Genomic DNA, 56,299 nt, shown 5'->3' on the forward strand with positions numbered 1-56,299 from the left:
AAAAGGGCAGCGTCTCGTGCGGTCGTGCCCGGTGATCCTTTACGCGGGATCGCTGGTGCCGGAAGCGGTGCTGAGCGGGCATCGAGCGGAAATCTGCGTGAATACGGCCGATCTTCACCTCGATGAAATCATCGCGTTGCTCGAAAGCGCGCATGCCAAAGGGCGGGACGTGGCGCGCGTTCATTCCGGCGATCCGTCGTTGTATGGCGCGATCGGCGAGCAGATTCGCCGCCTCAACGCGCTCGGTATTCCGTATGAAATCGTGCCGGGCGTGACGGCAGCGGCGGCATCGGCGGCGGCGCTCGGATGCGAGTTCACATTGCCCGGAATCTCGCAGACCGTGATCCTCACGCGCTTCGCCACCAAGACATCGATGCCCGAAGGCGAGCAACTCGCCGATCTCGCACGCCATCGCGCGACCATGGCGATTCATTTGGGCGTGCGTCATATCGAGCGCATCGTCGCCGATCTGATTCCGCATTACGGCGGGGAGTGTCCCGTCGCCGTGATCTTCCGCGCAAGTTGGCCCGACGAAGAGAAAGTGCTGGGAACGCTTAAGGATATCGCCGGGAAAGTGCTTGAAAAAGGTATCGAAAGGACGGCGTTGATCGTGGTTGGATATGTGCTGAGTGCCGAGGGATTCGCGGATTCTTCGCTGTACCGGAAAGAAGCTTGAGACCTTGAAAAAACGCCGTGCGGGTTTGAAGCCGCACGGCGTTTTCACCTCGACGCGTCACGCGCGTTTGTTCTTCGCCCTGCGTGACAGCATGTTCAGCCCTTCGACCAGCGCCGAGAACGCCATCGCCGCGTAGATGTAGCCCTTCGGGACGTGAGACCCAAAACCTTCCGCGACCAACGTCATCCCGATCACCAGCAGGAAGCCGAGCGCCAGCATCACGACCGTCGGATTCCTGTCGATAAACCGCGACAACGGACCTGCCGCGAACAGCATCACGGCCACCGCCGCGATCACGGCCACGAACATGATGGGAATGTGCTCGGTCATGCCGACGGCCGTCACGATGCTATCGATGGAAAAAACCAGATCCAGTACCAGGATTTGCCCGATCGCCGCCAACGGCGTGATGGAAGCGGCTTTGACCGCGCCATCCGACGCGCTGGAATCGTGCGAAACGTGATGATGGATTTCGGTGGTGGCCTTCCACACCAGGAACACGCCGCCGGCGATCAGGATCAAGTCGCGCCACGAAAAATCATGTCCGAACGCCGTGAAAATAGGCGCCGTCAACCTAACGATCAACGCAACCGTGCCGAGCAAGCCGAGCCGCATGATGAGCGCAAGCCCGATTCCCAGACGTTGCGTGCGCGCCCGGTGCGCTTCGGGGAGTTTGTTTGTGAGGATCGAGATGAAGATCAGGTTGTCGATGCCAAGCACGACTTCCATGACAACGAGCGTCGCCAGGGCCGCCCAGGCGGTGGGATCGCTTGCAAGCGCAACGAGGTAATCCATAGATAGGTAGGTAGGTCAGGTTATTGGTCGCGAATTTTCAAGCCATCATACGTGACGTTCGCACACATAATGTAAGCTTAATGAAATATTGAGAGTGTTTCGGGCCGATAAAAGTTCTCCATCATTCTTAGACGGCATGCCCCGCACGCAAAAACCCTCTCACACGATTACGGGTAAACTCTCGGTGCCGTACGCCATTCCTCAGTAGGAATGACGCCTTTCACGTTCGCTGCCCGATTCGGCAGTCTTTCGGGTCACGCATGCAGGGAAAATCGCAACGACTGGTTGAGCTGGACTTTTTTCGCGGCCTCGTCCTGCTCGTGATTCTCGTCGATCATATTGGCGGCAGCATGCTTTCGCGCATGACGCTGCATTCGTTCGCGCTCAACGACGCCGCCGAAGTCTTTGTTTTCCTCGGCGGTTTTGCGACCGCGACTGCGTATATATCGATGTGCGCAAGACGTTCGGAATCCGCCGCGCGCGCCCGGTTTTTCCGCCGCGCCTTCCAGATTTACAGAGCTTTTCTGATCACGGCCGCGCTCATGCTGGCGACGAGCTTCGTGTTGCGGCCGTTCTTTGGCGGCGCGCCGAATCTCGCGACGACCGACCTCGATGCGTTCATTGCCGCGCCGTTTACGGCCATCGCGGATATCTTGCTGTTGCGCCGTCAGCCTTATCTCGCTTCCGTCCTGCCCATGTACGCGTTTTTCGCGCTCGCCGTGCCGCTCATGATGCCGCTCGCGCGCAGCAAGCCGTGGCTTTTGCTTGCCGCGAGCATCGGGCTTTGGGCGCTTGCGCCTCCGGTCGCCGAGTATTTGCCATCGGCGGAAGATTTGTTGTGGGACTTCAATCCGGCTGCGTGGCAACTGCTGTTCGTGATCGGCGTGATCGCCTGTTGCCAGCCGGTTTATCAGCGCGTGAGCGCGCACCGGTTCGGATGGATCGTGAGCGTCGCCGCACTCGTGATCGTTGCAGGCATGGCTTACTACAAGCTGCTCGTGCTCCCGACTCCTTTCGATGGCGATTTCAAGCGCAATCTGGCAGGCGCGCGCATCGTCAATTTTGTGGCTGTTGCGTGGATCGCCGGTGACCTGACGCGTCGCGGCGCGGTCAGGCGAATTGCTCGATTCTTGCCGTGGGTGGGCGCTGTTGGACGTGACGGCCTCGTATGTTTCGTGGCGGGCGCCGTGATTTCGCTGATCGTGGATTCGGTGTTGTTCACGCTGACGGGCGGTTTTATCGACGTGCCGTTTGGTCTTGCCGCAGACGCCATTGCGATCATGCTGCTGCTCGTAGTTCCGCATCGTCAGCGCCTGTTCGATGCAATAGGTTTCGGGTCCATGACATCGGCCGCGAAGGCGAAAGGGTAGCGGGGCGTTCGGTTATCGATGCGCTGCGAGTGGTGTACAGAAAAGCGACTAACGGTCTACGCGCTTTCCATCTTCGATCTAGGTGCGGCACGTTTCAACCCGAAACCCAGCCAGCAAATTTCCCGTAGGCATAAGCCTTGCTAAACCGTTGCGACTTCAATCAAAACAACGGATTTACCATGCTCAAGCTTGCCATTCTCTTTGCCGTGATATCGGTTATCGCCGGATTCTTTGGCTTTGGCCGAGTATCGTCGGGCGCGGCGGGGATTGCGAAAATCTTCTTCTTCATTTTCCTGGTGTTGTTCGTGATCTTCCTGGTCGTGGCTATCTCGGCGGGTTCGCTAGTGCTTTAACCGGCTGACCGGACAGCACGCATTAACACGTTGGGGCGCCTTTCGAGGCGCCCCAACGTCTTTTTCCCTATCGATAAAACATCAGGCCGGCGGCAACGCCGTTCGATCAGGCGCCGCCAAAAGCGCGTCACTGTCGTCCTTGAGCTTGACGCCAGTCAGCTTCAGGCGAACGGCTTCGTTGAGCAAATACTGCAGCTTGAAAGCGGCGGTATCGTATGGAAGACCTTCGGGGCGAACGTTCGAAATGCAGTTGCGCTCGGCGTCGCTTCGGCCGATACGCGGCTCGTACGTGAGATAAACGCCGAGGCTGTCAGGCGAACTCAATCCCGGCCGCTCACCAATCAGAACAACCACAATCCGCGCCCGTAAAAGCTCACCAATCCCGTCGCCGAGCGCAACGCGCGCCTGCCGCGCCACCACGACTGGACCAATGCGCACGCCATCCAGCTTCGGGCGCATGCGTTCCAGCAACGGCACCGCATGGCGCGCGGCGGCGTAGGCCGACAAACCATCGGCGACGACAAAAACCAAGTCGAAATCGGGCTCTGCATATTCGCGCAGACGCGCCGTGCTTTCATCGCTGAGCTTGCGGCCCAGATCCGGCCGGCGCAAATAATGATCGCGATCGGGCGCGGCGCTTTCGGCATCGAGCGTATCGAAACCGGCTGCGCGCAGCGACGCATGCAGCGCGTCCACGTCGAGCGGTTGATGCACGGCGTCGCGGGCCTGTGCGTGCGACAAGTTGAACGCGAGCAAGGGCGCGGTAGGCAGGCTGCTGCCCGCGCGGCCCAATGCAATGCGCGCATTCGTGAAACGGCGCAGCGCGTCCCACGGACTGGCGTTCGCCGGGGACGGCGGGTTGTTGGAGTCCGCGTCGGAATCTGCCATCAGGTCGTGATCCATTCAAGCAAGGGTTGCGGCGCCGAAGGGCTGAGCAAGGCGCCGCGGGCGTCGATGATCTGCATCGATTCCAGCCATGCCTCGAACTCCGGCGCCCGACGCAGGCCGAGCACATTGCGCACGTACAGCGCGTCATGGAACGATGTGCTTTGATAATTGAGCATGACGTCGTCGGCGCCCGGCACGCCCATGATGAAATTGACGTTGGCGACGCCTAGCAGCGTCAGCAACGTGTCCATGTCGTCGGAATCCGCCTCGGCGTGGTTGGTGTAGCAAATGTCGCAACCCATCGGCACGCCGAGCAGCTTGCCGCAAAAATGATCTTCGAGGCCGGCGCGAATGATCTGCCGGCCATCGTAAAGATATTCCGGGCCGATGAAACCCACCACCGTATTCACCAATAGCGGCTTGAATTTGCGCGCGACCGCGTATGCGCGCACTTCGCAGGTTTGCTGGTCGACGCCATGGTGGGCATCGGCGGAAAGCGCGCTGCCCTGGCCGGTTTCGAAGTACATGAGGTTATCGCCAACGGTACCGCGTTTCAGCGATAACCCCGCCTCGTACGCCTCCTGCAGCAACGCGAGCGAAACGCCGAAACTCGCGTTGGCTTTTTCGGTGCCCGCGATCGACTGGAATACGAGATCGACGGGCGCGCCTTTCTTGATGGCGGCAATCGTGTTCGTCACATGCGTGAGCACGCACGACTGCGTCGGCACTTCGTAGCGTTGCCGGAAGTCATCGATCATGACAAGCAGCGTTGTGATTGCGCTGAGCGAATCCGATGCCGGGTTGATGCCGATCACCGCGTCGCCGCAGCCGTACATGAGGCCGTCGAGCATGGAGGCGGCGATGCCCTTGACGTCGTCGGTGGGATGATTCGGCTGCAGGCGCACGGACATGCGACCCGGCAAGCCGATGGTATTGCGAAAGCGCGTCACGACCGGACGTTTTTTAGCCGCGAGAATCAGGTCCTGGTTGCGCATGATTTTCGAAACGGCCGCGACCATTTCCGGCGTCAGGCCGGGCGCAATGCGAACGAGCGCGGCGGTATCGGTGGTATCGGCGAGCAGCCAGTCGCGGAAATCGCCGACCGTGAGATGCGAAATTTCCGCGAAAGCGTGGGCAGAATGTTCATCGATGATCAGCCGCGTGACCTCATCGCTTTCATACGGGATCACGGTTTCGCTGAGAAACGTGCGCAGCGGAACTTGCGCAAGCGCCATCTTGGCGGCGACGCGTTCTTCCTCCGTGGCCGCGGCGACGCCCGCAAGCTGGTCGCCCGAGCGCTGCGGGGTCGCTTTCGCGAGCAGGGTTTTCAGGTCATCGAAACAATACGTCCGATGCCCGATGGTCTCGTTGTAGCTCATCGCGTGATCCTTGTTCCGGCGTTGCCGTTCAATACTGAAGTATGCGACGTATCCGTGCACAGCCAAAAATGCCAACCGCCGCCAGCCGTCCATTTTTCCCCATGCGATAATTCGAAACCCTCCGATTTGTCCACTTTGCGGCGCCGCACCTTGAAAAACCTGCTTGTTCCGCTCGACCGGCTGGCCGATTTCGACGAAATCATCGACGTCCGCACACCGCTCGAATTCACCGATGACCACATTCCCGGCGCACTCAACGCGCCGGTGCTGAGCAACGAGGAACGCGTGTTGATCGGCACGATGTACAAGCAGGTTTCGCCGTTCCAGGCGGCGCGTGTCGGCGCGGCGATGGTCGCACGCAATATCGCGCAGTATCTCGATACGATCTTCGCCGACCGGCCGCGCAACTGGCGCCCGCTGATTTACTGCTGGCGCGGAGGGACGCGATCCGGTTCCATGACGACCATGTTCAACATGATCGGCTGGCAGGCGCGGCAGCTCGAAGGCGGTTACAAGACGTATCGCCGCGCGACTATCGCAACTCTCGAACACCTTCCGGCGGTGTTTCGGTATGTCGCGCTGACTGGTCCGACCGGCAGCGGCAAGACACGTTTGCTGCATGCGTTGCACGAAGCGGGTGCGCAGACGCTCGACCTGGAACAGCTTGCGGCGCATCGCGGTTCGCTGCTCGGCGCGTTGCCGGGCGAGGCGCAGCCATCGCAGAAATGGTTCGATACGCTGCTTGTCGGCGCGCTGCGTGGTTTCGATCCAGCGCGGCCGGTTTTTGTCGAAGCGGAGAGCCGGCGGATCGGATCGGTTGCGTTGCCGCTTGCGCTGGTGGAGACGTTTCATCGCGCGGATTGCGTGCAGGTCGAGGCGACCCGCGAGGACCGCGCGGCGTTCCTGCTGCATGACTACGCGCATCTTTTCCACGATCCCGAGTTGTTCAAGCAGCAGTTATCGAAGCTGATCGGCTTGCACAGCCGCGAGCGCGTGAACCGCTGGCATACGCTGATCGATGAAAACCGAGGTCCCGAACTCGCGCGCGAATTGATCGACCAGCACTACGATCCGGCCTATACACGTAGCAGCGGCGCGCATTTCACTGAATTGCCGCGCGCTGCACGCGTGCTGTTTCGCCCCAATGACGCCGATGTGATCGAGCAGGCGAGGGCGCTCCTCGTGCAACTCGAGACCTCCGCAAGTCCGGCGTGACACCTCATTTTTTCCAATAACCAAAACCACCATGCAATCCACTCTTCGACAACCCCGCGTAGCGCTCGGCTGGATCGTGTTCCTGCTGATCGCTGTCGTCGGCCTGTTCTACGTCAAATGGTTTCCGTACTACAACCGTGCATTCGTGGCGGCGAGCCAGCATTCCATCGGGAAATCGATCCTGATGGGTACCGCCGCGAGTGCGCCGGAGCCGTCGTGGAAAGCGGCTATTGACTACGCGTTTGCGTACGGCAAGGCGATCTGGCAAGCAATGGTGCTCGGTCTTTTGCTCGGCTCGGCGGTGCAGGCGCTGATTCCGCCGCAATGGGTCGCGCGGGCGCTCGGCAAAAGCGGCTTTGGCAGCGTGGTGAACGGCGGCTTGATGTCCTTGCCGGGCATGATGTGCACCTGCTGCGCGGCGCCCGTCGTCGCCGGTTTGCGTGCGCGGCAGGCCGCGCCAGGGGCGGCAATTGCGTTCTGGCTGGGCAATACCGTACTGAATCCGGCCACGCTGATTTTCATGGGTTTTGTGCTCGGCTGGCAATGGATGGGCTTGCGCCTCGCGCTCGGCGTGCTCATGGTGTTCGGGCTCGGATACGCCGTGAATCGCATGGTGACGCCGAAAGAAGCGGAAGCATCGCGCGGTGAAATGGCGAAGCTCGTGGCTGCCGAAGATCCAGGGACCGCGTTCACGCGCTGGGTCCGGATTCTTGGGCGCATGACTGTGCGGCTCGTGCCGGAATACATCGTTCTGGTGCTGGTGCTCGGGGCGGCGCGTGCGTGGTTGTTTCCGCACATTGGACCGAACATCGATAACAGCGTGCTGTGGATTGTCGGCCTTGCTATTGCCGGCACCTTGTTCGTGATTCCGACGGCTGGCGAAGTGCCGATCATTCAGGCAATGCTGTCGCTCGGCATGTCGGTGGGACCTGCTGGTGCGTTGCTGATGACCTTGCCGCCGATCAGCTTGCCGTCAGTGGCGATGCTGGGCCGCTCGTTTCCGCCGCGCGTGTTGACGGTGGTGGCGGTGGCGGTGGTTGGATTCGGGGTTCTGGCGGGATTGCTGGCGGTGGCGTTGGGGTTTTAAGAACGGTTCGGATGTTCGTTCTTGGTGTCTGCACAAAAAACCACAAAGTTATGTTTCCGATGCGACGGCCCGCAACCGACCGCCCATGGCGGGACTGCATGATCAGCAATTCGAAGTCGCAAAGATCCGGAAATCTATTGCGCCTTTCCAGCTAAAAAGGACTTGCTTCGCAGGTATGTTGGTATGGCATGCTTTCAGCTGGATTTCTCGCGGCACATGGTCCGCAAGACGAAGCTGGAAACCAATGAAAGCAATCGCTCGGCAAAAAAATGGCCTGCTGTTTGACGAAATTAATGCGCTTCAAGCAACAGGTCGGCACTACCTGGATTCGACGGCTATTAACCCGCTCGTTCGTAGGTGGCGTGCGCTCGGACACGAGATCGATGCATTGATGAAAGTCGACGCATGTTCGGCCTGGGAACTCGTCGGGGCCTGGAAGGGCCTTTCAGGTGACGTGGCTTCAACTGAAGAGGCGTTTGCAAACAGCGCCCGGCTTGGAAACTCAGGCACGAATCGTATCAACTGGATGGTTAATCGACTCAATCTCGGCTTGTTCAGCGCGGCGCAGGCTCTATACGCTGAAGTGGGAAAGGCCGAAGACGGATTTTTCACTGAGGTGCTGGAGGAAGGTTACTGTTCCGGTGCTATTCAACAAGCGGCGAAGTTTATTGAAAGGGCTGAGGAAATGCACATCAAAGGCAATATCAACCTGACGAACGAAATCATCAAAGCGAACGCCATCTTGAAAATCGCAGGCTTCTCGGACGCACGCATCGCTCAGCACCTTGACGTTGCTGGTACGGTTCTGCGGCGTCATCGAATTCGCCCTGACGGGGCGCTCCGTACTACTGCGGCCCCGAGTGATTTCAATGGTGTGACCTACGCGTTCAAAGTACCAGTCTCAGCGGAAAGCGCTTTCGATATGAATATAGAACTGGCCAAGGAAGAAGACCGGGCGGGTATCGACAAGCACATTGCGTTCGACGTTGTATTCGAGCCGCTGTCGTCATGAGTTCAAGTCCTCTCGAACTAGTCGATTGTGCTCTGAGCCTGCTGAGCGATGCCCGAAGCGAACCGCAGTACCGTACTGTATGCAGCCGTGCGTATTACGGCGCGTTTCACGCCGCGAACTCGTTTCATAACGCATTGCCGGCGCCCGGAACTGTCGGCGCCGCACGCGGGCGCCATGAGCAGCTTATCGCGCAGCTAGCCAATCCTACTTGCAGCAAGCGCAATGAAAAATACTTCGTTTCGCAGGCGCTGAGTAAAATCCTTCGGACCTTGATTGATGCGCGGGTACGGGCAGACTATCTTATCGATACGGACATTGATCTGGGTATGGCCGTGAGATCGTCCGAAAGCGCGCGCGTGATCATGCTCAAGACATCAGAATTCGCGGTGAACTAATCTGTTGATCTCCAGGCCGTTCCCACATTGAACGGCCTTTCATCGATTCAATGCGCCATCTGAATCAGCAGCTTGAACGGCAACGCCAGCAGCATTGCCCCTCCCACGCCCACGCACCACAGCGCGACAAACCACAGTGTTTTCTTGAGCGCAGAGCGCTTCTGCGTCTCAACGCGCGTTTCAGTGATAGTGATGTTCGCCATGGCGCACCTTGCCTCTGAAAACCCAGTATCCGAGCGTCGTATAAGCGATGATCACCGGCAAGATCACCGCCGCCCCAATCAATGTGAATTTCTGGCTCGAATGCGGCGCGGCGAGCTCCCACAGCGACACGCCGGGAAAAATCTCGTGCGGCGAAATGCTGAGAACGAGGCCGCTATAACCCAGCAGTACAAACGCAAGCGCCATCATGAACGGCCGCGTTTCGTGACGCGACAAAATAGAGCGACGCATCAGCCACGCGCACACAACAACCAGCAGCGGCACTGGAAGGAATCGATAAAACCACGCGGTATCGAACCAGCGCGATGCAATGCCGGCATCCTGCAGCGGCGTCCAGATACTGACGATGGCAATCGTTCCCAGCTGCAGGAGCGTCAGCGGCCACACGATCCTGTAGAACCGCCGTTGCAGATCGCCTTCGGTCTTGGCAATCAGCCAGCAGCACCCGAGCAACGCATACGTCACCACGAGCGCGAATCCGGTGAACATGCTGAACGGCGTGAACCACGTGAAGGCATCGCCGGAATAACGGCCATCGGCGACTGGAATGCCGTTGAGAAACGCGCCCAGCGCCACGCCCTGAAAGAACGTCGCCCCCGCCGATCCGCCAATGAACGCGAGATCCCACAGGTGCTTGGTGCGCGTCGCCTTGGAGCGGATTTCGAACGATACGCCGCGAAAGATCAGGCAGACCAGCATAAAGATCAGCGGCAGATAAAGGCCGGATAAAACGGTGGAATAGATCATCGGGAACGCGGCGAAAAGGCCCGCGCCACCGAGCACCAGCCACGTCTCGTTGCCGTCCCAGACCGGCGCGACCGTGTTCATCATCACGTCGCGGTCATGCTCGTCCGGGAAAAATGGAAACAGGATGCCTATGCCGAGATCGAACCCGTCGAGCACCACGTACATCAGCACGCCCAGCGCGATAATCGCGGCCCATGTCAGCGATAAATCCATCTCACGCTCCTTCGATTGAATGTGTCGCGACCGACATTGGACGGCGCGCGGTGTTGTTGTCATCGTCCATGCTGGGAGCGTGCGTGATCGTGCCCGGCAACGCCGGCCCGGCCTTGAGCAGCTTGAGCAGGTAATAGATGCCCGTGCCGAACACGAGCGTATAAACGATCACGAAGATCAGCAGCGTCGCGCCGACCTGCTGCGCGCTCACCGGCGACACCGCTTCCGACGTGCGCATCACCCCATACACCACCCACGGTTGCCGCCCGGCTTCGGTCGTGACCCAGCCGGCGAGCAGCGAAATGAAGCCGGTCGGCCCCATGAAAAGCACGAAACGCTGGAACAGTTTCGATTCAAACAGCTTGTTTTTCCGCCGCAGAAACCAGCCCGCGATGCTCATCAGGATCATCAACACCCCAAGCCCTGCCATGATCCGGAAGCTCCAGAACACAACCGTGGAGTTCGGCCGGTCTTCCTTCGGGAACGACTTCAATCCGCGAATTTCGCCGTCCCAGCTATGCGTCAAGATCACGCTGCCCAAGTGCGGAATCGATACCGCGTACTTCGTGGTTTCCGCTTCCATATCGGGAATGCCGAACAGGTTCAGCGCCGTGCCGCCTTTCTCGGTTTCCCACAAACCTTCAATAGCCGCAATCTTCGCCGGCTGATGTTCGCGCGTGTTGAGGCCGTGCATGTCGCCGACTATCGCCTGAACCGGCGTGAGCACGAGCAGGAGCCAGAGCGACATCGAGAACATTTTCTTGATCGCGGGATCGCGCCGGCCTTTCAGCAAGTGATAGGCGCCCGATGCTGCAACCACGAGTCCGGCGACCACGAACGCCGCGATAGCCATATGCGCCAGCCGGTAAGGAAACGACGGATTGAAGATGATCTGAAACCAGCTGACCGGCACGACGTGATCGCCTTCAATGCGAAATCCTTGCGGCGTCTGCATCCAGCTATTCGATGCCAGGATCCAGAACGTCGAGATCAGCGTGCCGATAGCGACCATCAGCGTGGCGCCGAAATGCGCTTTCGGCCCGACCTTGTTCCAGCCGAACAGCATGATGCCGAGGAATCCCGCTTCGAGGAAAAACGCGGTCATCACTTCGTACGCGAGCAGCGGCCCCGTGATCGGACCGGCGAAGCTCGAGAAACCGCCCCAGTTGGTGCCGAATTCGTAGGCCATCACAACGCCCGAGACCACGCCCATTGCAAAAGCGACTGCGAATACCTTCGACCAGAACAGGCACAACTCCTTGTAGACCGGCTTGCCGGTTTTGAGCCACGCACCTTCGAGCACGGCGATAAAGCTTGCCAGCCCGATACTCAACGCCGGAAAAACGATGTGAAATGAAACGGTGAAGGCGAACTGGATACGCGCCAGGTCGAGCGCTTGTTGAGTGGCATGCATGGCAGGTCGTGCGGCCATCGCGGGCGCACTCTATCGAGCTCGCAGGCGGGCGCTGGTTGGTTGGATTGGGTACGTCGGAAGTGACTGTAAGTCAGATTTTGAAATGTTTGCTGCGATGCGGCAGGCACAAGGGAATGTGCGCAAATGCCGCAATGTCGGACAAAATTCGTCGATAAATTGCGCTTTATCAAATACTTGCTTGCCGCCAAGGAGTAGAGAATGCGAACGCTTCCAGCGAAATTTACGCGACAATCGACCGCACTGCGTCAATCGGGCGCTTGCCTTCCGGAAGTGCGTTTTACGAGCGTTCATCGGACGAAAAGCGTGCGATGTTTTACACCTCCATTCACGATTGCCATGGCGCCACGAGTACCATGGCGTGATCGTGGCGGGCCCGCGTTGTGCTCGGTGCATTGCTCGGCAGCAAAGCCGCAAATTGGATACGAATCGAACAAGCCAGGGGAGAAAAAATCATGCGTCTGGACGACGAAAGAGAAAGCCAGAATGTCGAAGACCGGCGCGGTTCCGGAGGAGGCGGGGGCGGGGGATTTCGCATAGGCGGCGGTTCGATAGGGATCGGTTCTATCGTCATTGCGCTTGCGGCATCGTATTTCTTCGGCATCAATCCAATGGTCGTGCTGAACCTGTTGTCAGGTGGTTCGGGCGGATCGAGCTCTTCTTATACACAGCAACAACAGCGTCCCGCGGACTCGAGCGGTCAACCGCAACCTCCTGCAAGCGACGCGGGCGCGGTGTTTGTCCGGCGCGTTCTCGGCAACACCGAGCGCACCTGGCAGCAAATCTTCCGCACGCAATTCAATCAGGATTATCCGGCGCCCAAGCTCGTGCTGTTCAGCGGCGGCACGGCGACCGCGTGCGGCACCGGCCAATCCGCCATGGGACCGTTCTATTGCCCGAACGATCGCAGCGTGTATATCGATTTATCGTTTTACAAGGAGTTGCGCGACCGTTTCGGCGCAAGCGGCGACTTTGCGCAAGCGTATGTGATTGCCCACGAGGTCGGGCATCACGTTCAGAACGTGCTCGGCATCATGACAAAAGTCGATAACGCCCGCCGTCGTATGTCGCCGGCGCAGGCAAATCAGTTGTCGGTGCGCGTCGAGTTGCAGGCCGATTGCTTCGCCGGCGTCTGGGCAAACGTGGCGCAGAAGAACAACGCGAAGCTGATCGAGCCCGGCGATTTCCAGCAAGGGCTGAATGCTGCGGGCGCTATCGGCGATGACCGATTGCAAAAGGAAACGCAGGGGCGCGTGGTCCCGGAAGCGTTCACGCATGGCACGAGCGCGCAGCGTCAGCGCTGGCTGAACAGAGGGCTCGCGACGGGCGATCTCGGGCAATGCGATACCTTTGGCGCCCAGTCGTTGTGAGGGTCATGACGCTTCTGTGAAAAGCGGGTAGAGAAAACCGCTATTTCGACGGATAATTCTGCCCAACCGTGTTACAGCGGTTGCGTTCGCGCGCATTCAGCGCGTCCATGCGACAGTTTGTACAATCTTGTCGTTCATAACAGATCGCCGCCGGGCCGCCTTTAATCCGCTGAGTTTTCCGCAGAAAGCGCGCCGGTCAGGCGAGTCAGCTTCCGGCAGCCTCGTCCGTGCGTGCATACCGTACATGGACTCGCTCGCCGGACGAATAAAAGGTCCCCACGCATTCCCATGAAGCGAATCCTGATTGTCAAAGTGACGTCATTGGGCGATATCGTAGAGACGCAACCTGTGGTCTCCGATCTTCGCCGCGCATTTCCATCGGCCACGATCGACTGGGCCGCCGACGCAGCGTTCGCCGATATCATCCGCTGGAATCCCGCCGTGGATCGCGTCCTGTGCGCGCCGCTGCGCAAGTTCAAGAAAGCTCGCAGCTGGGCCGATCTCAAGGAAATCGCGGCGTCCATCGGCGAATTGCGGGCCGAGAAATACGACGTCGTGCTCGATATTCACGGCGTGTACAAGAGCGCGATCATCGCTTTCCTGGCACGTGGGCGCCGTCGTTACGGGTACAAAAACAAGGATCTTGGCGAGCTTGGAGCAGCGTTTGCGTACAACGCGCGCTTCGGACCGCGCCCGCGCACCGACGCCTGGCGCGGCATGCGCGTGAGCGTTGCGGACGCACTGGGTTATACCTTCGACGAAACTCCGGACTTCAACTTGCGTTTGCCGCCCTCGGGGACGGCATCGGCACTGCCTGAGGGCGCGCCCGTCGCCATGCTCTTCCACGCGACTTCCGCCGATGAAAAAAAATGGCCGATCGACCGCTGGGCCGAAACCGGACGATGGCTCACCGCACGCGGCTACCGGATCGCGCTGCCTTGGGGCACGGAAGGCGAGCGCAAGGAAGGCGAGCAGATTGCGGCGCTCGTGCCGGGCGCGGTTGTCCTGCCCAAGCTGAGCGTGACTGAATGCGCGCATTGCATCGATGAATCGGCGATTGTCGTAGGCATGGATACCGGACTGGTCCATTTGGCGCACGCGCTCGGCCGGCCCACGGTCATGATTTTCACCGCGACGTCGCGCGAGCATTTTGGTATTGCCGCGCCGGGGCGTTCGGTATCGGTCGGCGACCATTTCGCGCCGCCCGATGTTCCCGCCGTTTTGAGCGCGATAGAAAGCATAATGCCAGGAACGCAGCGATCATCGGCAAGCCCGGTCACCGCCGGCCAGGCAAGCGCGTAGCGCGAGGCACTTGACGCGGCCGCGGACACATTAGACGATTAGCGCTTACGAGTGCCTCTAATCGATCTAAGCGATCCCAATCGATCCCAAGCGACCATGTCCGAAGAAGAATCCATTACGTTGGATCAATCGTCAGCGATCCGTCTGGCACTGTCGGACGTTCCTCTCGGCGAGCCGCTTGCCTGGCCGATCGTCTCGGCCGATGGCGCGTTGCTCCTCAACGCCGGCGCGATCATCGCAGGGGCCGCCGAGCGCGCTTTTCTCTTTGCACATTTCGAGCCGCACAGACTCGAGGATTCAGCTCAATCTCTCACGCGTGCAGCGCCAGCGCTTGAATCGTCCTCTTCGGGCGCGGAGCTTCTAACGCTCGAAACCATTGGATTGAAGATCGGCGCGCGGCTTGGCCTGCGCGGATCGGCGGCCTCCGCCATGTATTCCAGCCGCGTTATCGGGTTTTCGACGCCGGGACCGCAACGCACGCGCGCCGTCTTCATCACGCAACCTGTGATGGCCGGGCACGAGCCGCTGGCTTTGAGCCATGGAGAACGAGTCGAACTCGTCGCGCTCGGTACGCGAGCAGTGTTCCAGTTTGCGTGCACCGTCGATGCCGTTTGCCGCGAGCCGTTCAGCTATCTGATCTTGTCGGAACCAGGCGCGATTCGTCGATTGCGGGCGCGTAGATTCGTGCGGATGGTCACGCGCCTGCCGGCGCATTTTTCCGCGATCGACTCCGGGCAGAACGATGTACCCACCAACCAGCTTGGCCTGATCCGCGATATCAGTCCCTTCGGCATGTCGCTCGCGGTCCCCGAAGCGCAAGCGAAGCTCGGCGACCGGCTGCGGTTATCGTTCCGTTTCAATACAGACGATACCGATGTCGATATCGATTGCCACGCCATCGTGCGGCACGTTCATAACGCCGATGCGCGCAGCCCGGATGCCGTGTATGGACTCGAGTTCGAGACGCTCGAACCTTCGCAGCGCATCGCGCTGAAGTCGTTCATGGCGGAGCAGATCTAAGCCGTCCGCGCCCGAGCCGCCGTTGCGGTTACGGCAAGTTGCCGCCGCTTGCCCCCGGAGGAAAACCATCGGGGAAAAGGCGATCGACCGCTGCCTGAAAATGCTCGATCGGCGCCGCGCCGCGCAACGCGATGGGCGGCGGCGGTTCCTGGTCGCCCACGCCGTCGCGCGACAACACCACGAACGGCACGCCCGTCACGCCGAGCTTCTTCGCGAATTCTTCGTCCTCGATCACCGCGTCCGTGAGTTCGTCGCCGAGAAGCACTTCTTCCAGCGATTCCGGATCGATTCCACAAGTCGCCGCGATGTCTAGAAGCGCATCGGTGTCGCCAATATCGATGCCATCCTCGAAAAACGCCTTGAAGATCGCGCGATGCACGACGTCGAAGCGCCCCGACTCGCGTGCGGAAAACGCGGTCTCGAATGCCTTGCGGCTGCGCGGCTGAACCGGCGGAAGGCGCATCAAAAGACCACGATCGGTTGCCATCGGGTAGACCGAGGTTTCCCAACTCTGATGCAGAAGATCGCTATCGGGATCGAGCGGCGGCGTGGGTTCCGGGCGCAACTCGAACGCATGCCAGCGGACTTCGACGGCATCGCCATAAGCGTTCTGGAACTGGTCGATGACCGGCAATTCCAGATAGCAGAAGGGGCACACATAGTCAGACCATACGTCGAGGTATAGCGTGGGGCTTGTCATATAAGACTCGATGAAAATTCGTGCGAAATTTTACCGCGCATTCGGCTTTGTCTCAGATGCCGCGAGAGCCCGCTTGCGCCGTGCGCGTCGGCGGATTGCAGGTCCGTTCATTCGCCTGACATGACGTGCTGCTCGAATATCAGCCAACCTGCCCGGTGAGGTTTCGGGCATCCTGTGTGCTTGTCTCAATCCGATGGCACGCCAAGCCGGCCTCGTTCAAACGCGGCTTTGCGGTCGAATCCTTGCTGCGGCGGTACTGCGCGGCGATCCACCCTGACTTACTGGAGAACACTCGTGCAAAAGACAGCATCGGCAAAATGGAGTGGCGGCATCAAGGACGGTAAAGGCTACATTTCGACGCAAACCGGTGTACTGAAAGACGCGCCCTATGGCTTTGCCGCACGCTTCGAAGGCGGCCCGGGCACGAACCCCGAAGAACTGATCGGCGCGGCGCATTCGGGCTGTTTCACGATGGCCTTGTCCCTGCAGCTCACGCAGGCCGGCCTCACGGCAGAAAGCATCGAAACGAAGTCTACCGTGACGCTCGACAAAGACGGCGAAGGTTTCTCGATCACGGCGTGCCATCTCGACGTCAAGGCCAAGGTTCCCGGCGCCGACAAAGCCACCTTCGAAAAGCTCGCGAACGCTGCCAAGGAAGGTTGCCCGGTATCGAAACTTTTCGCTGGCAACGCGAAGATCACGCTGAATTCGGAATTCATCGAATAAGTTCGTTTAAACTGGGACTGACAAGAAGCGCGACTCATGAACTGGTCGCGCTTTTTTATCGTTATCGATTCAGCCGATACCGCTTCGACGCTTGACCATCAAAAATGACAGTTCGCGCTTCTCGCTGAGAGAAGGAAACACGCAGAGTTGTCCACAGATTTTGTGGACAGCCGTGTGGACAACATGCGCATGCACTCGGCAACCTGATGACGCATAACGGTTTGTGGTTGTCCGGCGTTTCGCGAGCAGCAGCGCCCACGTTCCCGCTCACGCACCTGAGCATTTTTCCCGCAAGTGTTTATTCCGATTATTTTGATGAGGAATCTGTAGTCTGAAGGCTCTTCCGGCAATCAAGCCCGGCCTGGTGACGTGATCGTCCAACGCATTACGTACAAGACTCGCCGGCCGGCTTTTGCCATTCATCTACCTGCATTACCGCCCTGGAGCATCGATGAAATTCAAGCTGGACTGGACGGGCATCGCGCCATTTGCCGCACTTGTCATCCTGGGATTGACGATCGCCATTCCCAATGGATGGATCTTCGGCTTGGCCGCCATTGCGCTCGCGGCGGCCGTTTTCGCCGCCGTGCATCACGCGGAAGTGGTGGCGCATCGGGTGGGCGAACCGTTCGGGACGTTGGTTCTGGCAATCGCGGTGACGGTTATTGAAGTGGCGCTGATCGTCTCCGTGATGCTCACGGGCGGTCCGGAAAAAGCGGCGCTTGCCCGCGATACCGTGTTCGCGGCAGCCATGATCTGCTGCAACGGAATTGTCGGCATCTGCTTGCTGATCGGCGGCATGCGCCATCATGAACAGAACTTCCAGCTAAGCGGCGCGAGCGCGGCGCTCGCCATTCTTTGCGCGTTGTCGGTCTTGACCATGGTGCTGCCGAATTTCACGAGCACGGTCATCGGGCCGGGATTGTCGACGTCGCAACTCGTGTTTGTCGGGGTTACGTCGCTCGTGCTGTACATCGTTTTTGTGTTTATCCAGACCGTGCGGCATCGCGACTATTTCCTGCCGCCGGTTCCCGCGCTCGATCCAAATCGCCCCGACGACGTCCACGCGCCGCTGCCGACAAATGGCTACGCGCTGGCATCGGGTGGATTTCTGCTGCTTTCGCTGGTGGCGGTGGTCGGTCTTGCCAAGGTCCTTTCTCCGACGGTCGAGGCAGGCGTTGCAAGCGCCGGCGCGCCGGAGGCGGTAGTGGGCGTTGTGATTGCGGCGCTTGTCCTGTTGCCCGAAGGTGTGGCCGCGTTTCGTGCCGCGCGCCTGAACCGGCTTCAAACGAGTTTGAATCTTGCGCTGGGATCAGCGTTGGCGAGTATCGGCTTGACGATCCCGACGGTTGCAATCGTCTCGATTGCCATCAGCCAGCCAATTTCGCTTGGACTAGGTCCTAAAGAGATTGTGTTGCTTGCGCTGACCTTGCTGGTAAGCGTTCTGACGCTGGGCACCGGCCGCTCTACGGTGTTGCAGGGCGTGGTCCACCTGGTGATCTTCGCGACGTTCCTGTTTCTCTCGATCGTGCCGTGAGAGAGGCTCGGGTCGTGATCGAAGCGTTGCATCGACACGACCCTCACGTGCTTTTTCTCAAACATTTTTGCAATGCAGCACCAAATGCGTATAATTAAGGGTATTCCCTAAGGGTAATTACCCTAACTACGCTGAGGTGCTTTATGAAAACCGCCGCTCAAGGTTCTGCTGTCGTTTCGTTTGGTTCATGGTTCCGCAAGGCGAAAGCCGTCATTCGTCGCGAATCGATCCGTGCTTTAAACTTGCATCTGCAAAATTGCGCTGTGATGGCAGAAGCATATCGCCGAAAGTAAATCGGCCTGGCTGGATTGTTTGGTTGGATCGGCGCGTCGATTGAGCAGCTTTCGCTCTCGCACGCCGATTCGCAGCCAGATTAGCCGAGCTTCAGATTGCCCAGCCGCCGAGATAAAACGCGGCGAGAACAGCTGCAATCACGACCGTACCTACATTCAGCTTCCGGTGTTCGCCCGCAATAACACGCCCGACCACGAGCGTGCAGAAGCCGAGCATGATGCCGGTGACAATATTCGCCGACAGTACAATAAACACCGCGCAAACCAGGCCTGACATGGCGTCGACGAGGTCGTCCATGTGGAGTTTGCTCACGCTCGAAAGCATCAGCAAACCTACGTACATCAACGCCGGCGCGGTTGCGTACGAAGGCACGAGGCCCGCGATTGGCGAGAAGAACATCACCGCAAGGAACAGCGCGCCCACGGTCGCGGCTGCCAGGCCCGACTTTGCTCCCGCGGCAACGCCCACCGTCGATTCAATGTAAGCCGCTGCCGGCGCACCGCCCAGGCACGCGGCCACGATCGAGCTGACCGAATCCGCTGTCAACGCGCGTCCGCCGTTCACAATGCGGCCGTTTTCATCGATTTGACCCGCCTGACCCGCAACCGCGCGAATGGTGCCGGTGGCATCGAATACCGCCGTCATCACGAGTGCAAGCACGCTAGGCAGCACGGCCAGTGACAACGCGCCGCGAATATCCATCGCGCCAATCAACGAAGCGTGCCCCGGCGCGCTCAGCGACGGCAACGCAAAGACGCCCGTGTAATGAACGGCGGGATCGAAGGCGAGACCCAACGCGGACAACCCGATCACCACGATCAAAATACCGCCCGGCACGCGACGCCGTTCCAGCCCGAGAATTGCGGCCAGCCCGAAGATGGACATCAGCACCGGAAACGCGGTGATATGGCCGAGCGATACGGGCATTCCCGCGCCCGGGTTCTTCACGATCAGGCCAACGTCGTTCGACGCAATCAGCAGCAAAAACAAGCCAATCCCGATTCCTGTCCCGTGCGCGACACCTGCCGGCAGATTGCGCAGAATCCACGAGCGCACGCCGGTCACGGAGATCGCCGTGAAAGTGACGCCCATCAGAAACACGGCGCCAAGCGCCACGGATGGCGAAAGCCCTTTGCCGAGCACGAGCCCGAATGCGGTGAAGGCGGTCAGCGAGATCGCGCAGCCAATCGCAATGGGCAATCTCGCCCAGACGCCCATCAGCAACGAGCCAAATGCGGTCGTCAGGCAGACCGCGACGAACACGGCGCGGGTATCGAATCCGGCTTTCCCGAGCATCGCGGGGACCACGAATACGGAGTAAACCATCGCGAGAAACGTGGTGATGCCGGCGATCACCTCGCGCCGCTGAGTGCTGCCGCGTGCGCTGATCTGGAAATAGCGGTCGATCGCGCCGCCTTGAGTTTTGCCCTGGGTGGACGCGGATTCGTCCTTTTGTATATCGATGCCGCGAAGCGGCTGGGCGTGGGGTTCCATCATGAGCTGTTCTCCTTTATCAGCATGCTGAAACGGGCCGGGAACAAGCCGGTGAGCCGTCTTCAGGGTCGTCTCGAAAAGTCGTATTTTTTAGTGGTGGCCAGATGCGGTGCGCTGGACTGGGCCAGGACAGAGACTAGGCGAACATCACGCCGCATCCAATCTCAAAAATGGGATTCCAGTCATGCCGCGATCCTTATAAGCGTGAATTCAGGGACTTCCCGGCGGGTTTTATCGTGCGGAGGAAGAACGCAAAAGGCCAGGTCGGAAGACCTGGCCTTTGAACTTCGATGAAACTTCTTACAACGCTTACTGAATCACGCGCGTCACGCCGCGGCCGCGAGGATCGGCGACGGGTTCAGGCGTTTTGTCGTTGATCTTGATGGCCTGAATATCGCCGTTGAAACCCTGCTTCTGAAGCGTATAACCCTTCGCTTCGAGTTCCTTCGCCAGATCGCCGTCGATAGGCTTGTAGGGCTCCCAGAAAATGGTGTTCGGCGGCAGCAACTGGTGGTGCCAGCGCATCGCGGCAACGGCATCGGGCAGCGGCATGGAGAAGTCGTAGACGTTGCTGATCACCTGGAAGATCGACGTGAAGATGCGCGAACCGCCCGGCGTGCCGATCACCATTGCAACCTGGTCGTCCTTCGTCAGGATGGTCGGCGACATGGAGGAGAGCGGACGCTTGCGCGGTTCGATCGCGTTGGCGTCGCTGCCGACCACGCCGAACATGTTCGCCACGCCCGGTTTCGACGAGAAGTCGTCCATCTCGTCGTTCAGCACCACGCCCGTGCCGTCGGCAACCACGCCCGCGCCGAAATAACCGTTGATGGTGTACGTGTTCGACACCGCGTTGCCCCACTTGTCCACCACCGAGAAGTGCGTTGTTTCGGCCTTCTCGGGCATCGTGGTGCCGAGGCCAGGAACGACGCTCTTCGTGTCCGACGGCGTGTCCGGATTCACTTCGGATGCGCGCTTCAGGATGTAGTCATCGTTGATGAGCTGCGCAATCGGCACCTTGTAGAAATCGGGATCACCGAGATATTGCGCACGATCGGCAAAGACGCGTTTTTCGATCTCGGCAGTCAGGTGAATGTATTGCGCCGAATTGAGCGGAACGTTTGCGTATTTGTCTTTGAGATCGGCCTTCATTTTCAGCAACTGGACCAGACCGATACCACCCGAACTCGGAGGCGGCGCGGTGATGATCCGGTAGCCGTTCCAGCTTGCAAGAACCGGCGTGCGCCAGACCGCCTTGTATTCCTTCAGGTCCTGTTCGGTGATGAGGCCGTGACCGCGCATGGAGTCGGCGATCAGGCTTGCAGTCTGACCTTCATAAAAGCCTTTCGCGCCCTTGTCTGCAATGCGCTGCAAGGTAGTCGCCAATTCCGGCTGCTTGAAGTTCACGCCTTTATTCAGGTTTCCGAAGTAACTATCGAAGTTGGTCTTGCCCGCAAATTCCTTCGATGCCGCGTCCTTGCGTTCCTGCAACTGGTCGCTGACTTCGAAGCCTTCCTGCGCATATTTAATGGCAGGCGCGAGCACTTGTTTCCACTTCAGTTTGCCAAAGCGCTTTTGCGCTTCCCACATGCCCGAGACCGTTCCCGGCACGCCAACCGCGCGATGTCCGTAAAGGCTCATGCCCTTGATGACTTCGCCTTTGTCGTCGAGATACATATTCTTCGTGGCCGCGATCGGCGCGCGCTCACGATAGTCGAGGAAGTACGGACGATGATCCACATACAGCGTCATGAAACCGCCGCCGCCCAGGTTGCCTGCTTCCGGGTACGTCACGGCGAGCGTGAACGCGACGGCAACGGCGGCATCGACCGCGTTGCCGCCTTGCTTGAATATTTGCTCGGCGGCGTCGGCGGCGAATTTATCCGCGACTGCAACCGCCGACGCCGTCAATACGACCGGCTGCTGTGCAACCTTCGCGTAAGCCGGCGTGCTTTCGACAAATCCCACCGATACCGCGAACACCGCCGCCGCGACGCTTCCGAGCGCGAACGAACGCGTGCGATGCAGTGAATTCATGGTCATCTTCATTGCCATCTTTCTCCTCCTCTTGATTGGGTATTCGTCATTTCCCGGCGACCGCTTTTTTGAGATGCGCATCCGGGCTTATACCACGAGGCGGAATTCTTTCGAAAGGCTGGCAAATCCGGTGTTTTTATGCGTCGGCGAGGACCGGGGCTTCGTCGAGGGAATACGTGGCCACCACGCGCAGCACCGACTCACGGAACGACGCGACCAGATCCGAGCGAATGCCGCTGCTTGGATATGACAGCACGTATTCGTATTCAATGGCGGCTTCGAACGGCCGCACGATCACGCCATGCATGCGCCACACTTTCGCGGCGAACGGTTCCACGATCGAAACGCCCAGACCGCCCGCGACCATGGCGTATCGCGTATGAGCGGTGTCGGTCATCACGGTGTAGTTCGCGCGGTCCTCGCCGGCCGCAAACAACGATTGCTCGGCGGCATACGGCTGGCGCGAGTTGGGCAGCCATCCAATGATGCGTTCGCCGCGCAGATCCGCCGTACGCACGACTTTTTTCTTGGCCAGCCGATGCGATGCCGGCATTGCACACTGTCCGCGCGCGCTCAGCAATTTTTCCACTTCAATGCCCGCAACCGGCGCGAAAGCCTGGCTGATCGCTACGTCGGCCTTGTGGTTCTGCAGGATGGTGAGCACTTCCGGCACCTTGACCGAATCGACGCGGATTGGCACGCCCGGATGGCGCTCGACGAAATCCGCGAGGATGGGCGGCAACAAGGTGCTTGCAAGCACGGGCAAGCATGCGACGGTCAGGCCTTCCGATGCTTCATCGCGGATTAGTTCGGCGACTTGTTTCAGGCGATCCAGCCCAAGGAAATTCTCTTCGACCGACTTGAAAAACCGCAATCCTGCGTTGGTCGGATTAAGGCGTCCGCCTGTGCGGCTGAACAGGCTGAAACCGAGGTCAGCCTCTAAATCTGCTATCAGCCGGCTGATGGCGGGCTGCGTGACGTGCAGTGCGCGCGCGGCGCCCACGCTGGTGCCGGTCATGATTAAGGAACGAAATGCTTCTATCTGGCGAAAACGAATCATCGTAGCGAGCCTGCTGTGAACCGTGAGGACGCCGATGGTAGCGCGATCCGCCCATGCTTGCCGATTGAAGAAAAACGCTCGTGCGAAAACATAAAACTCATGCACGGCAGGCCGGAATCCATACACAAAACGCATGGCCTATAAGTACATGTGAGTGGAATCCACTTTATTGCTCTGAAATACTCCCGGCGAATTCGAATGTGTTGTCGGTTTGAATCTTTCGTAAAGCAGTTTGAAAGATAAGCAAATGAGCTTCTGCGAAATGGAAACACACACAGCAGGCCGGAACGCCGATCCTGTTCACGCAGCAGACGCTGACACATTTCTGCACAGAACGCCCCGCTAAATAAGGTAAAAGGCTGGTTTCGGCCGGTGCGTGTTTGACCCGTTGCGCCGTTGTACAGATAAATAAAAAGGATTCCCATGATGTTGTTTGCACGACTCGTCGCCGGTAGCGCACGCGTTGACGCTTTTTTTCGTCCGGGCGATGCTGTCGATCGCCGTCTATCCGGCAAAAGCGGTAAATGGCTGCCGGCATTGGCCGCGAGCGTGATCGTTGCGGCCACTGCGATTCCTGTCGCGAATGCGGCAAACGTCCCGGCCGGCGTTCAACTTGCAGCGAAACAGGAACTGATCCGCAACAACGCGTCCGAGGTCGAGACGCTCGATCCGAACCTGGCCGAAAGCGTGCCCTCGAACAACGTGACCCGGGACCTTTTTGAAGGCCTGACCGCGACCAACGCCGACGGCGAGGTCGTCCCGGGCGTGGCGGAAAAATGGGAACAGAAAGATGCCACTACATGGATCTTCCATCTGCGAAAGAACGCCAAGTGGTCCAATGGCGAGCCGGTGGTCGCCAATGACTTCGTCTATGGGTGCCAACGTCTTGTCGACCCGAAAATCGCGTCCCCTTATGCAACGACGTTCGGCATTTTCCTGCTCAACGGCGCCGAGATCATCGCGGGCAAGAAGCCGCTGGATTCGCTCGGCGTTCGCGCCATTGACGCTTACACCGTTGAAGTCAGGACGCCGGGTCCCGTGTCGTTCATTCCCGAACTGATGTCGAATACGAATCTGGGGCCAGTGAATAAAGCCGCCGTCGATAAATTCGGCAAGGACTGGACGAAGCCCGGCAAGCTGGTCGGCAACGGCGCGTTCACGCTCAAGGACTGGCAAGTCAACAACAAGCTCGTGCTCGCGCGCAACCCCAACTACTGGGACGCAGCGCACGTGCAATTGACGCAGGTCACTTATCTTCCTGTGGAAAGCGAAACCACGGACATCAAGTTGTTTCAATCTGGCGACAACGACTTTGTCTATCAGTTGCCGTCCGGAACCTACGCGAAATACAAACAGGATTTCCCGAACGACATCAAGCTTTCGCCCATGCTCGGCCTGCGCTATTACTCGTTCAACAACAAGGACCCGTTGCTCAAGGACGTACGCGTGCGCCAGGCGTTGTCCATGGTGATCGATCGCGACATCCTCGCGCAACGCGTCACCGCCGATGGCCAGATTCCAGCGTATGGCGTGATCGTGAAAGGCGTGAAGGGCGCCGATGTCACCGCATACGACTGGTCGACATGGCCAATGCCCAAGCGCGTTGAAGAAGCGAAGAAGCTGCTTGCGCAAGCGGGCGTAAAGCCGGGCACGACAATTCACTTCGCCATGAACTCGAGCGATTACCACAAGAAGATGGCCATCTTCGCGGCATCGGAATGGAAAACGAAGCTGGGCCTGGACACGCAGATCGACACCATGGAATTCAAGGTGCTGACCAAGAAACGTCATTCCGGCGAATACCAGATCGCGCGCAACGGCTGGGTCGCCGACTACAACGACGCGACCACGTTCCTCGGTCTCGTCTCGTGCGGCTCGGAGCAGAACGACAACTTCAACTGCAATGCGAAGGCCGATGCGCTCGTGACGGAAGCGAATTCCACCACCGACCAGGCGAGGCGCACGCAATTGCAGACGCAAGCCGCGAAGCTCGTCATGGACGATTATCCGATGCTGCCGCTCCTGCAATACACCATCGCGCGGCTCGTGAAGAACTACGTGGGCGGGTATTCGCTGAAGAACCCGATGGACCGTTACCGCAGCAAGGATCTGTATATCGTGAAGCACTGAGCGAGGCTTGCGCTTCTTGCGCTTGCTCCCGCGCTCGCTTCCGTTCCTGCAACACCCATGAGGCGGCAACCGCGATGCACACTGATCGCGACGCCGCCAGGAGAGAAGTTCCATGTGGTCTTATACGTTGAGGCGTGTACTGCTGACCGTGCCGACGCTGCTGATCGTGGTCACGGTCTGTTATCTGCTGCTGCACGCAACGCCTGGCGGTCCGTTCGACGGCGAGCGCAAGGTCTCGGCCGAAGTGCTTGCGAACTTGCAGGCTAAATACCATCTCGGCGAGCCGCTGTGGAAGCAGTACGTGCTGTATCTCAACAGCCTCCTGCATGGCGACCTGGGTGCGTCGTTCAGATACGCCGACTGGAGCGTGAACGACCTCGTACTGCGCGCGTTGCCGGTGTCCTTGACCATCGGCGGTGTGTCGATGGTGCTTGCGATCGTGCTCGGCGTGATACTCGGCATCTTCGCGGCGCTCTACCGGAATAGTCCGGCGGATTACCTGCTGATGATCGTGGGGAATGCGGGCAGCGCGTTTCCATCGTTCGTGATCGGGCCGGTACTCATTCTCGTGTTCGCGATCCTTCTCAAGTGGCTTCCGGCCGGCGGCTGGAACGGCTTCCATGTGCGCTACATGGTGCTTCCCATTGCACTGCTTACCATCATCAACGTGGCGACCGTCGGGCGCGTGACGCGCGGCAGCCTGATCGAAGTGATGAACACCAACTACATTCGCACCGCTTACGCGAAAGGTCTGTCGCAGTGGACCGTCGTGCTGCGTCACGCGTTGCGTCCTACCATGATTCCGGTGGTGTCCGTGATCGGACCGCTTGCCATCGGTTCGATAACCGCAGCGGTTGTCACGGAGTCCGTGTTCTCGCTGCCGGGTATCGGCAAGCTGATCGTGAATGGCGCTGCGAACCGCGATTACACGCTGGTGCTCGGGCTCGTGGTGCTCGTGACCGTGGTCGCGGTCCTGCTCAATCTGCTGGTCGATCTCGCGTATGCGTGGCTCGATCCGAAAATCCGTTACTGATCGATGAGTCAACGGGAATCAATGCGCATGAGGTCTGCAATGAAACAAGGAACGCTCGTCCCCGCGCTCGAAAGCGTGCTGGCCGTGCCGGTTGAAGGGCGCAGCCCGTGGCAGGACGCGCGCTTGCGTTTTGCGCGCAACAAGGCGGCGGTCGCGAGCCTCGTTATTCTTCTACTGATCACGCTGGCGTGCATCATTGGGCCGATGGTTTTGCCCAACGCCTTCGATTCCACCGACTGGAACATGATGAGTTCCACGCCAACGTTTGCCAACTGGCACTTGTTCGGCACCGACGAAACCGGCCGCGACCTGCTGGTGCGATGCCTCGTCGGCGGACGTGTGTCGCTGATGATCGGCGCGCTGGCAACGCTGACTTCGGTCACGCTCGGCATTGTGTGGGGCGCGATCGCCGGCTTCGTGGGCGGCCGCGTGGACAACGCGATGATGCGCATCGTGGACATGATGTATGCCATTCCCTACCTGCTGATCGCGATCCTGATGGTGACGCTGCTCGGCCGCGAGTTTTACCTCGTGGTGCTGACCATCACCGTGTTCTCGTGGATGGACATGGCGCGCGTGGTGCGCGGACAGACGCTTGCGATCCGGTCGAAGGAATACGTCGAGGCGGCGCGCGCGATTGGTGTGTCGACGAGCGGCATCATCTTGCGGCATATCGTGCCGAACCTGCTCGGCATCGTCGCAATCTATACAACCGTCACCGTCCCAGGCGTGATTCTCACGGAGTCCGTACTATCGTTTCTCGGGCTCGGCGTGCAGGAACCCATGACAAGCTGGGGCGTGCTGATTCAGGACGGCGTGGGCGTGATGGAAACGTCGCCGTGGATTCTCCTGTTCCCGGCGGCGCTGTTGTCGGTGACGCTGTATTGCATCAACTTTGTCGGCGACGGTCTGCGTGACGCGCTCGACCCGAAGGATCGGTAAGCATCATGTCATTGCTCAAGGTAAATAATCTCGAAGTCGCCTTCGATACACCCGACGCCGTGGTTCGCGCGGTGAACGGCGTGAGTTTCGATCTGGAAGAGGGCAGCACGCTCGGCATCGTAGGCGAATCGGGTTCGGGAAAAAGCCAGAGCGTACTCGCCATGCTTGGTCTGCTCGCGCGCAACGGACGCGTAAAAGGCAACGCGATCTACCAGGGCGAAGACCTCTTGACCATGCCGTCGAAGAAGCTCAACCGCATTCGCGGCAATCGCTTGTCGATGATATTCCAGGACCCGATGACGTCGCTGAATCCGTATCTGACGATCGAACGCCAGATGACGGAAGTGCTCGAACTGCACAAGAACATGACGCGGCGCGCTGCGAAAAAACGCGCTATCGAGATGCTCGAAGCCGTGCGCATTCCGGAAGCGGCGCATCGTATCGATCAATATCCGCACGAGCTTTCCGGCGGCATGCGCCAGCGTGTGATGATCGCAATGGCGCTGTTGTGCGAGCCGCAAGTTCTATTCGCCGATGAACCCACGACCGCGCTCGACGTCACCGTCCAGGCGCAAATCCTTCAGCTTCTGCGCAACCTTCAGCATGACTTCGGCACGGCGATCGTGCTGATCACGCACGATCTCGGCGTGGTCGCGGGCCTTTGCGAGAAGGTCATGGTCATGTACGGCGGCCGCGTGATGGAGCATTGCAATGCGGACGATCTGTTCGCACGTCCTTCGCATCCCTACACAATCGGCTTGCTGCGCGCGCTGCCGCGTCTCGATCAAAGCGACGCACCGCTTGTCGGCATTCCCGGCAATCCGCCGAACATGGCGCATCCGCCGTCTGGTTGCCCGTTCCAGGAGCGGTGTATCGATGCCAGCCAGCAGTGCGCCGAATCAATGCCGCCGCTGGAAGCTTTCGCCGGCGATCCAACCTGGCTGCGCGCGTGTTACCGGCCGGTCGAGCAAATGAAGTCGCTGCACGAGGTCGCCCATGCCTGAGCAAACCATTCTGTCCGTACGCGACGTTCAGGTCCACTTCAGCGTCAAGGCGAAGAGCAAGTTGCCGTGGGCGCCGAGGCGCACTTTGAAGGCAGTCGATGGCGTCAGTTTCGACTTGAAGGCGGGCGAAACGCTGGGTGTCGTCGGTGAATCGGGCTGCGGTAAATCGACGTTATCGCGCGCGATCCTCAACCTGATTCCCGCGACGCACGGCAAGATCGTGTGGATGGGAAAGGACCTGAGCGGTGCGACGGTCAAACAATGGCACGACGTGCGCGCCGACATCCAGATGATTTTCCAGGACCCGCTGGCTTCTCTCGATCCGCGCATGACGGTCGGGCAGATCATCGCGGAACCGCTGCGCGAACATCGGCCGGGAATGTCGAAGGACGAGATGAACCAGCGCGTGCGCGCGATGATGGCGAAGGTCGGCTTGCGCGAGCAGATGATCAACCGTTACGCGCACGAGTTTTCCGGCGGACAGTGCCAGCGGATCGGCATTGCGCGCGCGTTGATCGTGGAGCCGAAGCTGATTGTCTGCGACGAACCCGTGTCCGCGCTCGACGTGTCCATCCAGGCGCAGATCGTGAACCTGCTCAAGTCGTTGCAACAGGAAATGAAACTCGCCCTGATTTTCATCGCGCACGATCTGGCCGTGGTCAAGCACATCTCGGATCGCGTGATGGTGATGTATCTCGGCCACGTGATGGAGCTCGCCGATAAACATTCGCTTTACGCGCAGCCGCGCCATCCGTACACGCGCGCGTTGCTTTCTGCGGTGCCGGTGCCGAATCCGGCCATCGAACGGACGAAGGTCGTGCAGATTCTTTCGAGCGATATCCCGAGCCCGATCAATCCGCCGAGCGGGTGCGTGTTTCATACTCGATGCCCGATTGCACAACCGCGCTGCTCGCAGGAAGTCCCCGCGTTGCGAACGCTTGAACATGGAGTTGCCGCCGCCTGTCTGCTTGCCTGATTTGCGCCTTATTCCTTCAATCGCCCATCGTTCAATTCACCATTCGTCATGGTGGATTGAAGCGTTGTTTTTGATAACCCTGTAGTTCCCCGTAGTAACCATCCGATGCCTCGCTCCTTAAATGGCGCGTTTATAAACTCGCGCCGGTTTTATTGAGACAGTCATCGGCCTTTAATCACAATCTATAACAGGTCAGAGACAAATATAATGAAAAAACAGAAACAATCGCTAGCGCTATCTTTAATTGTTGTGAGCGGCCTGATGAGCCCGTCCATGGCCGCATTTGCCGACGATGACGATATTTCAACCCGTCATACTGAGGCGCCGCCCAGTTCTCCGCCGAATTCAGAAGCCGATGCACCGATTAGCAATCAGTCGAAGTCGCAAGGGTTTATAGAAGATTCACATTTCAAGCTGCTATTTCGCAGTTACACGGAACGGCTGGAATCAGAAGGGATCAAGCGGAAAGACGCGTGGGTGATTGGTAATCAGGCGGTATTTGAATCGGGGTATACGCGCGGATTATTTGGCGTGGGTTTGGATGCATCGCTATTCAGCGACCTGAAGCTGAATGGCGGACAAGGCGCGGGAAACCGGGTTCACTTGAATCATGATGGCCAGAGCGGACAGAACCAGCTGGCGTGGACGTACCCGGGAGTGTGGGACGTGAAGGCGCGGGTATCGAATACGGTAGTCAAATACGGTTTGCAATTGTTCGACGACCCTTTTCTCGTTCCTCACGATAACCGTGCTTTGCCGCCCACCTATCGTGGTTTTTCGCTCGCCAGCGAAGAGATAAAAAACGTGATGTTGAAAGCCGGTAGCGTGGACGGCGTGTTGGCGCGCGGTCAGACGAGCGTGACGACGCTGAAGACGGAATATGGCGGAACGCGCTTCAGCCGATTTACTTTTGCCGGCGGCGAGTACGCACCAAACGACGATATTGCCGCATCGTTATATGCGAGCCGCGCTGAAAATGTCTGGGACCAGTATTATTTGACGATGACCCGCAGTATTGGCGATCCATCCCAGATTCGCTGGACCGGCAACCTGACTTATTACTACACGCATGACGTTGGACAGAGCAGGAATGGTCCCGTTAATAACCATGCGTATAGCTTGTTGTTATCGGGTACGCACAATGCGCACACGATCTCCGTGGGTTTCCAGCAGATTGCCAGCAACCAGTTCTTCGATTATGTCGGCCAGTCGGCAGGCGACTATCTGGCGAACTCGCTCGATGTGGACTACAACGCGCCGCACGAAAAATCGCTCCAGCTCGGCTATACGCTAAATCTCGCCGGGTACGGTTTGCCGGGCGCGAAGGTGACAACGTGGGGCGCTTATGGCTGGGGCGCGGATGCATCGACCATGGCAAATCGCTATGCCGATCCCGCCAGTTCGCTTCACGATCTGTACTGGAAAAACGGCCAGCCGGTTCACGGGACGCATTACGAATTCGGCGTAATTCCGTCGTACACCATCGGCTCCGGGAAGCTCAAAGGCGCAAGCGCCAAGTTCTATTACATGCATCACCACGGCGGGAAATATTATTCGGATTCCACCAGCGACGTGTATCGCTTGATGGTGAACGTTCCCGTGAACGTGTTCTGATGCAAGCGTGATTAAAAAAGCCCGCAAGGCGATACCTTGTGGGCTTTTGCATTCGGACAGAGAGGACACTTACCGCTGCACGCCCCAGCGGCGCACGGTCAGGCGCTCGAAGGTATCGAAGACAAGATGTTCCACGACCAGACCAATCACGATCACCGCCGCGAGCCCCGCGAACACGCGGTCCGTGTAGAGCTCGTTGCGATTCTGGAAGATGTACCAGCCCAGACCGCCGTTGCCTGAACTCGCGCCGAACACGAGCTCGGCCGCTATCAGCGTGCGCCACGCGAATGCCCAGCCAACCCGAAGGCCCGCAAGAATCGATGGCAACGCGGCGGGAACGAGGATCAGCAGCACATGCCGAAGCCCTTTAAGCCCGTAATTGCGACCCGTCATGCGCAGCGTTTCCGGCACGGATTGAAAACCCGAGTACGTGTTCAACGCCAGCGGCCAAAGCACCGAATGCACGAGCACGAACAGCAGGCTTCCGGTTCCCAGACCGAACCACAACAGCGCAAGCGGCAACAAGGCGATAGAAGGCAAAGGGTTGAACATCGCGGTCAGCATGGACAGCAGATCGCGTCCAAATCGTGTCGATACAGCCAGCGAAGTCAGCACGAACGCCAGCACGACGCCGAGCAGATAACCACGCAACAGCACGGACAGGGAGATCGCGGTTTTCGCAATCAGCTCGCCGGACCAGATGCCTTGCACGAAGGCCGTGAGGGTATCGGTGAAAGTGGGAAGCAACAGATCATTGCCGACCGCATGCGCCGCCACTTGCCAAATGCCGATCAGCACCAGCGCGATCAACGTCTTCCTCAGCCACGTCTGATTTGCGAGCCGCTTGCCGAACGGCAACGGCGCTTCGACGGCGACATCGGTCAGAGGTTCGGGATTGCGCTCGTATTCTTCGCGCACTGGCGGCGTCAAACGCGCCGCGATGTGATCCACGGTACTCATTGAACCGCCTCCGTTTCTTCAAACAGCAATCGATGAATCCGCGCCACGCTTTGCTGGAAGTCGTTGCGCCCCGAACTGTCCTTCGTGAACTGGTGACTGTTCAGTTCCGCGCGAACGCGTCCGGGATGCGGCGTCAGCAACAGGATCCGGTTACCGACGATCAGCGCTTCCTCGATCGAATGCGTGACGAACAGAAGCGTGAAACTCGCTTCCTCCCACAGGCGCAGCAGCTCTTCCTGCATCTTGCGGCGAGTGAGGGCGTCGAGTGCCGCGAAGGGTTCGTCCATCAGCAAGACACGAGGTTGCATTGCGAGTGCGCGGGCGATGGCGACACGCTGCTTCATGCCGCCCGAGAGCGTGTGCGGATAGGCATCGGCGAAAGCGGCGAGGCCGACCTTGTCGAGAAAATGGAGCGCGCGATCGCGAGCCTCGGCGCGGCTGATTTTTTTCGCCACGCGCAGCGGAAACGCCACGTTTTGCAGCACGGTTTTCCACGGCGGCAACTGGTCGAATTCCTGGAACACGACAATGCGATCCGCGCCCGGACCATTGACCGGAGTGCCATCGATTTGAATCGTGCCTGCCGTAGGCTCGATAAACCCCGCCACCGCCTTGAGCAACGTGGATTTGCCGCAACCGGACGGGCCGAGCAGCACGAAACGATCGCCGCCGTAGACATCGAAGCTCACCTGGTGCGTGGCGCGAACGATGCGCTCGCGCGTGCGGTACTCGAGGCTGACGTTATCGACGGTGAGCAACTTGCCGCTCGTCGCCGCCGATGGACGGGGCGTGACCGGCGGGTATAAAGCAGAAGGATTGGCGGCCATGGCTGTGGGTCCGGGCATAAACCACGACCTTAGCGGCGCGTTGGAAGCGCGTGAACCAATCATTGCGCATATTCAAAACACGCCGACGCATAAGCGGCGTTTTTGCGGTTTCAGTGGATGAACAAAAACCCGCCGAGGCGGGTTTCGGGGCTGGCAGGCCGGTCAGTTTTCCAGGCGATCAGCTTCCCGCGCCCAGCGCTGGATCGTTGAAAAAATAGTCCTGCCACGACTTCGGTTCGTTCCTGATCGCACCCACGCGATGCATGAACTGGGCAAGCCCCAGCGTGTTCTGCGGCGTGATCTTGAACTGCGTCTGCGGACTTTTGATGATCCCGAGCAGCAGGTTCCGGTCGATCTTCGCGTTGTTCACACGAATATAGATATCGGCGGCGGCTTCGGGGTTGGCGGACACAAAACGCGCTGCATCGGCAAGCGCCGCGATAAACGCACGATACGTCTTCGGGTTGGTATCGCGGAATTTTTCGGTTGCGTACAGCACCGTGGACGAGCCCGGACCACCGAGCACATCGTAGGAATTCAGCACGATATGCGCCTTCGGATTGCCCGCAAGTTCCTGTTCCTGGAACGGCGGATTCCCGAAGTGCCCGCTGATTTCCGTCCCGCCCGCGATGATCGCCGCAGCCGCATCCGGATGCGGGACCGCCTGCGTGAGTTTGTCGAGCTTGTCGAAGTCTTTGTCGCCCCAGCGTTTCGCGGCGGCGTACTGCAGCACACGCGATTGCACGGACACGGATACCGCCGGCACGGCGATACGGTCCTTCTCCGTGAAATCGGCGATCGTCTTCACTTTCGGATTATTCGATACGAGGTAGTACGGAAAGTTGCCGAGCGACGCCACGCCCTTCACGTTCTGCTTGCCGTGTGTGCGGTCCCAGATCGTCATTAACGGACCCACGCCTGCGCCGGCAATATCGATGGAACCCGAAAGCAGCGCGTCGTTCACCGCCGCGCCGCCGGATAGCTTGAGCCAGTCCACCTTGATATCGACGCCTTGCTTCTTGCCTTCCTGCTCGATCAGCTTCTGCTCCCGTGCAACGTTAAGCAGCAGATACACCACGCCGAATTGCTCGGCGATACGGATCGTGCCTTCGGCTTGCGCCGGAGCGGCCGCGCCGAGCGACGTGATTGCGATGGACAACGAAAGGAGCGCCGCGCCAAGGCGGCGCGACGGCGTGCAGGCGAAAAGCGGCATCGGAAGTCCGAGAAAGGTTTTTAGAGTTGGATCGAACCGGGAAATGCGAAATCAGAACGGTGTATCGCCTTCAATCGTCGTCCGGTACATCTTGCGGCGCAGATGATCGGGCGTGCCGGCCGCGAGGTGCATCAGCGAGCGGTTGTCCCAGAACACCAGATCGTGTTCGCGCCATTGGTGCCGGTAGAGATGTTCTTCGCGCACGCTATGGTCGAAAAGCGCCTGAAGAAGTTCGCGGCTTTCGTCTTCGGGCATGTCGATCACGCGCGTGGTGAAGTGCTCGCTCACGAATAGCGCACGGCGGCCCGTTTCCGGATGCGTGCGCACGATGGGCTGGACGACGGGTTTGACCTGCGCGATCTGTTCAGCGGACAGGTTCGGACGCCACGGGCTGCGCTTTTGCAACTCGGCATATTTCGCGAGATACGTGTGTTCGGCGAAGCGGCCCTCGACGGCTGTGCGCAACGCTTGTGGCAGCGTGTCCCATGCGAGATGCATGTTGGCGAACAGCGTGTCGCCGCCTTCGGCCGGCAATTCCTGCGCGTGCAGGAGCGAACCGAGGCTGGGCGTTTCCTTATACGAAAGGTCCGAATGCCAGAAATGCCCGGCGTCCCCGAGACCGATCGGCTTGCCATTCTCCATCACGTTCGAAACGATCAGGATCTCCGGATGGCCGCTCAACTGGAACTGGTGAAGCACGTGGATTTGCAGCGGGCCGAAACGGCGGCTGAACTCGATATGCTGTTCGGGCGTAATGCGCTGATCGCGAAACACGATCACATGATGGTCGAGATGAGCGCGATGAATGCGCTTGAAATCGTCGTCCGCGAGCGGCTGGCTCAAGTCGAGACCGGTTATTTCGGCGCCTAGCGGACCGTCGAACGGCGTGATTTCGATGGTCTGGTTGAGAGTGTGTGTCGTCACGCGGGACTCTTTATCCGATTCAGGGAACGTGCTTTTGTGAGAGTCTGAATCTAAGTTTGCGCGCGAACAACGTCAACGAACCAAATCCCATACGCTTATCTGTTTTAGCGATAAACAAGCCGTTCCAGTGGAGGAACGGCTGTTCAAACCCGCGAACGCTCAGTGGGCGTGCGACAGATCACTGCAATGCGAACACGCGCCCGGGCTGTCATTCCACGACGAACCCAGGATCAGGCTGCAGAAATTCAGGCGTTTGTACGTCGGATCTTTCAGCGCGAGGACATCGGCTTTCACGTTGCCGAACGTGGTCTCCGGCTTTCTGATCGTGCCGTGCGCGAACGCATCGATGATCCCTTCCTTGAAGTTCACTTCTCGCGGATGCACGGCAATGACCTGCTTGCGCTGGTTATCGGTGAATTCATCATATGCAAGGCCCAGCACATCCATTTCCACGCCTGCCGTGACCAGCGCGACGACCGGCTTTTTGTGCTGCGGAATGCCCGGCGTGGTGTGCAGCGCGATCGAATCCCAGACTTGCTCTATATCGTGTTCGCCGATGCCGTAACCCTTCAGGAAATCGCGCGCCGCGTTGGCGCCATCGACTTCGAAACGATCGTGCTTGCTGCTGTAGGCATCGATCAGACCCATGTCGTGGAACATCGCGCCGATATAAAGCAGCTCGGCGTCGTAGGCGAGCTTGCGACGCTCGCCCGTCAGCGCGCCGAACAGGAATACGCGACGTGAATGGTTATAAAGAAGGTCCGGCTCGGTATCGCGGACGAGTTCGGTGGCGGCGCGCGCCATGGCGCTGTCGGGAATAAGGATTCCGGCGATCGTGGTGGTCATGTTCGATGCTCCTTGATATGAAGGTTCCCGGGACGCCTTGTTAAACTGCGGCTTTCATCGGGCACGCTGAGTGGATTAAACGACCAGTTCAGTGTCGCTGCGCCGGGGTTCAGCGGCAATCGGAGTCATCCGTCGAACTCTGCCAACCGCACGGCGTCTGCTGCCAAGCGGCTAAAAAACCTTTGAATCGACCAGGAGCACGACCTCATGCGCAGCGTCGCGATCGCGATTTTTCCGCAAGTGCAGGCGCTCGATGTAGCCGGTCCACTCGATGTCTTCGCCGAAGCGAATGGTTTCATCGCGCGGGACGATGCATACGCCATCACGCTGGTCGGCGTGGATGACGCGCCGGTGCGGGCATCGAACGGCACGCGCATGCTCGCCGATCTCACGTGCGATCACGCGCAACACGGCTTTGATATCGCGCTGGTCGCGGGCGGCCCGGCGCTTCCCTTCGATGAACCGGATCCGCGCCTCACCGCCTGGTTGCGCGACGTCGCCTCACGCTGCGAGCGCTACGGTTCCATTTGCACGGGCGCGTTTGCGCTGGGCCACGCTGGTTTGATCGATGGCCGTCATGTCACGACCCATTGGCAAAACGCGCCGCAACTCGCGCGGCAATTTCCGAAGGCAAGGGTGGAGCTCGACCGGATTCATATCCGGGATGGCAATCTCGTGACGTCGGCAGGAGTGACGGCGGGTATCGATGTGGCGCTTGCGCTGGTCGCGGAAGATCATGGTCCTACGGTTGCGCTGGCGGTGGCGAAACGGCTTGTCGTGTTCGCCCAGCGGCGCGGCGGCCAGTCGCAATTCAGCCCCTATTTAACCGCTCCCGCCGATGAAACCGCGCCCGCCGCCAAGGTCCAGGCGTACGTGATGGAACATATCGGCGAGCGGCTGACGGTCGAAAAGCTGGCGCAGATTGCCGGGATGAGCGAGCGGAATTTCGCGCGCGCGTTTGTCGAGGCAACGGAACTGACGCCGCATGATTTCGTGGAGCGCGCGCGAATCGATGCCGCGCGCAACGCGCTGGAAAGTACGGTTACGCCGCTGAAGACCATCGCGTATGAATGCGGTTTTGGTACGGCGGACCGGATGCGGATCGTCTTTAGACAAAGACTCGGTGTATCGCCGAATGATTACCGCTTGAGCTTCCAGAATCGCGAAAGCTAATGGTGCATGGACGAATGCTGGACCGCTTTATGCTCGTAGTTGGGTCAGGACGTTCAGACCATGCATTCCGGAGAATCCGATGAAAGATGCTTATGAAAGACGCGCGTTGCTGCTACATCTCGGCGATGTGCTCGAGGGAATATCGTGTCTCTCGCGCATCGGTACGCAGTACGCGACGCTTGGCGAGGCGCTGGCCGCTGAAGATTCGCTGGTGAGTTTTACATGGCTCGGTTTTATCGATGCAAGCATGCCTCCACGGCAAGTTGCCGGGCAAGCCGCTGCTGCATTTTTCCTATGGCCGAAGTCATTACTCGACGAACAATTGAACCGACGGCTGTTTGCATCGACCGTGCAGCATGATCTTTTTGCTGGGAATCCTGGCGGCTGGGAAGCGTACGTTGCGGAACGTAAGAAGGACGTGGCGTGGTTTGCTGATGGGGTGGAAGCACCTTCTGCTGAAGATCCCGACAGTTCCGGGACATCGGGCCTCAGCCGCTGGCCTTGGCCCGAAAAGATTTAAAACGACCGCCTAAGGCTTCTTGCTCATGCTGCTCGCTCCAGCATCCAGCCCCATGCCGTTCTTGCGGCCAGTAGTCGGCTGCTTTCCCGCCGATACCTTGCCCGGCGCCGGCTTGAGCGCGTTGTCCCGTGCCACGGATGAACTCGTGGCGCTCGCGGGCGACGTGGTGTTGTGCTCGTCGTAGGCGGGCGTGCTATCGGATTCGAGTTTGTTCGGCTTTTGTTGCCCGTCGGCATAAAGCGGGACTGCCGATGCGGCGATCAAGCTGCCGATCATCAAAAGAATGCGAGGGGAAAATTTCATTGTCGGTCTCATTGTTATCCGGCTGGATCGCCGCCCGGTTTTATAGATAAGTTTTATCGAGCAAGGAACGCTCCCGGCGATACGACATGTTTGCTTGGAACACAGCTTGCTGCTGTCTTGTGATCTCAACCAGGACGCGATCATGAGCAATCAGCCGAATCAACCGAATCAACCGAATGAAGCAAATCAACCCGTCGACGAAAACCCCAAGAGCCATCCGACTTCCAATGCCGAGAAAGATCCGGCGGATTGGGTCACGGGCGACGAAGCAATGACGGGCGCGCAGGCGTCGTACTTGAAGACGCTTTCGGAAGAAGCGAAAGAGCCGTTCGATGCTTCGTTGAACAAGGCCGAGGCGTCGCGAAGGATTGAAGAACTGCAAGCCAAGACCGGCCGCGGCACCTGAAACCACATCCCATACGAGGATCGAAAAATGGCAGCTGAATCATCCCGCGATACACCACCCAAACAACGTGACGACGACGCTACCGCGGCGGACCGCCAACTGAGCGACGCGCAGAAAGGCTCGACAAAGGGCGAACCTGCGCCACCCAAACCATCGAGCGACGCCAATCTGCCCGACCCGAAGGACGTTGGCGAGGCCGGCTAATTCAAAACACGAGGATTGAATCATGGCATCGAAATCGAAATCCAAACCGGCAAGCGACGCAGCGCCGCCAAGCCTTGACTACACATTCAAGTTGTTTGCGACCGATCATCGTGTGCTGGCTCAAAACGGCGACGGCAAGCTGATCGATATCGGCGCGATCGAGCATCGTGAGAAGACGGGTTTTGTCGTGTCGCTAGATGTGGACGAGCTGGAGTCGGAGCCTGCTTCGAGCGAGGAAAAGGCGTTGCAGAACATTGCAACGCAGATCACGTTTGATTACCTCGATGGCCTCTTCACCAGCGAAGACGTCACCGAATTTCACGGCAAGCTGGCGGACTTGCCGCACATGGAACTTACGCTCGATGAAACTCTTCCGCGCAGTCTCACCGACCGCACGCCGCCCCATCTTTTTTGAATCGAAGTAAAAAGCAGGCGTGTTTTCCAGCCTAAAAAGCCCGGAAATCCAATTTGCCGCACAATCCCGACGATGCACCCGCGCATGGTTTAAACAACTAGAACGCGCGGCATCAACAAGGATCGAGCGATGGACTATCTGACAAGCCTCAAAGTTTTCCGGGCGGTCGTGGAGGCGAAAAGCTTCACACGCGCCGCCGATCTTCTTGGCGTCTCGCCGCCGGTGGTATCGCGTGCAATCGCGACGCTCGAGCAGCGGCTTGGGAACCGGCTGTTTCATCGCACCACGCGACATATCTCCCTGACGGAAACCGCCGAGAAGTTCTTCGAGGGTTGCTCGCGCGTACTTGATGAACTTGAGGCGCTGGAAACGCAGGCATCCAATCGGGCGAGTGATCCAAGCGGCGTGCTGCGCGTGGTTTCCCACACCACGGCAACGCTCAATCGACTTGTGCCGCTGCTCGTAGCTTTCCGCCGTCGATATCCGCTGGTCAGCGTCGATGTCACGCTGACGGAGCGGCCCGTCGATCTGGTTGCCGATGGCTACGACCTCGGCATCGTTCTGCCTTTCATGCTGACGAGCGACACCACCGTCACACGTTTGCTCGAACGCATTCCGCTGGTGATCGTGGCGACGCCCCAATATCTCGCCGATAAGACCCGGCCCGTTCATCCGGCCGATCTCGCGGGACATGAGTTCATCGCCATGCATCCGTCCATTCGCAAACATATGCTGACGTTCCGGCTTGGTGACGGCGAAGAACTGACGGTGCAAATCAAAGCCGACATGACGTCGAACAACGCAATGCTTAATCGCGGGCTCGTAATGCAGGGATTGGGCGTAGGTGTGCTGCCTTCGGTGCTGGTGCGCGACGAGCTTGCAGCGGGGACGCTCGTGTCGCTTCTGGACGGTTTCGAAATAGTCGATGGCGCCATCGAAATTCGTCTCGCTTACAGCAGCCGGACCTTGCTGCCGGCAAAAGTTCGCGCGTTCATCGAGCACGCATCGGAATTTTTCGAAGCCTAAATACGTTGGCTTTGATCTCGGCGTCGTACTGATCTCGCCCGATTGTTGTCGGATTCAGCATCAATTTCATGTCCGCAATGACAGTTGACTACGTGCATATACACACTTAGTCTGTGCACATGCACACCCCGCCATTCCGACACGACGACTGTTTTGCGCTGCGGCAGGCCGCGCGCCATATCTCGCAGCTATACGAGCGGCATCTCTCGGCGGCCGGAATCACGCCGACGCAATTCAGCATTGTTTCGGCGCTGGAGCGCGCGCCCGACATGACGATGGCCGAACTCGCGCAAGCAATGGTGATGGAACGCACCACAGTCGTCCGCACTTTGCAGCCGCTGCTTCGGAGCGGTCTGGTGTCGGCGGAACTGGGCGGAACGTGCCAGCGACGGCTGCAATTGACGCTCACCGAGAGCGGCCGAACCAAGCTCGCCGACGCCCAGCTTCATTTCCAAGCCGCGCAAGAAGAGTTCGAAACGAAGTTCGGGCGGCGCCAGGCCGCGCGTCTGCGGCGCGAGCTTTTCCGGCTGACGAGCGAATAACGCCTCGCTTCAACACTCGATGCAACCAACAGGAAACAACATGACCACGCCTTCCACGCCGCTTGCGTCCACTGCATCACCCGCCGCCGAAGGAGGCGCGCGGCGCGGGTTTCGCATCGGCTGGATGCCGGCTGCGATCATCGTGGTGCTGGTGGTGCTGGCCGCTGCAGCCACTTACTGGTACACCGTGCTGCGTTTCGTGCAGAGCACCGACGACGCCTACGTGGGCGGCAACGTGACCGTGATGGCGCCGAAGGTGAACGGCTTTGTCGCTGAGTTGCTGGTCACCGACAACCAGCGCGTGAAAGCGGGCCAGGTGCTGATCCGCCTCGATTCCCGCGATTACGATGCCCGTCTCGCGCAAGCCGATGCCGACCTGAAAAGCGCACGCGCCTCGGTTGACGAACTGGTCGCACGGCAGCAATTGCAGGCCGCCGTGATCAACCAGAATCAGGCGCAGGTGCGGGCATCGTCGGCGGAAGTCACGCGCAGCGCGTCCGATCAGGTGCGTTACCGGCAACTGGTGAAGGACGAAGCGGTATCGAATCAGGTTGTCGAACGGGCCGATGCCGACTATCTCAAGGCGCGCGCCACGCTCGACAACAGCAACGCTGCAACGCTCGCAGCGACGCGTCAGCTCGCGGTCCTCGCCGCGCAGGTCGAAGACGCGCGCGCGAAAGTGGCGACGGCGGAAGCGCTGCGCCGGGTCGCTGAATTGAACGTGGAATACACGACGATTCGCGCGCCGGTGGACGGCTACGTGGGCAACCGGACGGCGCGCGTGGGCATGCTGGCGAACACGGGCGCGGCGCTCCTGACCATCGTTCCGGCGGACGGCCTTTGGGTCGATGCAAACTTCAAGGAAGATCAGTTGAAGAAGATGCGCGTGGGCGATCAAGTCGACGTTGCACTCGATGCATCGAGTGACGAAATCCACGGCCATATAGAAAGCCTCGCGCCCGCAACCGGCGCCACCTTCAGCGTGCTTCCGCCCGAAAACGCCACGGGCAACTTCACGAAGATCGTGCAGCGCGTGCCGGTGCGCATTCATCTCGACGTGCCCGCCGGCCAGCAAAACGTACTGCGCCCGGGTCTTTCGGCGACGGTCAAGGTTCATCTTGGCAGCGTGAGCCACTCATGAACGCCGCAACCCTTACGCCTGCCGACCAGCCGGTCAAGCAACGGATTTTCGCGTTCGCGCTGATGTGCCTCGGTTTTTTCATGGCAACGCTCGATATCCAGATCGTGGCGTCGTCGTTGAAAGATATCGGCGGCGGTTTGTCTGCCAGCCAGGACGAATTGTCGTGGGTGCAGACGTCCTACCTAATCGCGGAAATCCTCGTCATTCCCATGTCCGGCTGGCTGTCGAAAGTCTTCTCCACGAGATGGCTTTTCGTGGCGTCGGCGGTGGGATTCACCGTCACGAGCATGCTCTGCGGCCTCGCATGGGACATCAATTCGATGATCCTCTTTCGCGGCCTGCAAGGCGCACTCGGCGCCGCGATGATCCCGACGGTATTCACCACCGCATTTGTGCTGTTTCCGGGCAAACAGCGCGTGATTGCGTCGACCACGATCGGCGCGCTGGCATCGCTCGCGCCGGCGATTGGACCGGTAATCGGCGGCTGGATTACATCGCAATGGTCGTGGCACTGGCTGTTTTATCTCAACCTCGTGCCGGGGCTCGTGGTCGCGATTCTGGTGCCGAAGTTCGTGCATATCGATGAACCGAATCTGGCCTTGCTCAAGAAAGGCGATTACCTCGGCATTGCGCTGATGTCGGGTTTTCTCGGCTGCCTTGAGTACGTGCTCGAAGAAGGTCCGCGCAAGAACTGGTCCGGCGACGACGTGATCGTCACTTGCACGTGGATCTCGGCCATCTGCGCATTCCTGTTTCTCGTGCGCGCGTTCACGGCAAAAGATCCCGTTGTGGATTTGCGCGCGCTTGCGGTACGAAACTTTGCGATCGGCTGCTTGCTGTCGTTCGTGACGGGCATTGGCATCTTCGTGTCGGTGTTTCTCACGCCGCTGTTTTTAAGCCGTGTACGCGAGTTCGATTCGCTGCAGATCGGCATTGCGTTGCTTTCGGTCGGCGTGTTCCAGTTGATCTCGCTGTGTGCATACGCCTACATTTCGCGTCTCATCGATATGCGCTGGTGCCTGTTGTTCGGCATCGTATGTTTTGGCGTCGGTTGTTATTTTTATGTGCCGCTCACCAACGACTGGGGCTGGCAACAATTGCTGTTGCCGCAAGCGCTGCGCGGGATCGGGCAGCAGTTTCTTGTGCCGCCCGTGGTCACCATGGCGCTCGGCTCGCTGCCGCAATCGCGGCTGAAATCAGCGAGCGGACTGTTCAACCTGATGCGCAATCTCGGCGGCGCAATTGGCATTGCCGTCAGCGCGACCATGCTCAACGACCGCCTGAACTTCCACTATGAACGCCTGAGCGAAAGCGTCACGACGGGCAATCCGCAAACCGAAGCGTTCCTCACGCGACAGTTCGCACATTGGGGATCCACGGCGGGCGACGCGTTGAACGCGACGAGCGCAAGTCTTGCGAACCTCCATGCGCTCGTTATGCGGGAGGCGCTCGTGCTGACGTTCTCCGACACCTTCTTCGTACTCGCGATGTGCTTTGGCATCGGCGCGATCAGCGTGATTTTCGCGCGACCCATTGGCGCGGCGCCACCTTCTCCTGACGCTCATTAAGGTCGATCATGCACAAGAAATTAGTGGCGCTGTTTGCGCTGATACCGAGCCTGCTGCTCGCGGCGTGCGCTGTTCAACCCGCGAAGCACGCCGACTTGCCATCGACGGTAAAAACGATCGCACCCGAAAACTGGAGCGTCGATGCACCGCAAGACAATACCGATACCGCCGCGTGGTGGCTGCAATTCGGCGACCCTGTGCTGCACGAACTGGTGGCATCGGTGCTGAGTCAGAACCTCGATGTTCAAGCCGCGGTCGAGCGTGTGAAACAGGCGCAGGCCGTCACCACGCAACGCAGAGCCGCGCTCTTGCCCGAGCTGGACGCAACGGCGACCGCGGCGAACACGCGCCAGAACGCACCGCCGCCATTGGGTTACGTACGTGAGGCCGGTTTTGGATTGGCGCTCAACTGGACGCCCGATGTGTTCGGCGGAGAACGCCTTGAGTTGCTGGCGGCCGAAGCGCAACTGACGGGCCGCCAGCATGCCGTCGATGAACTTCGTCTTGCGCTCGCGGCGAACACTGCATCGGTGTATGTGGATTTACGATGGGCGCAAACCGAGCAAAAGATTCTGCAGGATAACGTATCAATCCGCGAACGTGCGCTCAAGTTGACGCAAGAGCGCATGCAATACGGGCTCTCCACGCGGCTCGACGTAGCGCGTGCGCAGAACCAGTTGAGCGAGTTGCAATCGCGCTTGCCGCGCGCGGCATCGACCATTCAACACCAGTTGAGCCTGATCGCCGTGTACTCGGGCCGCACGCCGGAATCCGTCGATACCCTCGTGCTCGCGACGCCCGCCGCGATTCCGACGCCGGCCAATGCCGTGCCGCAAATGCTGCCATCCGAGGCGTTATTGCGTCGCCCCGATGTCCGCAGCGCCTACGCCGAGCTCACCCAACGCGCGGCTGAAGTCGGCGTGGCGAATGCCAATCGCTATCCGAAATTTTCGCTGCAACTGACCGATGGTTTGCTGGCATCGTCGTATCTCGGCTTGCCTACATTGACCGATAACCTTTTCAGCGCCGCGCTCAACGCGACAAGTCCAATCTTCAACGCCGGGCGCATCACAGCGGGTATCGAGCAGAACGAAAGCCGCATGCGCGAGTCCGATCTGCGGCTGCGCCAGACCATGCTGCAGGCGCTGAAAGACGTGGAGGACACACGCAGCGATCTTGTCAGCACGTCGGAACAGGCGGATCGCTTGAAAGATGCATTGCAGTCGTCGGATCAATCGTTACGGCTTTCCACGCAGCTTTACAAGGGCGGCGCGAGCGGTTTCCTCGATGTCCTCGCGGCGCAGGACGCTTATCTCAAGGACTCGGACGCGCTGAATCAGGCGAAGCGCGAGCACGCGCTGGCGGCGGTTGCGCTGTATCGATCGCTCGGTGGCGGCTGGAGCGAGACGCGGCAGGAATGATGTGGAAAGGACGCCTCGGGTAACATCGGGCATCTTTCGCCAACCGATGCTCGACCCCGCGCATGGCACTCAAAAACTTGCTGAGACGGCTTGACCTGACCACGCTGCAACTTTTCCTCGCCGTCTACGAGGAGGGCACGCTCACGCGCGCCGCGGAACGCGAGGCGATCGCCGTGTCGGCTGCAAGCAAGCGCTTGCTCGAACTCGAACAGGCCGTGGGCGCGCCGTTATTCGTTCGTCGCGCGCGCGGCATGGAACTCACGCCGGCCGGCGAAACGCTGTTGCACCACGCGCGCCGCGTGCTGCGCGATGTCGAGAATATCGGCATCGAACTTGCCGAGCATGCGACCGGCGTGCGCGGTTACGTGCGCATGATGGCAAACCTCTCGGCCATTGTGGAGTTCTTGCCGGAAGACCTTCGCGCATTCTTTTCGATGAACGAACGCATCAAGCTCGACCTCGAAGAGCGGCCGAGCAGCGGCGTGGTGGAGGGCATTGCTGACAGCCTCGCGGATGTCGGTATCTGCTCGGGCGAAGCCGACACGCGCGGCCTTCATGTCTCGCATTACCGGCATGATTCGCTCGTGGTCGTGATGCGCGAAGACCACGCGCTTGCGGGACGTGAGAAGGTAGCGTTCGTCGAGACACTCGATGGCGATCATGTCGGCTTGCATGCAGCAAGCTCAATCAACTTGCGCACGCACATGGCCGCGCGACAGGCGGGCAAACCCTTGCGGCTGCGCATCCAGGTGCCCGGTTTCGATGCCGTCTGCCGCATGGTCCAGACGGGTCTGGGCATCAGCGTGCTGCCGCTGAAGGTGTTCAACACGGTGGGGCGACCGCTCGGCTTGACCGCCGTCACGCTCGATGAACCCTGGAGCCAGCGCGATTTGATCGTTGTAGTACGCGATGTCAACGCGCTGTCGCCAGTCAGCAAAATGCTCTTCGATCACCTACTTTCGGTTGAACACAAAGAGCAAAACCCCGCCTGAGCGTTCGCCGTTCGCGAACGGTCGTTGGTGAATTGCGGTTGGACGCGGAGCGTGGCGCGCTCCTAAGCTGTCTTCAGACTAGACATTTCTGGAGACATGCATCATGGCCGGACCTCTTGCAGGTATTCGTGTGATCGAGATTGGCACGCTTATCGCAGCGCCTTTTGCAGCTCGGCTAATGGGTGAATTTGGCGCCGACGTGATCAAGATCGAGGCGCCCGAAAACGGCGATCCGCTTCGCAAATGGCGAAAGCTGCACGAGGGCACATCGCTCTGGTGGTATCTGCAATCGCGCAACAAGAAGTCGGTTTGCGTGAACCTCAAGTCGCCGGATGGCGTGGATGTCGTCAAGCGCCTCGTCGCGGACGCGGACGTCATCATCGAAAATCTGCGTCCCGGCGCGCTCGAAAAACTCGGCCTCGGCTGGGACGTCCTGCACGAAATCAATCCCAAACTCACCATGGTGCGTATCTCCGGATACGGACAATCCGGGCCGTATCGCGACCGTCCGGGCTTCGGCGCGATTGGCGAGGCGATGGGCGGCATTCGCTACACCACCGGCGAGGTCAACGGTGCGCCGGCCCGCGTGGGCGTGAGTCTCGGCGACTCGCTTGCGTCGCTGCATGGCGTGATCGGCGCGTTGATGTCCATCTTGCGCGTGAAGACCGGGCAGGGTGACGGGCAAGTGGTGGATGTATCGCTGGTTGAAAGCGTCTTCAATCTGATGGAAAGCCTGATTCCCGAATACGATTTGCTGGGTCATGTACGTGAGCGCAGCGGCGGCGCGTTGCCGGGCATCGCGCCATCGAATACGTACCCAACGGAAGACAACGGTTATGTTGTGATTGCCGGCAACAGCGATCCGATTTTCAAGCGCCTCATGCACGTGATAGGCCGCCCCGATCTCGCCGATGACCCCGCGCTCGCCCGCAACGACGGCCGTGCCGCGCGAAGCGAACAACTCGATGCCGCCATCACGGCTTGGACCTCGCACCATTGCACGGAAGATGTGATCGCCGCGCTCGAAGCGGCGGAAGTGCCTGCAGGCAGGATCTATTCCGTGGCGGACATTGTCGCCGACCCGCATTACCAGGCGCGCGATATGTTGCTCGATGCGGCGTTGCCCGGCGGTGTCTCGGTGAAAATGCCGGGCATTGTCCCCAAGCTGTCGGACACTCCTGGCGAAGTGCGCTGGCAGGGTCCGTCGCTCGGAGAACATACGGATTCCGTACTAAATGTTCTCGGATTCGATGCACAGGACGTTGCCCGCCTGCGCCGCGAAGGCGCGGTCCAATAACACCTTCCGCAATCCCTTCAATAACCATGACCGGACCAAGCAACGAGTCCGGCAGGAGACAATCATGAGCGTTCCAGGCGTCACGGCAACAGCAGTACACGAACCCAGCGAAACCGACTTCAAGGCGATCATCCGGAAGGTTGCATGGCGCGTGATGCCGCTGATCATGATCTGCTATCTGTTCGCATTCTTCGACCGTATCAACATCAGCTTTGCGAAGTTCCAGTTGCAAAGCGACCTGGGTTTCTCCGATACCGCCTACGGCCTTGGTGCAAGCCTTTTTGTCATCGGCTACGTATTGTTCGAAGTCCCAAGTAATTTGATGTTGTACAAGGTCGGCGCCCGCCGATGGATCGCGCGCATCATGATTTCTTGGGGTATCGCCACGAGCCTGATGGTGTTTGTCGGCAACGAATGGCAGTTCTATACGCTGCGTTTTATCATCGGTGCAATGGAAGCGGGCTTCGCTCCCGGCGTGCTGTACTACCTCACCCTGTGGTTCCCGGCGAGTCATCGCGGACGCATTACGTCGTTGCTGTTTCTGGCCTCCGCATTTTCAGGTCTGGTCGGCGCGCCGCTTTCGGGGCTCGTGCTGGGCCACATGGATGGTGTCCTGGGCATTCGCGGCTGGCACTGGCTCTTTCTTCTCGGCGGCTTGCCGTGTGTCGTGCTCGGCGTGCTCGTGCTCAAGACGCTGAAAGACCGTATCGAAGATGCAGGTTGGCTGAGCGCTACCGAAAAATCGATGCTCGCAAGCCGTATCGTGCGTCAGGCACCGCATTCGGGCGCGGGGCGATCGCTCTGGGGCGCAATCAAAACGCCGGGTTTCCTGACGCTTGGGCTGGTCTACTTTCTGATTCAGGTTGCTTCCTACGGACTCAACTTCTGGGCGCCGCAACTAATCCGCAGCGCGGGCACGCACAATCCGACGACCATCGGTCTGCTGACTGCCGTGCCTTATATTTGCGGCGCGATCTGCATGGTCGTGGTCGGCCGTCTGTCGGATGCGTCCGGCGAGCGCCGCAAGTTCGTCTCCGGACTCTTATTGATGGCGGCGATCGGCTTCTTCGCCGCAGGCATCTTCGATAAACAAACCGGCCTGCTCATTATTTCGCTTGGCGTGATGGGCGGCGGCGTGGTGGCATCGATCCCGGCTTTCTGGGCGCTGCCACCCAAATTGCTGACGGGCGCCGGCGCAGCGGGTGGAATCGCGTTGATCAATACGCTCGGGCAACTCGGCGGAATCGTGAGTCCAGTGATGGTCGGCCGGGTTCGGGACTTAACGGGCAGCACAACGCCTGCGTTATATGCAATCGGAGCAATGAGCCTGATTTGCGCCGCTATTTTGCTATTCGGGCTGCCAGCAACGTTGCGGCAAAAGGATCAATCCGACGCGCGTATTTCCGCCTGATTGACGTGGCATTTCATTTAGGCGCTGTTTCGGTATCAGCCGAAGCGGCGTTTTTATTTGCGGATTATCTAAAACGGCCAAACCTACCGTTATTTAATTAGTCCAATCATAAAGCAGCAATATCGCCCGACACACTTCATCCGTTGCTTTAAATATCCTCGCGGCATATCCGCGCGGCAAGCGTTCCGCAGGTTTCGTCGGTACGAATTGCCTTGCCCAAATCACCGTTTCGGCGCATCCTTCATCGTTCCGATGCCGATGACCGCCTGTTTTTCCTTATCGGTACATCAGGCGTTTCCCAAGACGGTCAGCGCAGTGTTTTCAGCGAGTGCGTTATGACCATCCATATCGTCGAATACCGCGGCTTTGCGTTGCGCGCTTATTCACAGCAGATTTTCCCGCCCCACGGCGATCCGTTCGCAAAAGGCCCAAAGAGATTTTCCGCAATTGTCCAGATTGATTCGGTACCCACCGACAACGCGACATCAAAGCGATATTCGCCGGGTTTGAAGGGCACGGAGCCGGCCAGCGCGGATGACGCGATCGAACTTGCGTTGCAATACGGCCGCGACATCATTGACGGCAAGGTGCAGGCAGGTGCGCTGTACAACGCAAGAAGCGGGCGTTTTTCGCATTCAGTGAGACGATTCAGGCCGGCCGTCGCGCCTGCGCCGCTGCAAGCGAGCAGCGACGGCGTGATGAACGACAGCGCATGAACTTGCGCTAAGAGCCTGGCAGCAATACCGCGCGACGAAATCTCGGGGGTCGCGCAATAACCGAAAGAGCATGATCATGAACGACACAGTAAGAAGCTATCGCGGCCTGGAAATCTACCCGCTGATTTACCCGCATAAGCCGCGCGGCGCGGACGGTTCGCGCCACTATGATTCCGGGTTCGACGCCGCCGTGAAAATCTCGCGGCGCGGTGTTGACGACAGCACCACGACCAGCCGCGTTTATCGCGTGCCGGGTGAAAGCCCGTTCAGCGGTTCAGGTGAAGCGCGCCTTGCATCAATGCGCTATGCCGAGCAACTGATTGACGGAAGCGTGGCGGGCGAGTCGATCGCCGATCTATGAATTACCCATCCTCGCTCGACCATTCACGCGCCGCGTCGCCATCTGACAAACCTGCCGTGCAAAGCAACTACAACGTGGCCGTATCGTCCAGACGCGCAACGGGTGGCACCATGCCCACGCTGCGCGTGACGCGCCTCTCGGATAAACGCGTGATCTACCCATTCGTGGGCTGCGCCGACATGCCGCTTTTCCCTGACGCACAAAGCGCTCGCGATTACGCCGAACGGTATGGTGCGAGCCTCGTTGAAGGCGATATCGCCGTGCCGGAATGACATTCGGATGCAACGGTTCGCGGCCATCAAGATGAATCGTTACATTGCATGACTAAGCTCAATCCGAAATAGCTTGACACGGCCTCTCACGGGACGTAATCTGAGGGTCGAAGTATTCAAGAAGTTCGATTGCTGTTCATCATTCTCCGTTGTCATCTCCGCGGTATTTGTTGTCCTCTCACTTCCTTGAAGCTTCTCTTGCCTCATTCAGAGGCTGCATCATCTTTATATTTTCAAGGATTTAATATGGATACCGGTATCGTCAAGTGGTTCAACGACAGCAAGGGCTTCGGCTTCATTACGCCTGATGCAGGCGGCGACGACCTCTTCGCCCACTTTTCGGAAATTCGCAGCGAAGGCTTCAAGACCCTCGCCGAAAACCAGAAGGTTAGCTTCGAAACGAAGCAAGGCCCGAAGGGTCTGCAAGCATCGAACATCACGCCGCTGTAATTGACGGTGTAGTTGTTTAACGTGTGAACTGGATTGCTCCAGTTCACACGCGTAGCAAAAATTATGTATCAAGCGTTTCGCGGAGCTTTGGCTCCCGGTTGCTGAAGTCGTCTCGGGCAAGTGAGTTTCAAGTCACCTTGTTCTTTGCGGCATCGCTTCCATCAGCATTGCACTTGTCTGCCTATGCTTGCATGTGTTGCACTTCCACTTTAGTCCGCTGTCGCATTAGTCCTCTGCCGCTTTAGTCCCCTGCAATTTCCTGCAATACTCCGCTGCCACGTTGCGCTTTATCGAGCGTTTTCGTTCATTGCCGCGTTTGTGTCTAGGGCTGCTTTCTGCTGTGTTCCTGCTGCTCCTCTGCGAATTTATGGCCTCGTGCCAGTAACAACACATCCCTATGATGGCTTTTGTGGGATGGCGTTTATTCGTGTGTTTTACTTATGCATAACTCTAAAATTTATCAATATAACGGCTATAAAGTCGTAGCTTTTGCCCATCGCTTGCCAGACGGGCTGTTCGCATCGAATTTGCTGCTTGAACGCAATTGCGGCGCGAGAAAAGGTAACCGCTATCAATTTCACGCTCTCGACTACTTCAAGGACGAGTCACAAGCAATCGGCCATTCCCGCAAATGGGCCCATAAGTGGGTCGATACACGCGGCTGAGTTGAACTGTTTGTGAATACCGACTGACGCGCCCTAACGGCGCGGGACAAATACTACAGCGCACTTCAGGTGCGCTTTTGTCGTTTACGTGCTCCCCATCCGCAAAAGATACCGCTGAGATTTAGCCCCTCGGAAAATCCGGTAATAAATTTGCATCTTTTCCTCAAGCTATCTTTTTGGCTGTCGATAAACATCTTGCCTGCATCGACAAATGTGTGACGGAGCATCACCAAAAAAGCTTACCGCGTTCGAGGAAGAGAGCCTCGCCGTCTAGAGCACTTTGCGACAGGCACGGCCCGCGGGCCAGACCATCACCAAGACTACTGGTTGGTCCGCGCCGCACTCGATCCGCTGTCGGCTCTTTGGGGGCAAAGACCGCAGCGGCAACTCAGCCGTTATGCCCGTGGGGGCAGGAGTCGCCACATGAATCTCAAAGATGTGTCCATCAAGAGCAAGCTTATCGGAGGATTCGGTGTGCTCGCCGTTATCGTGCTGGGCGTTTCAGCAATGTCGTTGCGCGCGTTGAGCACATCGACCGATGGCTTCTCCAACTATGTGCACGGCCCGAACGCTCGCGCCGATGTCGCGACGCAAGTACGTACTGCCGTGGACCGCCGGGCGATTGCCGCGCGCAATCTGGTCCTCGTCACGAAACCATCGGACCTGGAGATCGAGAAAGCCGAAGTGATCCGGGCGTCGGAAGACGTGCAAACCAAGCTGAAGCTTTTGAAAACGATGGTTGCAACAGGACCGGACAGCAGCGATACCGCTCGCAGCCTCGTCAACGAGATCGATCGGGTGGAATCGCTTTATGGCCCCGTCGCGGATGCCATCGTCGGATTGGCGTTGGGCGGCAAACACGACGAGGCGATCGTGAAGATGGACAACGAATGCCGTCCGTTGCTGGCCGCGCTCGTCAACGCGACGAACGCGTACGCCGAATACACGCGCGGGCGTCAGGAGCAGATGGTGCGTGAGTCCGACGAGCAGTACCAGACGCAGCGCAACTGGATGATCGCGCTTTGCGTGGCGGCGCTTGCATTGGCGGCGGGCGCGGGCGTGTTCATCACGCGTTCGATCACGGGTCCGATTCGTCGTGCAGTCGATGTCGCGAGCACGGTTGCACGCGGCGATTTGCGTAGCCGTATCGTGGTGATGCAGAAGGACGAGACCGGCCAATTGCTGGGCGCGCTCGCCGATATGAACACGCGGTTGATCGAGACGGTGAGCCGCGTGCGTGAAAGCAGCGGCAGTATCGCGAATGCTTCCACCGAAATTGCGACGGGCAATACCGACCTCAGCCAGCGCACGGAAGAACAGGCGGCGTCGCTCGAGGAAACGGCGGCGAGCATGGAAGAGCTGACATCGACGGTGAAGCAGAACACCGAGAACGCGCAGCAGGCGAGCGCGCTGGCATCGAATGCGTCCAATGTCGCGCAGCGCGGCAGCAAGGTCGTGAGCCAGGTGGTCGACACCATGCACGGCATCAGCGCGAGCTCGACAAAGATCGCGGAGATCACGGGGATGATCGAAGGCATCGCGTTCCAGACCAATATCCTGGCGCTGAATGCCGCCGTGGAAGCGGCGCGTGCAGGCGAGCAAGGGCGCGGTTTCGCGGTGGTGGCGAGCGAAGTGCGCAGTCTGGCGCAACGGTCGTCTAGCGCGGCAAAGGAGATCAAGGAATTGATCGCCAACTCCGTGCAGCAGGTTCAGAGCGGATCGGTGCTTGCCGGACAAGCCGGCGAGACGATGGCCGAAGTCACGCAAGCGGTCGCGCGCGTGACGGACATCATGGAGGAGATCGCGGCGGCGTCAGTCGAGCAGGGACGCGGTATCGAACAGGTCAATCAGGCGATCACGCAGATGGACGAGGTCACGCAGCAGAATGCGGCGCTGGTGGAGGAAGCGGCGGCGGCGTCGCAGTCGCTGCAGGATCAGGGGCGCCAGTTGATGGACGCGGTGGCGTTTTTCCAGATGGAAGGATCCGCGGCGGTTGTGCCCGACGTTCGCGCGGTCGCGAAGTTTGCGCAGAAACGAGTGCCCGCAGTGCGCGTCGCCCCGCTCAAAACGGCCGGCAACGACGGTTGGAGCACGTTCTAAGCTCTCTCCAGGCGGTGAGAAAACAGCGCGAGCGTCTTGGGACGCCGCGCTGATCGAAGCCTCGGTTGCCGTTGTTGCCGCGGTGCGATTCGTCACGGCTCACGGCTCACGGCGATTGGCTGAGGCAAGCGCCAGCGCTAGGACGTGCGGCGATGCGGTATCGAAAAGTACGTGGTCAGCATTTCGGCCAGGCGCCAGGTGGCGCAGGGGCGGCGGCAGTGTGCATCGAATCCGGCGTGCTTCAAGGTTTCGATGGGATCGGCCGGCCAGATATTGCTGATAGCGACCAGCAGGCGGCCGGAGGTGTCTGCGTCGGGGCGCAGCGCCCGGATGAATTCATAACCGGATTCGCTGTCGAGCCGCGTGTCCAGTATCAATGCCTGCGGTTTCCAGTTCTGCAGCAGCGAACGCGCTGACTTGAGGTTCTGCGTCTGCATCACCTGTAATCCGGTAAGCCGCAGCAATGCCGCCAGCGACTCGCCGATCAGTTTGTCCTGATGCGCGATCAACACGCGGGGCGAACCAACCGGCATCCGTGCCTGCTTGCCGCTCCATAACGCAAAGTGTCTCTCGTCATCGGTGCCTGAACGACTGCTCATGATGTCCTCCTCGTGGTTTTTATGTGAGTGGGAACGCCTGACCGTGTCTCCTCTCGCTAGCTGCAGCTTCGAGTTCGGCGATGGCGCTGTTGCTGAGTCGATGACGCAGTGTCCCGTTTAAGCGTTCGCAGCAAAACCCGGTCGAGGAGGGGCACGGAACGCGTTTTTCGGGGGGAGCGGGCACCCTCCCACTGATCCCTGCGAAAGGAGGGGTTCCGGGAGGCACCCTTACCGGTACCATCGAAGCGTGATTTATGGGAATGGCAATGGAAAACGGTAACTTCAAGACGGTGCTGCTGGTCGAGGACGAGGGGCTCACGCGAAGCGCCATGAAGAGCCTGATCCTTGCCAACGAACCGTTGCTCGATATCGATGAGGCTGACGGCATCGAACAGGCCAAGGAGAAGCTCTCCGGCGGCTCGTACGATCTGGTCTTTCTCGACTATCAATTGCGGGGAAACTCCACAGGCCTCGATTTGCTGAACTGGATCGGGGAACAGGAGCGCGAGGTACAGACCATCATGCTGTCCGCACAAGACGACCGCGATACGGTGCTGGAATGCATCAGGAGCGGCGCATGCGGATTTATTTCGAAGGCGAGCGAGCAGGGCGCAGGCGTGTTTCGCGAGGCGCTCAAGACCATTTTGAGCGGCCGGGTGTATTTGCCCAATAGCGTGCTCGGAAAGGGCGGTCACAGCCCGAAGCCGGTATCCACGCACTCAGGCGTGACCGTGGAGTCGCTGAACCTGCCGCCGCGGCTGACTGAAACGCTGCGCTATTTGCTGCAGGGTTTGTCGAACAAGGCGATCGCCCGGAAGATGAATATCAGCGAGAATACGGCGAAGGAATATTCAAGCGATCTCCTCGCGCGTTTTCACGTCACGCGGCGGACTTTCCTGATCGTGGAAATGGCGCGGCGGGGAATCGAGATGCCGATGGGAAATGCGGCTGTGCCGGCAAGGTAAGCGCGGGGTTGGGCGGGGCCTGAGAGACAAAACGTAAAAGCGATGAATACGCTTGAAGCGATAAAAAGAAACCCGGTGTTGTATCGACAATGTCGCTACGTGCTGAAGCATATGGCATAGTATCGACATTGAAGATACAAAAAGGCTTTGGTATGCGCGTCACTGTCAAGAAATGGGGAAATAGTGCTGCTGTGCGCATTCCCGCATCGATCATGGAAGCAATCAGTCTGAACCTCGACGAACAGGTTGATGTTCGGGAAGAAGGCGGCCATATCGTTATCGAGCCGGTTCGTACGAGGCAATACAGTCTCGATCAGCTTCTGGCCGCCATCACGCCCGATAATCTGCACGACGAAGCCGATTTTGGCGCGCCGGTCGGCAAGGAATTGCTCTGATGGTGCGGCGTTATGTGCCGGATGCGGGCGACATCGTGTGGCTCAATTTCGATCCCCAGGCAGGGCATGAGCAGGCTGGCCATCGGCCGGCGCTTGTCGTCAGTCCATCGGCGTACAACGGCAAGACCGGTTTGATGCTTTGCTGTCCGCTGACTACGCAAGTCAAGGGGTATCCGTTCGAAGTGAACATTGAAGGCGGCGACCGGCCTCAAGCCGCTCTTTCAGATCAAATCAAAAGTCTCGACTGGATCGTGCGGAAAGCGGTCCGGAAAGCGCGGGTAACGCCCGGCGAGCTTGTCGAGGTGCGGGCCAAGATCGCCGCACTGATTGGCGTGGCTTCCGCCCGTTAGAACACTACGTTTTCAACACCGCCGCGCCGTTTCATCGAACGACTTCCCCGATATCAGCGAAGCAATCTGCCTGCGCAGTTCCGCCGGACTCACCGGTTTGCTCAATACGTCGTGATCGCACGCAAGCGGCACGATCGTCGCGGCCGGTTCGCCGGTAACCACCAGACACGGGCAACGCCGGCCGAGCTTTACGGCGCCGAGCATCGCGACTTCGCGCGCGGTTTTTTCATCGCGCAAACGGAAGTCCGTGATGATCAGGTCCGGGTATCGTTCAATAGATCCCAAGATGTGCTCGAACTCCTCGAAACTGCTGGCGGAATCGAACAACACGCCCCATTGCACGAGCAGCGCTTCCGTCGATGCCCGCACCAGGCTGTCGTCTTCGACCAGCAACACGTATAGCCCTTCGAGCGGCACTTCCAGGTAATCGGCGGTATCGCCCTTCGCTCGCGGCGCGGCGTCGCCAAGCGGCGAGCCGCAAATCGGCATTTCGAGCGAGAAACGCGATCCGCGTCCTTCCGCCGACTTCAGTTCTATCCGATGCTCCTCCAGCATCGACACCACCGCGTTCACGATCGACAACCCCAGCCCGAGCCCGCGGTCGTTGTCCTGTTCCGTGTTGCCGACCTGGAAGAAGGGCTGGAAGATCGCGTCCCAATGTTCAGACGCAATGCCAATGCCGTTATCGACCACGTCGATGCGCGTCCGCGTCGCCGAGCGCACCACGCCCACGATCACGACCGGTTTGGTGTTCTTGACGGCATCGGCGTAACGAATTCCGTTCGATACCAGATTCGCGATCGCCCGCTGCAGCCAGTGCGAGTCGCTGCGAACGTAGACAGGCGCTTCGGGCACGCGCAGACGCAATTCAACGCCGTGCATGGCGGCAAGCGGGCGCAATTGCTCGGCGACTTCGAACACGGCGAGCTTCAGGTCGAACACGTGATATCGCGGCATCACGCGACCCGATTCGAGCCTCGACAGATCCAGCACCGCGTTCAGGAAGCGCGCGAGGATCACGGAGGAACGCCCGGATTCATCGATAAGCCTTGCAGCTTCGGCGACATCGTCATGACGCACGGCTTCCGCGGCGGCTTGCAGGAAGAGGTTGAGCGCGTGCATTGGTTGCCGCAAGTCGTGCGTGGCGGCGGCGAGGAAATTCGATTTCTCGCGGCTGGCCGTTTCCGCGGCCAACGTTTGCTGTTCCTTCAGCG

Annotated in this window: 58 protein-coding genes (2 of these 58 running past the window's edge); 40 read left to right on the top strand and 18 right to left on the bottom strand. The window is 59.3% G+C overall.

Going from position 1 to position 56,299, the window contains the following annotated elements; all coding sequences use genetic code 11:
* A protein-coding gene (gene cobM, locus ASG35_RS27155; protein WP_056365007.1) for a precorrin-4 C(11)-methyltransferase crosses the window boundary here: on the top strand, positions 1–676 show its 3' portion. 53 nt of this gene lie to the left of the window's left edge; only the last 676 of its 729 coding nucleotides appear in the window; its start codon lies beyond the left edge, outside the window; the stop codon is at positions 674–676.
* Between the two features lie 57 nt (positions 677–733).
* Here the strand turns inward: cobM and ASG35_RS27160 are convergent, their stop codons facing one another.
* Positions 734–1,471 carry a TerC family protein gene (locus ASG35_RS27160; RefSeq protein ID WP_056365010.1) on the bottom strand — a complete coding sequence of 246 codons (738 nt, stop codon included), beginning with the start codon at positions 1,469–1,471 and terminating at the stop codon, positions 734–736.
* A 260-nt stretch (positions 1,472–1,731) separates the two neighbouring features.
* On the opposite strand from ASG35_RS27160, the gene ASG35_RS27165 reads away from it, so the two are divergent.
* Both ASG35_RS27165 and ASG35_RS31115 read left to right on the top strand, forming a co-directional pair.
* The gene (locus ASG35_RS27165) at positions 1,732–2,841 is read left to right on the top strand and encodes an OpgC domain-containing protein (protein ID WP_056365013.1); all 1,110 of its coding nucleotides are present in this window, start codon (positions 1,732–1,734) and stop codon (positions 2,839–2,841) included.
* Between the two features lie 179 nt (positions 2,842–3,020).
* Entirely contained in the window at positions 3,021–3,194 is a 174-nt protein-coding gene (locus tag ASG35_RS31115; RefSeq protein ID WP_069638391.1) for a DUF1328 family protein, read from the top strand.
* An 81-nt stretch (positions 3,195–3,275) separates the two neighbouring features.
* Here ASG35_RS31115 and eutC read toward each other — a convergent pair whose 3' ends face one another.
* Both eutC and ASG35_RS27175 read right to left on the bottom strand, forming a co-directional pair.
* Positions 3,276–4,082: an ethanolamine ammonia-lyase subunit EutC gene (eutC, locus tag ASG35_RS27170; protein WP_056366026.1), complete on the bottom strand. Its 807-nt coding sequence runs from the start codon at positions 4,080–4,082 to the stop codon at positions 3,276–3,278.
* Positions 4,082–5,461 (bottom strand): ethanolamine ammonia-lyase subunit EutB, encoded by a 1,380-nt coding sequence (locus tag ASG35_RS27175; RefSeq protein WP_056366029.1) that lies wholly within the window; start codon positions 5,459–5,461, stop codon positions 4,082–4,084. The genes eutC and ASG35_RS27175 overlap by 1 nt, the downstream gene beginning before the upstream one ends.
* 150 nt (positions 5,462–5,611) lie before the next feature.
* Here ASG35_RS27175 and mnmH point away from each other — a divergent pair, with 150 nt between their 5' ends.
* From mnmH to ASG35_RS27195, 4 genes are all read left to right on the top strand, one after another.
* On the top strand, positions 5,612–6,676 hold the full coding sequence (mnmH, locus tag ASG35_RS27180; RefSeq protein WP_056366032.1) for a tRNA 2-selenouridine(34) synthase MnmH: 1,065 nt from the start codon (positions 5,612–5,614) through the stop codon (positions 6,674–6,676).
* 31 nt (positions 6,677–6,707) lie between these two features.
* Entirely contained in the window at positions 6,708–7,763 is a 1,056-nt protein-coding gene (locus ASG35_RS27185; protein ID WP_056365016.1) for a permease, read from the top strand.
* 244 nt (positions 7,764–8,007) lie between these two features.
* The gene (locus ASG35_RS27190) at positions 8,008–8,775 is read left to right on the top strand and encodes a hypothetical protein (protein WP_156393381.1); all 768 of its coding nucleotides are present in this window, start codon (positions 8,008–8,010) and stop codon (positions 8,773–8,775) included.
* Positions 8,772–9,170 carry a hypothetical protein gene (locus ASG35_RS27195; RefSeq protein ID WP_056365022.1) on the top strand — a complete coding sequence of 133 codons (399 nt, stop codon included), beginning with the start codon at positions 8,772–8,774 and terminating at the stop codon, positions 9,168–9,170. The genes ASG35_RS27190 and ASG35_RS27195 overlap by 4 nt, the downstream gene beginning before the upstream one ends.
* Positions 9,171–9,217: 47 nt before the next feature.
* Here ASG35_RS27195 and ASG35_RS31680 read toward each other — a convergent pair whose 3' ends face one another.
* From ASG35_RS31680 to ASG35_RS27205, 3 genes are read right to left on the bottom strand one after another with little or no spacing between them, the layout of a single operon-like run.
* A complete protein-coding gene (locus tag ASG35_RS31680; protein ID WP_156393383.1) occupies positions 9,218–9,373 on the bottom strand; it encodes a hypothetical protein in 156 nt (51 codons plus the stop codon).
* Positions 9,351–10,352: a cytochrome d ubiquinol oxidase subunit II gene (gene cydB / locus ASG35_RS27200; protein ID WP_056365025.1), complete on the bottom strand. Its 1,002-nt coding sequence runs from the start codon at positions 10,350–10,352 to the stop codon at positions 9,351–9,353. The genes ASG35_RS31680 and cydB overlap by 23 nt, the downstream gene beginning before the upstream one ends.
* A gap of 1 nt (position 10,353) precedes the next feature.
* Entirely contained in the window at positions 10,354–11,766 is a 1,413-nt protein-coding gene (locus ASG35_RS27205) for a cytochrome ubiquinol oxidase subunit I (RefSeq protein ID WP_056365027.1), read from the bottom strand.
* A 473-nt stretch (positions 11,767–12,239) separates the two neighbouring features.
* On the opposite strand from ASG35_RS27205, the gene ypfJ reads away from it, so the two are divergent.
* From ypfJ to ASG35_RS27220, 3 genes are all read left to right on the top strand, one after another.
* Complete coding sequence (gene ypfJ, locus ASG35_RS27210; protein WP_056365029.1) at positions 12,240–13,154, top strand: KPN_02809 family neutral zinc metallopeptidase; 915 nt, start codon at positions 12,240–12,242, stop codon at positions 13,152–13,154.
* Positions 13,155–13,442: 288 nt separating this feature from the next.
* On the top strand, positions 13,443–14,456 hold the full coding sequence (waaC, locus tag ASG35_RS27215; RefSeq protein WP_056365034.1) for a lipopolysaccharide heptosyltransferase I: 1,014 nt from the start codon (positions 13,443–13,445) through the stop codon (positions 14,454–14,456).
* A gap of 96 nt (positions 14,457–14,552) precedes the next feature.
* Positions 14,553–15,476 (top strand): flagellar brake protein, encoded by a 924-nt coding sequence (locus tag ASG35_RS27220; RefSeq protein WP_056365036.1) that lies wholly within the window; start codon positions 14,553–14,555, stop codon positions 15,474–15,476.
* A gap of 28 nt (positions 15,477–15,504) precedes the next feature.
* Here ASG35_RS27220 and ASG35_RS27225 read toward each other — a convergent pair whose 3' ends face one another.
* Entirely contained in the window at positions 15,505–16,176 is a 672-nt protein-coding gene (locus ASG35_RS27225; RefSeq protein WP_056365039.1) for a DsbA family oxidoreductase, read from the bottom strand.
* Between the two features lie 294 nt (positions 16,177–16,470).
* Here ASG35_RS27225 and ASG35_RS27230 point away from each other — a divergent pair, with 294 nt between their 5' ends.
* The 3 genes from ASG35_RS27230 to ASG35_RS32000 all read left to right on the top strand — a co-directional run bounded on the left by ASG35_RS27230 (position 16,471) and on the right by ASG35_RS32000 (position 18,732).
* Positions 16,471–16,902 (top strand): OsmC family protein, encoded by a 432-nt coding sequence (locus tag ASG35_RS27230; RefSeq protein WP_056365042.1) that lies wholly within the window; start codon positions 16,471–16,473, stop codon positions 16,900–16,902.
* 451 nt (positions 16,903–17,353) lie between these two features.
* Positions 17,354–18,439 carry a calcium:proton antiporter gene (locus ASG35_RS27235; RefSeq protein ID WP_056365045.1) on the top strand — a complete coding sequence of 362 codons (1,086 nt, stop codon included), beginning with the start codon at positions 17,354–17,356 and terminating at the stop codon, positions 18,437–18,439.
* Between the two features lie 143 nt (positions 18,440–18,582).
* Complete coding sequence (locus ASG35_RS32000) at positions 18,583–18,732, top strand: hypothetical protein (RefSeq protein ID WP_200945789.1); 150 nt, start codon at positions 18,583–18,585, stop codon at positions 18,730–18,732.
* A 91-nt stretch (positions 18,733–18,823) separates the two neighbouring features.
* Here the strand turns inward: ASG35_RS32000 and ASG35_RS27240 are convergent, their stop codons facing one another.
* The 3 genes from ASG35_RS27240 to ASG35_RS27250 all read right to left on the bottom strand — a co-directional run bounded on the left by ASG35_RS27240 (position 18,824) and on the right by ASG35_RS27250 (position 23,324).
* A complete protein-coding gene (locus ASG35_RS27240; RefSeq protein ID WP_056365048.1) occupies positions 18,824–20,230 on the bottom strand; it encodes an NCS2 family permease in 1,407 nt (468 codons plus the stop codon).
* 306 nt (positions 20,231–20,536) lie between these two features.
* Entirely contained in the window at positions 20,537–22,264 is a 1,728-nt protein-coding gene (ggt, locus tag ASG35_RS27245) for a gamma-glutamyltransferase (RefSeq protein ID WP_082508667.1), read from the bottom strand.
* 136 nt (positions 22,265–22,400) lie between these two features.
* Positions 22,401–23,324, bottom strand: a complete 924-nt coding sequence (locus ASG35_RS27250; RefSeq protein WP_056366038.1) for a LysR substrate-binding domain-containing protein — start codon at positions 23,322–23,324, stop codon at positions 22,401–22,403.
* Positions 23,325–23,747: 423 nt separating this feature from the next.
* On the opposite strand from ASG35_RS27250, the gene ASG35_RS27255 reads away from it, so the two are divergent.
* From ASG35_RS27255 to ASG35_RS27280, 6 genes are all read left to right on the top strand, one after another.
* Positions 23,748–25,454, top strand: a complete 1,707-nt coding sequence (locus ASG35_RS27255; protein ID WP_235527740.1) for an ABC transporter substrate-binding protein — start codon at positions 23,748–23,750, stop codon at positions 25,452–25,454.
* A gap of 112 nt (positions 25,455–25,566) precedes the next feature.
* Positions 25,567–26,487 (top strand): ABC transporter permease subunit, encoded by a 921-nt coding sequence (locus ASG35_RS27260; protein ID WP_056365052.1) that lies wholly within the window; start codon positions 25,567–25,569, stop codon positions 26,485–26,487.
* 39 nt (positions 26,488–26,526) lie between these two features.
* On the top strand, positions 26,527–27,429 hold the full coding sequence (locus ASG35_RS27265) for an ABC transporter permease subunit (protein WP_056365056.1): 903 nt from the start codon (positions 26,527–26,529) through the stop codon (positions 27,427–27,429).
* 2 nt (positions 27,430–27,431) lie between these two features.
* Positions 27,432–28,433 (top strand): ABC transporter ATP-binding protein, encoded by a 1,002-nt coding sequence (locus ASG35_RS27270; protein ID WP_327019673.1) that lies wholly within the window; start codon positions 27,432–27,434, stop codon positions 28,431–28,433.
* On the top strand, positions 28,426–29,409 hold the full coding sequence (gene oppF / locus ASG35_RS27275; protein WP_056365060.1) for a murein tripeptide/oligopeptide ABC transporter ATP binding protein OppF: 984 nt from the start codon (positions 28,426–28,428) through the stop codon (positions 29,407–29,409). The genes ASG35_RS27270 and oppF overlap by 8 nt, the downstream gene beginning before the upstream one ends.
* Positions 29,410–29,616: 207 nt before the next feature.
* The gene (locus ASG35_RS27280) at positions 29,617–31,023 is read left to right on the top strand and encodes an OprD family outer membrane porin (protein ID WP_056365062.1); all 1,407 of its coding nucleotides are present in this window, start codon (positions 29,617–29,619) and stop codon (positions 31,021–31,023) included.
* A gap of 69 nt (positions 31,024–31,092) precedes the next feature.
* Here the strand turns inward: ASG35_RS27280 and ASG35_RS27285 are convergent, their stop codons facing one another.
* The 5 genes from ASG35_RS27285 to ASG35_RS27305 all read right to left on the bottom strand — a co-directional run bounded on the left by ASG35_RS27285 (position 31,093) and on the right by ASG35_RS27305 (position 35,793).
* Complete coding sequence (locus tag ASG35_RS27285; protein ID WP_056365064.1) at positions 31,093–31,983, bottom strand: ABC transporter permease; 891 nt, start codon at positions 31,981–31,983, stop codon at positions 31,093–31,095.
* Entirely contained in the window at positions 31,980–32,810 is an 831-nt protein-coding gene (locus tag ASG35_RS27290; protein ID WP_056365067.1) for an ABC transporter ATP-binding protein, read from the bottom strand. Before ASG35_RS27290 ends, ASG35_RS27285 begins: the two co-directional genes overlap by 4 nt.
* Positions 32,811–32,988: 178 nt before the next feature.
* Positions 32,989–34,023, bottom strand: a complete 1,035-nt coding sequence (locus ASG35_RS27295) for an ABC transporter substrate-binding protein (RefSeq protein WP_056365071.1) — start codon at positions 34,021–34,023, stop codon at positions 32,989–32,991.
* A gap of 51 nt (positions 34,024–34,074) precedes the next feature.
* Positions 34,075–34,947 (bottom strand): TauD/TfdA dioxygenase family protein, encoded by an 873-nt coding sequence (locus ASG35_RS27300; RefSeq protein ID WP_056365075.1) that lies wholly within the window; start codon positions 34,945–34,947, stop codon positions 34,075–34,077.
* 159 nt (positions 34,948–35,106) lie between these two features.
* Entirely contained in the window at positions 35,107–35,793 is a 687-nt protein-coding gene (locus tag ASG35_RS27305) for an HD domain-containing protein (protein WP_056365079.1), read from the bottom strand.
* Positions 35,794–36,000: 207 nt separating this feature from the next.
* Between ASG35_RS27305 and ASG35_RS27310 the strand changes: the two genes are divergently transcribed.
* Both ASG35_RS27310 and ASG35_RS27315 read left to right on the top strand, forming a co-directional pair.
* Positions 36,001–36,966 (top strand): GlxA family transcriptional regulator, encoded by a 966-nt coding sequence (locus tag ASG35_RS27310; protein WP_056365082.1) that lies wholly within the window; start codon positions 36,001–36,003, stop codon positions 36,964–36,966.
* 79 nt (positions 36,967–37,045) lie between these two features.
* Positions 37,046–37,486: a hypothetical protein gene (locus tag ASG35_RS27315; RefSeq protein ID WP_056365085.1), complete on the top strand. Its 441-nt coding sequence runs from the start codon at positions 37,046–37,048 to the stop codon at positions 37,484–37,486.
* A 9-nt stretch (positions 37,487–37,495) separates the two neighbouring features.
* On the opposite strand, the gene ASG35_RS27320 is transcribed toward ASG35_RS27315, so the two are convergent.
* Positions 37,496–37,789, bottom strand: coding sequence for a hypothetical protein (locus ASG35_RS27320; protein WP_156393387.1), 294 nt, complete (start codon positions 37,787–37,789; stop codon positions 37,496–37,498).
* 142 nt (positions 37,790–37,931) lie between these two features.
* Between ASG35_RS27320 and ASG35_RS27325 the strand changes: the two genes are divergently transcribed.
* The 16 genes from ASG35_RS27325 to ASG35_RS27395 all read left to right on the top strand — a co-directional run bounded on the left by ASG35_RS27325 (position 37,932) and on the right by ASG35_RS27395 (position 52,776).
* Positions 37,932–38,195 (top strand): DUF3072 domain-containing protein, encoded by a 264-nt coding sequence (locus ASG35_RS27325; RefSeq protein ID WP_056366044.1) that lies wholly within the window; start codon positions 37,932–37,934, stop codon positions 38,193–38,195.
* A 27-nt stretch (positions 38,196–38,222) separates the two neighbouring features.
* Positions 38,223–38,399: a hypothetical protein gene (locus ASG35_RS32005; protein WP_200945790.1), complete on the top strand. Its 177-nt coding sequence runs from the start codon at positions 38,223–38,225 to the stop codon at positions 38,397–38,399.
* A gap of 22 nt (positions 38,400–38,421) precedes the next feature.
* On the top strand, positions 38,422–38,814 hold the full coding sequence (locus ASG35_RS27330) for a hypothetical protein (RefSeq protein WP_056365090.1): 393 nt from the start codon (positions 38,422–38,424) through the stop codon (positions 38,812–38,814).
* 129 nt (positions 38,815–38,943) lie between these two features.
* The gene (locus ASG35_RS27335) at positions 38,944–39,840 is read left to right on the top strand and encodes a LysR family transcriptional regulator (protein WP_056365093.1); all 897 of its coding nucleotides are present in this window, start codon (positions 38,944–38,946) and stop codon (positions 39,838–39,840) included.
* A gap of 119 nt (positions 39,841–39,959) precedes the next feature.
* Positions 39,960–40,382, top strand: a complete 423-nt coding sequence (locus ASG35_RS27340) for a MarR family winged helix-turn-helix transcriptional regulator (RefSeq protein ID WP_056365096.1) — start codon at positions 39,960–39,962, stop codon at positions 40,380–40,382.
* Between the two features lie 40 nt (positions 40,383–40,422).
* On the top strand, positions 40,423–41,523 hold the full coding sequence (locus tag ASG35_RS27345) for an HlyD family secretion protein (protein WP_056365099.1): 1,101 nt from the start codon (positions 40,423–40,425) through the stop codon (positions 41,521–41,523).
* Positions 41,520–43,091: a DHA2 family efflux MFS transporter permease subunit gene (locus tag ASG35_RS27350; protein WP_056365102.1), complete on the top strand. Its 1,572-nt coding sequence runs from the start codon at positions 41,520–41,522 to the stop codon at positions 43,089–43,091. The genes ASG35_RS27345 and ASG35_RS27350 overlap by 4 nt, the downstream gene beginning before the upstream one ends.
* An 8-nt stretch (positions 43,092–43,099) precedes the next feature.
* On the top strand, positions 43,100–44,512 hold the full coding sequence (locus tag ASG35_RS27355; protein WP_056365104.1) for an efflux transporter outer membrane subunit: 1,413 nt from the start codon (positions 43,100–43,102) through the stop codon (positions 44,510–44,512).
* A gap of 62 nt (positions 44,513–44,574) precedes the next feature.
* Positions 44,575–45,504 carry a LysR family transcriptional regulator gene (locus ASG35_RS27360; RefSeq protein ID WP_056365107.1) on the top strand — a complete coding sequence of 310 codons (930 nt, stop codon included), beginning with the start codon at positions 44,575–44,577 and terminating at the stop codon, positions 45,502–45,504.
* Between the two features lie 103 nt (positions 45,505–45,607).
* On the top strand, positions 45,608–46,801 hold the full coding sequence (locus ASG35_RS27365) for a CaiB/BaiF CoA transferase family protein (RefSeq protein WP_056365111.1): 1,194 nt from the start codon (positions 45,608–45,610) through the stop codon (positions 46,799–46,801).
* Between the two features lie 64 nt (positions 46,802–46,865).
* The gene (locus ASG35_RS27370; protein ID WP_056365114.1) at positions 46,866–48,212 is read left to right on the top strand and encodes an MFS transporter; all 1,347 of its coding nucleotides are present in this window, start codon (positions 46,866–46,868) and stop codon (positions 48,210–48,212) included.
* Positions 48,213–48,547: 335 nt separating this feature from the next.
* Positions 48,548–48,928, top strand: coding sequence for a hypothetical protein (locus tag ASG35_RS27375; RefSeq protein WP_327019668.1), 381 nt, complete (start codon positions 48,548–48,550; stop codon positions 48,926–48,928).
* A gap of 70 nt (positions 48,929–48,998) precedes the next feature.
* Positions 48,999–49,289, top strand: coding sequence for a hypothetical protein (locus ASG35_RS27380; RefSeq protein WP_235527742.1), 291 nt, complete (start codon positions 48,999–49,001; stop codon positions 49,287–49,289).
* Positions 49,286–49,561 carry a DUF6723 family protein gene (locus tag ASG35_RS27385; protein WP_056365117.1) on the top strand — a complete coding sequence of 92 codons (276 nt, stop codon included), beginning with the start codon at positions 49,286–49,288 and terminating at the stop codon, positions 49,559–49,561. Before ASG35_RS27380 ends, ASG35_RS27385 begins: the two co-directional genes overlap by 4 nt.
* 246 nt (positions 49,562–49,807) lie before the next feature.
* Positions 49,808–50,011, top strand: coding sequence for a cold-shock protein (locus ASG35_RS27390; RefSeq protein ID WP_056365119.1), 204 nt, complete (start codon positions 49,808–49,810; stop codon positions 50,009–50,011).
* A 1,088-nt stretch (positions 50,012–51,099) separates the two neighbouring features.
* A complete protein-coding gene (locus ASG35_RS27395) occupies positions 51,100–52,776 on the top strand; it encodes a methyl-accepting chemotaxis protein (protein ID WP_056365122.1) in 1,677 nt (558 codons plus the stop codon).
* A gap of 137 nt (positions 52,777–52,913) precedes the next feature.
* Here the strand turns inward: ASG35_RS27395 and ASG35_RS27400 are convergent, their stop codons facing one another.
* Positions 52,914–53,375, bottom strand: coding sequence for a response regulator (locus ASG35_RS27400; protein ID WP_056365125.1), 462 nt, complete (start codon positions 53,373–53,375; stop codon positions 52,914–52,916).
* Between the two features lie 266 nt (positions 53,376–53,641).
* On the opposite strand from ASG35_RS27400, the gene ASG35_RS27405 reads away from it, so the two are divergent.
* From ASG35_RS27405 to mazF, 3 genes are all read left to right on the top strand, one after another.
* Complete coding sequence (locus ASG35_RS27405; RefSeq protein WP_056366051.1) at positions 53,642–54,340, top strand: response regulator transcription factor; 699 nt, start codon at positions 53,642–53,644, stop codon at positions 54,338–54,340.
* Positions 54,341–54,492: 152 nt separating this feature from the next.
* Positions 54,493–54,735, top strand: coding sequence for an AbrB/MazE/SpoVT family DNA-binding domain-containing protein (locus ASG35_RS27410; protein ID WP_056365128.1), 243 nt, complete (start codon positions 54,493–54,495; stop codon positions 54,733–54,735).
* Positions 54,735–55,085 carry an endoribonuclease MazF gene (gene mazF, locus ASG35_RS27415; RefSeq protein ID WP_056365132.1) on the top strand — a complete coding sequence of 117 codons (351 nt, stop codon included), beginning with the start codon at positions 54,735–54,737 and terminating at the stop codon, positions 55,083–55,085. Before ASG35_RS27410 ends, mazF begins: the two co-directional genes overlap by 1 nt.
* 12 nt (positions 55,086–55,097) lie before the next feature.
* On the opposite strand, the gene ASG35_RS27420 is transcribed toward mazF, so the two are convergent.
* On the bottom strand, positions 55,098–56,299 hold the 3' portion of the coding sequence (locus ASG35_RS27420) for an ATP-binding response regulator (RefSeq protein WP_056365135.1). 826 nt of this gene lie beyond the right edge of the window; the window shows 1,202 of its 2,028 coding nt (coding positions 827–2,028); the start codon falls outside the window, past its right edge; it ends in the stop codon at positions 55,098–55,100.

Source organism: Burkholderia sp. Leaf177, from assembly GCF_001424345.1.
Classification (GTDB): Bacteria; Pseudomonadota; Gammaproteobacteria; order Burkholderiales; family Burkholderiaceae; genus Caballeronia.

Coding starts and splice junctions, on each gene's coding strand:
- ASG35_RS27305 (WP_056365079.1), bottom strand. CDS start 35,793: ATGACCACCACGATCGCCGGAATCCTTATTCCCGACAGCGCCATGGCG.
- ASG35_RS27205 (WP_056365027.1), bottom strand. CDS start 11,766: ATGCATGCCACTCAACAAGCGCTCGACCTGGCGCGTATCCAGTTCGCC.
- ASG35_RS31115 (WP_069638391.1), top strand. CDS start 3,021: ATGCTCAAGCTTGCCATTCTCTTTGCCGTGATATCGGTTATCGCCGGA.
- ASG35_RS27375 (WP_327019668.1), top strand. CDS start 48,548: ATGACCATCCATATCGTCGAATACCGCGGCTTTGCGTTGCGCGCTTAT.
- ASG35_RS27335 (WP_056365093.1), top strand. CDS start 38,944: ATGGACTATCTGACAAGCCTCAAAGTTTTCCGGGCGGTCGTGGAGGCG.
- oppF (WP_056365060.1), top strand. CDS start 28,426: ATGCCTGAGCAAACCATTCTGTCCGTACGCGACGTTCAGGTCCACTTC.
- ASG35_RS27225 (WP_056365039.1), bottom strand. CDS start 16,176: ATGACAAGCCCCACGCTATACCTCGACGTATGGTCTGACTATGTGTGC.
- ggt (WP_082508667.1), bottom strand. CDS start 22,264: ATGAATTCACTGCATCGCACGCGTTCGTTCGCGCTCGGAAGCGTCGCG.
- ASG35_RS27320 (WP_156393387.1), bottom strand. CDS start 37,789: ATGAAATTTTCCCCTCGCATTCTTTTGATGATCGGCAGCTTGATCGCC.
- ASG35_RS27395 (WP_056365122.1), top strand. CDS start 51,100: ATGAATCTCAAAGATGTGTCCATCAAGAGCAAGCTTATCGGAGGATTC.
- ASG35_RS27260 (WP_056365052.1), top strand. CDS start 25,567: ATGTGGTCTTATACGTTGAGGCGTGTACTGCTGACCGTGCCGACGCTG.
- ASG35_RS27340 (WP_056365096.1), top strand. CDS start 39,960: ATGCACACCCCGCCATTCCGACACGACGACTGTTTTGCGCTGCGGCAG.
- ASG35_RS27385 (WP_056365117.1), top strand. CDS start 49,286: ATGAATTACCCATCCTCGCTCGACCATTCACGCGCCGCGTCGCCATCT.
- cydB (WP_056365025.1), bottom strand. CDS start 10,352: ATGGATTTATCGCTGACATGGGCCGCGATTATCGCGCTGGGCGTGCTG.
- ASG35_RS27380 (WP_235527742.1), top strand. CDS start 48,999: ATGATCATGAACGACACAGTAAGAAGCTATCGCGGCCTGGAAATCTAC.
- ASG35_RS27165 (WP_056365013.1), top strand. CDS start 1,732: ATGCAGGGAAAATCGCAACGACTGGTTGAGCTGGACTTTTTTCGCGGC.
- ASG35_RS27400 (WP_056365125.1), bottom strand. CDS start 53,375: ATGAGCAGTCGTTCAGGCACCGATGACGAGAGACACTTTGCGTTATGG.
- ASG35_RS27410 (WP_056365128.1), top strand. CDS start 54,493: ATGCGCGTCACTGTCAAGAAATGGGGAAATAGTGCTGCTGTGCGCATT.
- ASG35_RS27235 (WP_056365045.1), top strand. CDS start 17,354: ATGAAATTCAAGCTGGACTGGACGGGCATCGCGCCATTTGCCGCACTT.
- ASG35_RS27160 (WP_056365010.1), bottom strand. CDS start 1,471: ATGGATTACCTCGTTGCGCTTGCAAGCGATCCCACCGCCTGGGCGGCC.
- ASG35_RS31680 (WP_156393383.1), bottom strand. CDS start 9,373: ATGGCGAACATCACTATCACTGAAACGCGCGTTGAGACGCAGAAGCGC.
- ASG35_RS27190 (WP_156393381.1), top strand. CDS start 8,008: ATGAAAGCAATCGCTCGGCAAAAAAATGGCCTGCTGTTTGACGAAATT.
- eutC (WP_056366026.1), bottom strand. CDS start 4,082: ATGGCAGATTCCGACGCGGACTCCAACAACCCGCCGTCCCCGGCGAAC.
- ypfJ (WP_056365029.1), top strand. CDS start 12,240: ATGCGTCTGGACGACGAAAGAGAAAGCCAGAATGTCGAAGACCGGCGC.
- ASG35_RS27285 (WP_056365064.1), bottom strand. CDS start 31,983: ATGAGTACCGTGGATCACATCGCGGCGCGTTTGACGCCGCCAGTGCGC.
- ASG35_RS27345 (WP_056365099.1), top strand. CDS start 40,423: ATGACCACGCCTTCCACGCCGCTTGCGTCCACTGCATCACCCGCCGCC.
- ASG35_RS27310 (WP_056365082.1), top strand. CDS start 36,001: ATGCGCAGCGTCGCGATCGCGATTTTTCCGCAAGTGCAGGCGCTCGAT.
- ASG35_RS27390 (WP_056365119.1), top strand. CDS start 49,808: ATGGATACCGGTATCGTCAAGTGGTTCAACGACAGCAAGGGCTTCGGC.
- ASG35_RS32005 (WP_200945790.1), top strand. CDS start 38,223: ATGGCAGCTGAATCATCCCGCGATACACCACCCAAACAACGTGACGAC.
- mazF (WP_056365132.1), top strand. CDS start 54,735: ATGGTGCGGCGTTATGTGCCGGATGCGGGCGACATCGTGTGGCTCAAT.
- ASG35_RS27315 (WP_056365085.1), top strand. CDS start 37,046: ATGAAAGATGCTTATGAAAGACGCGCGTTGCTGCTACATCTCGGCGAT.
- ASG35_RS27330 (WP_056365090.1), top strand. CDS start 38,422: ATGGCATCGAAATCGAAATCCAAACCGGCAAGCGACGCAGCGCCGCCA.
- waaC (WP_056365034.1), top strand. CDS start 13,443: ATGAAGCGAATCCTGATTGTCAAAGTGACGTCATTGGGCGATATCGTA.
- ASG35_RS27175 (WP_056366029.1), bottom strand. CDS start 5,461: ATGAGCTACAACGAGACCATCGGGCATCGGACGTATTGTTTCGATGAC.
- ASG35_RS27250 (WP_056366038.1), bottom strand. CDS start 23,324: ATGATTCGTTTTCGCCAGATAGAAGCATTTCGTTCCTTAATCATGACC.
- ASG35_RS27265 (WP_056365056.1), top strand. CDS start 26,527: ATGAAACAAGGAACGCTCGTCCCCGCGCTCGAAAGCGTGCTGGCCGTG.
- ASG35_RS27365 (WP_056365111.1), top strand. CDS start 45,608: ATGGCCGGACCTCTTGCAGGTATTCGTGTGATCGAGATTGGCACGCTT.
- ASG35_RS27405 (WP_056366051.1), top strand. CDS start 53,642: ATGGAAAACGGTAACTTCAAGACGGTGCTGCTGGTCGAGGACGAGGGG.
- ASG35_RS27360 (WP_056365107.1), top strand. CDS start 44,575: ATGGCACTCAAAAACTTGCTGAGACGGCTTGACCTGACCACGCTGCAA.
- ASG35_RS27220 (WP_056365036.1), top strand. CDS start 14,553: ATGTCCGAAGAAGAATCCATTACGTTGGATCAATCGTCAGCGATCCGT.
- ASG35_RS27280 (WP_056365062.1), top strand. CDS start 29,617: ATGAAAAAACAGAAACAATCGCTAGCGCTATCTTTAATTGTTGTGAGC.
- ASG35_RS32000 (WP_200945789.1), top strand. CDS start 18,583: ATGAAAACCGCCGCTCAAGGTTCTGCTGTCGTTTCGTTTGGTTCATGG.
- ASG35_RS27350 (WP_056365102.1), top strand. CDS start 41,520: ATGAACGCCGCAACCCTTACGCCTGCCGACCAGCCGGTCAAGCAACGG.
- ASG35_RS27370 (WP_056365114.1), top strand. CDS start 46,866: ATGAGCGTTCCAGGCGTCACGGCAACAGCAGTACACGAACCCAGCGAA.
- ASG35_RS27325 (WP_056366044.1), top strand. CDS start 37,932: ATGAGCAATCAGCCGAATCAACCGAATCAACCGAATGAAGCAAATCAA.
- ASG35_RS27355 (WP_056365104.1), top strand. CDS start 43,100: ATGCACAAGAAATTAGTGGCGCTGTTTGCGCTGATACCGAGCCTGCTG.
- ASG35_RS27255 (WP_235527740.1), top strand. CDS start 23,748: ATGATGTTGTTTGCACGACTCGTCGCCGGTAGCGCACGCGTTGACGCT.
- ASG35_RS27195 (WP_056365022.1), top strand. CDS start 8,772: ATGAGTTCAAGTCCTCTCGAACTAGTCGATTGTGCTCTGAGCCTGCTG.
- ASG35_RS27290 (WP_056365067.1), bottom strand. CDS start 32,810: ATGGCCGCCAATCCTTCTGCTTTATACCCGCCGGTCACGCCCCGTCCA.
- ASG35_RS27185 (WP_056365016.1), top strand. CDS start 6,708: ATGCAATCCACTCTTCGACAACCCCGCGTAGCGCTCGGCTGGATCGTG.
- ASG35_RS27240 (WP_056365048.1), bottom strand. CDS start 20,230: ATGATGGAACCCCACGCCCAGCCGCTTCGCGGCATCGATATACAAAAG.
- ASG35_RS27295 (WP_056365071.1), bottom strand. CDS start 34,023: ATGCCGCTTTTCGCCTGCACGCCGTCGCGCCGCCTTGGCGCGGCGCTC.